47 protein-coding genes and 1 tRNA gene are annotated in these 46223 nt (G+C 66.6%); 25 read left to right on the forward strand and 23 right to left on the reverse strand.

Annotated elements, in window-relative coordinates:
* Positions 1 to 79 precede the first annotated feature (79 nt).
* Genes PKD89_RS04155 through PKD89_RS04175 form a run of 5 tightly spaced genes read left to right on the forward strand, consistent with a single transcriptional unit; the run spans position 80 to position 3850 of the window.
* Positions 80 to 205, forward strand: coding sequence for a hypothetical protein (locus PKD89_RS04155; protein WP_289012355.1), 126 nt, complete (start codon positions 80 to 82; stop codon positions 203 to 205).
* Positions 195 to 1208 (forward strand): pyruvate dehydrogenase (acetyl-transferring) E1 component subunit alpha, encoded by a 1014-nt coding sequence (gene pdhA / locus PKD89_RS04160; RefSeq protein WP_287390233.1) that lies wholly within the window; start codon positions 195 to 197, stop codon positions 1206 to 1208. Before PKD89_RS04155 ends, pdhA begins: the two co-directional genes overlap by 11 nt.
* Positions 1205 to 2176 (forward strand): alpha-ketoacid dehydrogenase subunit beta, encoded by a 972-nt coding sequence (locus tag PKD89_RS04165; protein WP_289012354.1) that lies wholly within the window; start codon positions 1205 to 1207, stop codon positions 2174 to 2176. Before pdhA ends, PKD89_RS04165 begins: the two co-directional genes overlap by 4 nt.
* Entirely contained in the window at positions 2173 to 3597 is a 1425-nt protein-coding gene (locus PKD89_RS04170; protein ID WP_287390237.1) for a 2-oxo acid dehydrogenase subunit E2, read from the forward strand. Before PKD89_RS04165 ends, PKD89_RS04170 begins: the two co-directional genes overlap by 4 nt.
* Before the next feature lie 10 nt (positions 3598 to 3607).
* Entirely contained in the window at positions 3608 to 3850 is a 243-nt protein-coding gene (locus PKD89_RS04175) for an acyl carrier protein (RefSeq protein WP_287380288.1), read from the forward strand.
* Positions 3851 to 3970: 120 nt separating this feature from the next.
* Here PKD89_RS04175 and fabI read toward each other — a convergent pair whose 3' ends face one another.
* Positions 3971 to 4744, reverse strand: coding sequence for an enoyl-ACP reductase FabI (gene fabI, locus PKD89_RS04180; RefSeq protein ID WP_287390239.1), 774 nt, complete (start codon positions 4742 to 4744; stop codon positions 3971 to 3973).
* Positions 4745 to 4888: 144 nt separating this feature from the next.
* On the opposite strand from fabI, the gene PKD89_RS04185 reads away from it, so the two are divergent.
* On the forward strand, positions 4889 to 6208 hold the full coding sequence (locus PKD89_RS04185) for an ISL3 family transposase (protein ID WP_289012353.1): 1320 nt from the start codon (positions 4889 to 4891) through the stop codon (positions 6206 to 6208).
* A gap of 202 nt (positions 6209 to 6410) precedes the next feature.
* Here PKD89_RS04185 and PKD89_RS04190 read toward each other — a convergent pair whose 3' ends face one another.
* Positions 6411 to 7109 (reverse strand): ZIP family metal transporter, encoded by a 699-nt coding sequence (locus PKD89_RS04190; protein ID WP_287390241.1) that lies wholly within the window; start codon positions 7107 to 7109, stop codon positions 6411 to 6413.
* A gap of 161 nt (positions 7110 to 7270) precedes the next feature.
* Positions 7271 to 8140: a universal stress protein gene (locus PKD89_RS04195; protein ID WP_287390242.1), complete on the reverse strand. Its 870-nt coding sequence runs from the start codon at positions 8138 to 8140 to the stop codon at positions 7271 to 7273.
* Between the two features lie 81 nt (positions 8141 to 8221).
* Here PKD89_RS04195 and PKD89_RS04200 point away from each other — a divergent pair, with 81 nt between their 5' ends.
* Positions 8222 to 8767 carry a ferritin-like domain-containing protein gene (locus PKD89_RS04200; protein WP_287390243.1) on the forward strand — a complete coding sequence of 182 codons (546 nt, stop codon included), beginning with the start codon at positions 8222 to 8224 and terminating at the stop codon, positions 8765 to 8767.
* Positions 8768 to 8811: 44 nt separating this feature from the next.
* A complete protein-coding gene (locus tag PKD89_RS04205) occupies positions 8812 to 9198 on the forward strand; it encodes a DUF302 domain-containing protein (protein WP_287390244.1) in 387 nt (128 codons plus the stop codon).
* A gap of 109 nt (positions 9199 to 9307) precedes the next feature.
* On the opposite strand, the gene PKD89_RS04210 is transcribed toward PKD89_RS04205, so the two are convergent.
* Both PKD89_RS04210 and PKD89_RS04215 read right to left on the reverse strand, forming a co-directional pair.
* On the reverse strand, positions 9308 to 9544 hold the full coding sequence (locus PKD89_RS04210; protein WP_287390245.1) for a thioredoxin family protein: 237 nt from the start codon (positions 9542 to 9544) through the stop codon (positions 9308 to 9310).
* 20 nt (positions 9545 to 9564) lie between these two features.
* Positions 9565 to 10638 (reverse strand): permease, encoded by a 1074-nt coding sequence (locus PKD89_RS04215; protein WP_425591229.1) that lies wholly within the window; start codon positions 10636 to 10638, stop codon positions 9565 to 9567.
* Positions 10639 to 10743: 105 nt separating this feature from the next.
* Here PKD89_RS04215 and PKD89_RS04220 point away from each other — a divergent pair, with 105 nt between their 5' ends.
* Positions 10744 to 11028 carry a metalloregulator ArsR/SmtB family transcription factor gene (locus PKD89_RS04220; RefSeq protein ID WP_287380275.1) on the forward strand — a complete coding sequence of 95 codons (285 nt, stop codon included), beginning with the start codon at positions 10744 to 10746 and terminating at the stop codon, positions 11026 to 11028.
* Positions 11029 to 11313: 285 nt separating this feature from the next.
* Here PKD89_RS04220 and PKD89_RS04225 read toward each other — a convergent pair whose 3' ends face one another.
* Positions 11314 to 11634 (reverse strand): phosphotransferase, encoded by a 321-nt coding sequence (locus PKD89_RS04225; protein ID WP_324332295.1) that lies wholly within the window; start codon positions 11632 to 11634, stop codon positions 11314 to 11316.
* A gap of 460 nt (positions 11635 to 12094) precedes the next feature.
* Between PKD89_RS04225 and PKD89_RS04230 the strand changes: the two genes are divergently transcribed.
* Positions 12095 to 12511, forward strand: a complete 417-nt coding sequence (locus PKD89_RS04230) for a MarR family winged helix-turn-helix transcriptional regulator (RefSeq protein ID WP_289012352.1) — start codon at positions 12095 to 12097, stop codon at positions 12509 to 12511.
* 363 nt (positions 12512 to 12874) lie between these two features.
* Complete coding sequence (locus PKD89_RS04235) at positions 12875 to 13663, forward strand: hypothetical protein (protein ID WP_324332282.1); 789 nt, start codon at positions 12875 to 12877, stop codon at positions 13661 to 13663.
* Between the two features lie 220 nt (positions 13664 to 13883).
* Here PKD89_RS04235 and PKD89_RS04240 read toward each other — a convergent pair whose 3' ends face one another.
* From PKD89_RS04240 to PKD89_RS04255, 4 genes are all read right to left on the reverse strand, one after another.
* On the reverse strand, positions 13884 to 14129 hold the full coding sequence (locus PKD89_RS04240; protein ID WP_289012351.1) for a hypothetical protein: 246 nt from the start codon (positions 14127 to 14129) through the stop codon (positions 13884 to 13886).
* A gap of 341 nt (positions 14130 to 14470) precedes the next feature.
* On the reverse strand, positions 14471 to 15499 hold the full coding sequence (locus PKD89_RS04245) for a 1-acyl-sn-glycerol-3-phosphate acyltransferase (RefSeq protein ID WP_289012350.1): 1029 nt from the start codon (positions 15497 to 15499) through the stop codon (positions 14471 to 14473).
* A complete protein-coding gene (locus PKD89_RS04250; RefSeq protein ID WP_289012349.1) occupies positions 15496 to 16326 on the reverse strand; it encodes a patatin-like phospholipase family protein in 831 nt (276 codons plus the stop codon). The genes PKD89_RS04245 and PKD89_RS04250 overlap by 4 nt, the downstream gene beginning before the upstream one ends.
* 162 nt (positions 16327 to 16488) lie before the next feature.
* Entirely contained in the window at positions 16489 to 17400 is a 912-nt protein-coding gene (locus PKD89_RS04255; RefSeq protein ID WP_289012348.1) for a hypothetical protein, read from the reverse strand.
* A 294-nt stretch (positions 17401 to 17694) separates the two neighbouring features.
* Here PKD89_RS04255 and PKD89_RS04260 point away from each other — a divergent pair, with 294 nt between their 5' ends.
* Positions 17695 to 19590, forward strand: a complete 1896-nt coding sequence (locus PKD89_RS04260; protein WP_289012347.1) for a phospholipase D-like domain-containing protein — start codon at positions 17695 to 17697, stop codon at positions 19588 to 19590.
* On the opposite strand, the gene PKD89_RS04265 is transcribed toward PKD89_RS04260, so the two are convergent.
* Together PKD89_RS04265 and PKD89_RS04270 are read right to left on the reverse strand one after the other, a co-directional pair.
* The gene (locus PKD89_RS04265) at positions 19591 to 20811 is read right to left on the reverse strand and encodes a cytochrome P450 (RefSeq protein ID WP_289012346.1); all 1221 of its coding nucleotides are present in this window, start codon (positions 20809 to 20811) and stop codon (positions 19591 to 19593) included.
* Between the two features lie 87 nt (positions 20812 to 20898).
* Positions 20899 to 21972 carry an aminoglycoside phosphotransferase family protein gene (locus PKD89_RS04270; protein WP_287380260.1) on the reverse strand — a complete coding sequence of 358 codons (1074 nt, stop codon included), beginning with the start codon at positions 21970 to 21972 and terminating at the stop codon, positions 20899 to 20901.
* A gap of 133 nt (positions 21973 to 22105) precedes the next feature.
* Here PKD89_RS04270 and PKD89_RS04275 point away from each other — a divergent pair, with 133 nt between their 5' ends.
* The 5 genes from PKD89_RS04275 to PKD89_RS04295 all read left to right on the forward strand — a co-directional run bounded on the left by PKD89_RS04275 (position 22106) and on the right by PKD89_RS04295 (position 26960).
* Positions 22106 to 23560 carry an amidase gene (locus PKD89_RS04275; RefSeq protein ID WP_287380258.1) on the forward strand — a complete coding sequence of 485 codons (1455 nt, stop codon included), beginning with the start codon at positions 22106 to 22108 and terminating at the stop codon, positions 23558 to 23560.
* A 424-nt stretch (positions 23561 to 23984) separates the two neighbouring features.
* On the forward strand, positions 23985 to 24734 hold the full coding sequence (locus PKD89_RS04280; RefSeq protein ID WP_289012345.1) for an SDR family NAD(P)-dependent oxidoreductase: 750 nt from the start codon (positions 23985 to 23987) through the stop codon (positions 24732 to 24734).
* A 95-nt stretch (positions 24735 to 24829) separates the two neighbouring features.
* The gene (locus PKD89_RS04285; RefSeq protein ID WP_289012344.1) at positions 24830 to 25819 is read left to right on the forward strand and encodes a hypothetical protein; all 990 of its coding nucleotides are present in this window, start codon (positions 24830 to 24832) and stop codon (positions 25817 to 25819) included.
* A gap of 131 nt (positions 25820 to 25950) precedes the next feature.
* A complete protein-coding gene (locus PKD89_RS04290) occupies positions 25951 to 26694 on the forward strand; it encodes a hypothetical protein (protein WP_289012343.1) in 744 nt (247 codons plus the stop codon).
* Positions 26694 to 26960: a hypothetical protein gene (locus PKD89_RS04295; RefSeq protein WP_289012342.1), complete on the forward strand. Its 267-nt coding sequence runs from the start codon at positions 26694 to 26696 to the stop codon at positions 26958 to 26960. Before PKD89_RS04290 ends, PKD89_RS04295 begins: the two co-directional genes overlap by 1 nt.
* 78 nt (positions 26961 to 27038) lie before the next feature.
* Here the strand turns inward: PKD89_RS04295 and PKD89_RS04300 are convergent, their stop codons facing one another.
* Positions 27039 to 28430 carry an NAD(P)/FAD-dependent oxidoreductase gene (locus PKD89_RS04300; protein WP_289012341.1) on the reverse strand — a complete coding sequence of 464 codons (1392 nt, stop codon included), beginning with the start codon at positions 28428 to 28430 and terminating at the stop codon, positions 27039 to 27041.
* Positions 28431 to 28546: 116 nt separating this feature from the next.
* Here PKD89_RS04300 and PKD89_RS04305 point away from each other — a divergent pair, with 116 nt between their 5' ends.
* On the forward strand, positions 28547 to 29365 hold the full coding sequence (locus tag PKD89_RS04305; protein ID WP_289012340.1) for an SDR family oxidoreductase: 819 nt from the start codon (positions 28547 to 28549) through the stop codon (positions 29363 to 29365).
* 59 nt (positions 29366 to 29424) lie between these two features.
* On the opposite strand, the gene PKD89_RS04310 is transcribed toward PKD89_RS04305, so the two are convergent.
* Positions 29425 to 30429: an NAD(P)H-dependent glycerol-3-phosphate dehydrogenase gene (locus tag PKD89_RS04310; RefSeq protein WP_289012339.1), complete on the reverse strand. Its 1005-nt coding sequence runs from the start codon at positions 30427 to 30429 to the stop codon at positions 29425 to 29427.
* 289 nt (positions 30430 to 30718) lie between these two features.
* Between PKD89_RS04310 and hdhA the strand changes: the two genes are divergently transcribed.
* On the forward strand, positions 30719 to 31486 hold the full coding sequence (gene hdhA / locus PKD89_RS04315) for a 7-alpha-hydroxysteroid dehydrogenase (protein WP_289012338.1): 768 nt from the start codon (positions 30719 to 30721) through the stop codon (positions 31484 to 31486).
* Between the two features lie 75 nt (positions 31487 to 31561).
* Positions 31562 to 32950, forward strand: a complete 1389-nt coding sequence (locus PKD89_RS04320) for an alpha/beta fold hydrolase (protein WP_289012337.1) — start codon at positions 31562 to 31564, stop codon at positions 32948 to 32950.
* A gap of 30 nt (positions 32951 to 32980) precedes the next feature.
* On the opposite strand, the gene katG is transcribed toward PKD89_RS04320, so the two are convergent.
* From katG to PKD89_RS04355, 7 genes are all read right to left on the reverse strand, one after another.
* Complete coding sequence (katG, locus tag PKD89_RS04325; protein WP_289012336.1) at positions 32981 to 35212, reverse strand: catalase/peroxidase HPI; 2232 nt, start codon at positions 35210 to 35212, stop codon at positions 32981 to 32983.
* Positions 35213 to 35268: 56 nt separating this feature from the next.
* The gene (locus PKD89_RS04330; protein ID WP_349257319.1) at positions 35269 to 35706 is read right to left on the reverse strand and encodes a Fur family transcriptional regulator; all 438 of its coding nucleotides are present in this window, start codon (positions 35704 to 35706) and stop codon (positions 35269 to 35271) included.
* 342 nt (positions 35707 to 36048) lie between these two features.
* A tRNA-Met gene (locus PKD89_RS04335) sits at positions 36049 to 36125 on the reverse strand.
* 114 nt (positions 36126 to 36239) lie between these two features.
* Positions 36240 to 36569 (reverse strand): type II toxin-antitoxin system PemK/MazF family toxin, encoded by a 330-nt coding sequence (locus PKD89_RS04340; RefSeq protein WP_324332283.1) that lies wholly within the window; start codon positions 36567 to 36569, stop codon positions 36240 to 36242.
* A complete protein-coding gene (locus tag PKD89_RS04345; RefSeq protein WP_289012334.1) occupies positions 36556 to 36795 on the reverse strand; it encodes a hypothetical protein in 240 nt (79 codons plus the stop codon). Before PKD89_RS04345 ends, PKD89_RS04340 begins: the two co-directional genes overlap by 14 nt.
* 65 nt (positions 36796 to 36860) lie before the next feature.
* The gene (locus tag PKD89_RS04350) at positions 36861 to 37004 is read right to left on the reverse strand and encodes a hypothetical protein (RefSeq protein ID WP_289012333.1); all 144 of its coding nucleotides are present in this window, start codon (positions 37002 to 37004) and stop codon (positions 36861 to 36863) included.
* A 58-nt stretch (positions 37005 to 37062) separates the two neighbouring features.
* A complete protein-coding gene (locus PKD89_RS04355; RefSeq protein ID WP_289012332.1) occupies positions 37063 to 38058 on the reverse strand; it encodes an isopenicillin N synthase family dioxygenase in 996 nt (331 codons plus the stop codon).
* Positions 38059 to 38330: 272 nt separating this feature from the next.
* Here PKD89_RS04355 and PKD89_RS04360 point away from each other — a divergent pair, with 272 nt between their 5' ends.
* Positions 38331 to 39272: a crotonase/enoyl-CoA hydratase family protein gene (locus PKD89_RS04360; protein ID WP_289012331.1), complete on the forward strand. Its 942-nt coding sequence runs from the start codon at positions 38331 to 38333 to the stop codon at positions 39270 to 39272.
* Positions 39273 to 39362: 90 nt separating this feature from the next.
* Complete coding sequence (locus PKD89_RS04365; RefSeq protein WP_289012330.1) at positions 39363 to 39857, forward strand: hypothetical protein; 495 nt, start codon at positions 39363 to 39365, stop codon at positions 39855 to 39857.
* Positions 39858 to 39921: 64 nt separating this feature from the next.
* On the opposite strand, the gene hxpB is transcribed toward PKD89_RS04365, so the two are convergent.
* Positions 39922 to 40608, reverse strand: coding sequence for a hexitol phosphatase HxpB (gene hxpB / locus PKD89_RS04370; protein WP_289012329.1), 687 nt, complete (start codon positions 40606 to 40608; stop codon positions 39922 to 39924).
* 90 nt (positions 40609 to 40698) lie between these two features.
* On the opposite strand from hxpB, the gene PKD89_RS04375 reads away from it, so the two are divergent.
* The 3 genes from PKD89_RS04375 to PKD89_RS04385 all read left to right on the forward strand — a co-directional run bounded on the left by PKD89_RS04375 (position 40699) and on the right by PKD89_RS04385 (position 44529).
* Complete coding sequence (locus PKD89_RS04375) at positions 40699 to 42078, forward strand: NAD(P)/FAD-dependent oxidoreductase (RefSeq protein WP_289012328.1); 1380 nt, start codon at positions 40699 to 40701, stop codon at positions 42076 to 42078.
* 72 nt (positions 42079 to 42150) lie between these two features.
* Complete coding sequence (locus tag PKD89_RS04380) at positions 42151 to 43059, forward strand: class I SAM-dependent methyltransferase (protein WP_289012327.1); 909 nt, start codon at positions 42151 to 42153, stop codon at positions 43057 to 43059.
* 162 nt (positions 43060 to 43221) lie between these two features.
* Positions 43222 to 44529, forward strand: a complete 1308-nt coding sequence (locus PKD89_RS04385; RefSeq protein ID WP_289012326.1) for an acyltransferase family protein — start codon at positions 43222 to 43224, stop codon at positions 44527 to 44529.
* A gap of 84 nt (positions 44530 to 44613) precedes the next feature.
* On the opposite strand, the gene PKD89_RS04390 is transcribed toward PKD89_RS04385, so the two are convergent.
* Positions 44614 to 46107, reverse strand: a complete 1494-nt coding sequence (locus tag PKD89_RS04390; protein ID WP_289012325.1) for an aldehyde dehydrogenase family protein — start codon at positions 46105 to 46107, stop codon at positions 44614 to 44616.
* Positions 46108 to 46223: the final 116 nt, after the last annotated feature.

A 46223-nucleotide genomic window follows, 5' to 3' on the forward strand; every position in this document is an offset into this window, starting at 1 on the left:
ACAACCAGCCCACCTACCCGAAATCATCCTCACACTCGTAAGTTAACGGCATTGGCCCAAGACCCGCAGTGGCAAGATCATGCGGCGGGTCCTCCGGGCCCGCGAGCTGGGCGAAGATGAGGGCGACCTGTCCACCTTGGAGCCCGACCCGGACCAGAATCCGGGCACCGACGAACCAACCCAGGAGTCCCCCCATGACCGGTGAGCTGGCAACCGTAGACCCGGACACGGCACGCAGGTTGCTGCACCAGATGGTGCGTATCCGCCGGTTCGAGGAACGCTGTGTGGAGCTGTACTCGGCGGCGAAGATCCGGGGGTTCCTTCACCTGTACGTCGGTGAGGAAGCGGTCGCCACCGGGATCATCGACCAACTCCGCCCCGAGGACTCGATCGTGGCCACCTACCGGGACCACGGTCATGCGCTTGCCCGGGGGGTGTCGATGCGGTCGATCACCGCCGAGATGTTCGGCCGGCAGGAGGGCTGCAGCCGTGGCCGAGGCGGTTCCATGCACCTGTTCGACGCCGACACCAACTTCTACGGCGGTAATGCCATCGTGGCTGCCGGGCTGCCGGTGGCGGTGGGCCTTGCCCTCGCAGCGAAGCGCACCGGCTCGGAGGCCATCACCGCATGCTTCTTCGGCGAGGGTGCTGTGGCCGAGGGCGAGTTTCACGAGTCCCTCAACCTGGCGGCGCTGTGGAACCTACCGGTGCTGTTCTGCTGCGAGAACAACCTCTATGCCATGGGCACGCCCCTGGCGAGCTCGGAGTCGGACCCCGACATCGCACTGAAGGCCTCCAGCTACGGGATGGCGGCCTGGCCTGTGGACGGCATGGACGTGCTCGCGGTCCACCAGGCCGCAACCCGGGCGATGGCCACCGTGCGCGCCGACGGAGGGCCGGTGCTGTTGGAGCTGCGCACCTACCGCTTCCGTGCACATTCCATGTATGACCCCGAGCGCTACCGCGACCACGAGGAGGTGGAGCGTTGGCGTGAACGCGATCCCATCGACGCGCTGGTCAAGGTGCTGCGCGAACGCGGCGAAATGGACGACGACGCACTCACCGAGCTGGAGGCCGAGGTATCCGCCGAGATCGACGAGGCGGTGGCCTACGCCGAGGCGGGCACCCTCGAACCGGTCGAGGACCTGACCCGGTTTGTGTACTCCGAGGGTTCCACCGCAGCCCCCGCACGTCAGGGTGTCCGATGAGCGCCGTCACCTACCGCGAGGCGCTGCGAGAGGGCATGCGGACAGCGCTCGCCAACGACGAGCGGGTGTTTCTGATGGGCGAGGACGTGGGCCAATACGGCGGGTGCTTCGCAGTCAGCCTCGGCCTGTTGGAAGAGTTCGGAGCCGAACGGGTGCGCGACACGCCGCTGTCCGAATCTGCGTTTGTGGGTGCCGGCGTGGGGGCGGCCATGGCCGGGCAGCGCCCGATCGTGGAGATCATGACGGCCAACTTCAGCCTGCTGGCCCTCGACCAGATCCTCAACAACGCCGCCACCCTCTCGCACATGTCAGGCGGACAGTTCAACGTACCGCTGGTGATCCGCATGACCACCGGTGCCGGTCGCCAGCTCGCGGCCCAACACAGCCACAGTCTGGAGGCGTGGTACGCGCACATCCCCGGCCTGCGCGTCGTCACCCCGGCCACGGTGGCCGATGCAGCCGGGATGCTCCTCACAGCGCTCGAGGATCCCGATCCGGTGCTGATCTTCGAACACGCCGGCCTGTTCACACTGCCCGGTGAGCTGCCCGACGGGCCCACGCCGGTGGACCTGGACACAGCAATGTTGATGCGGGCAGGTGGAGATGTCACCGTCGTCACCCACGGAGCCGGGGTGCATACCTGCCTGGAGGCCGCCGAGTCGTTGGCTGACACCGCCGACCTCGAGGTGATCGACCTGAGGACGCTACGACCACTCGACGAGGTCACCGTGTTGGAGTCGGTGGGTCGCACCGGACGCCTGGTTGTGGTCGAGGAGGGCTGGCGCAGCGGAGGGATCGGCGCGGAGTTGGCGGCGCGGGTTGCAGAACACGCTTTCTGGGACCTGGACGCCCCGGTTGAGCGTGTGGCCACCGCCGAGGTTCCGATCCCCTATGCCAAGCACCTCGAAACGGCGGCGTTGCCATCGGTCGAGAACGTGATCGAGGCGGTGCGGCGGGTGACGAGGTGAGCGACTTCCTGATGCCCTCGTTGGGGGCCGACATGGAGGAGGGCACGATTGTGGAATGGCGTGTCAGCGTCGGCGATCGTGTCACCAGGGGTGACGTGGTGGCGGTGGTGAACACCGACAAGGCGGACCTCGACATGGAGGTGTTCACCACCGGCGTGGTGGAGGAACTGCTGGTCCCGGAGGGCGTCCGAACACCCGTGGGAACCCCGCTGGCCAGGATCGGATCCGGCGACGACGCAACGAACGCCGCTCAGGAAGCCATCGTTCCCACGGACGCTCCAACCGAACCGACACCGCAACCGGAGCCGACTCCCCGATCCACGCCGGCGCCGGAACCAACGTCTCGGCCCCAGCCGACGCCGCCATCCGAACCGGCCCACCGGCCGACCCCGGATCCGGTGCCGACGGGTGGGGTTGGTCGCCACCACGCTTCGGTGGTGCTGTCACCCCTGGTGCGACGCCTCGCCTACGACCTCGCTGTTGACCCCGGCCTCCTGCACGGCACGGGACCGGGGGGACGCATCACGCGCGACGACGTCGAGCGCGCCGGTCACCATCGCCACAGCGCAACGCCGCGCGCCCGTCGCCTCGCCCGGGAGCGTGACTTCAACCTCGACGGGGTCACGGGCACCGGCCCCCGGGGAGCGGTCCGGGCCGGCGACATCGAACGCCTCACCGCTCGACGCGCCTCAGCGGAACGCCCAACGCTCGCACCCACACCTGCACCGTCGGATGAGGACCGCCGGCGGGTGGCCCGGTCGGCCATCGCTCGCGTCATGGAGCGGGCCTGGCGCGAGATCCCCCACTACCGGCTCAGCTCCACCATCGATCTGGAGCCCGCGCTCGGTTGGCTGGAGGCGCTCAACGCGCAACGGCCGCCGCGAGAGCGGATTCTCCCCGCAGCCGCCCTGTTGCGTGCCACCGCCCTGGCGGCCACCGAGGTGCGCGAGCTGAACGGTTGGTGGACCGAGGACGCGGTCCGGCCCAGCGATGTGGTCGACCTCGGCACCGTGGTGTCGCTGCGCCAGGGCGGGGTCGTCACCCCCACCATCGCAGATGCCGCCGCTCTCGGCATCGACGAGACCATGGTTGCCCTCCGCCGCCTGGTCGCCGGAGCCCGCACCGGGGGGCTGCGCGGCTCCGACATGGGCGAGGCGTCGATCACCGTGACCAACCTGGGTGACCAGGGAGCCGATGAGGTGCACGGTGTGATCCGACCACCCCAGGTGGCGCTGGTCGGCTTCGGTCGGATCCGGTCACGTCCCTGGGTCGAAGGCAGCACCGTCGGCGCGCACCGCAGCGTGATCGTCACCCTGGCAGCGGACCATCGCGCCTCCGACGGACGCACCGGCAGTCGATTCCTGCACATGCTCGAACGTGCCCTGACAGACCCCGACCGGCTCGCCGGTCCTCCCAGCTAGGAGCCACGCCATGACCAGCGACGAAGCGCGCACCCTGATCGCCGACTGCCTCCGGGGCATCGCACCCGAGGTGGACCTCGACGAAGCCGATCCCGCGAGCACGATGGCCGACGAACTCGACCTCGACTCCATGGACCTGATCTCGCTGTACGAGGCCCTGCACGACCGCACAGGCCTGGACCTGCCAGAGTCCGACTACCAGCAGCTCGCCACCCTCCAGGGCGCAGTCGACTACCTGGTGGCCCGCACCTGAACCGGGGACTCCCGCGACGGCTCGCCGGCGTAACGATCGGTGAGCCGGGCGCCTTCACGACCACGCGATCCCGACCGACCAGAGACCTCAACCGCGCCGGCGCCAAGGCGCCATGAACGGCTATCGCAGGTTGGCAGCCATGGCGTGATACCCGCCGTCAACATGGAGGATCTCACCCGATATTGCGCGCGCCATGTCAGAGAACAGGAAACACACGGCGTCAGCCACCGGCCCGTTGTCGGTGGGATCCCATGCCAGCGGCGAACGCGCCTCCCATGCACCCGTCAGGCGCTCGAATTCCGGAATACCGCTCGCCGCCCGCGTGTGGAGCGGCCCGGCCGCCACCAGGTTGCTTCGTATCCCTTGAGGGCCCAGGTCTCGGGCCACGTAGCGGCTGGCCGACTCGAGTGCCGCCTTACACACACCCATCCAGTTGTAGACGGGCCATGCCCCAGCGGCGTCGAAGTCCAGCCCGACGAGCGACGCTCCTTCGTCGGGGGCCAGCCTGGAAACCAGCCCGGCGAGAGCCGAGTAGGAGTAGGTGGATGTGGCGAAGGCCCGGGCCACCGAATCGTTGTCGGCGTCCAGAAAGCCGCCCGCCAGTGCCGCCCTGGGAGCGAAGGCGACCCCATGAAGCGCTCCGTCGAGATGCCCCCAGCGACGTTCGAGCTCATCGCCCGCCCGTGCAAAATGCTCGGGCTGGGTGACGTCAAGGTCGAGCACATCTGTCGGACCGGGCAAGGTGCTCGCCGCCGCCTCCGTGCGCTCCCGGTCGCGCTCGAACGACGACAACACCACCTCCGCCCCGAGCTCCATCGCCCGATGTGCCACGGCATATCCGATCGAGTCTGCGTTCACCACGCCGGTGATCAGCAACCGCTTGTTGTCCAACATGCTCAGGCCCCATGCTCGCAATTCACCCGACTTTTCTGGCTCCTGTCGTTCGCGTGGGTTGAAATGACAGGGGTGTAGTGAGCGAAGCCGCTCCCTGTCTAGGTTTCGGGCTGTCTAGGTCCGAGAAAACAAGGAGCGGCTTCGGTGAAGAATCTATGGCATCGGGTGTTGGGGTTCGAGAACTCCGGCCGGCGGGTGGTGATCGAGTCCGTCGACTTCGATCCCGAGGCCGAGGAGATCGTCGCAACGGTCCGCCAGCGGCGTAACACCCGACGCCGGTGCGGGGTATGTGGCCGCCATTCGGCGGGCTATGACCGGGGCCGCAGCACCGGCCCTCGCCGGTGGCGGAGCCTGGATATGGGCACTGTTCAGGTGTTCATCGAAGCCGAAGCGTCGAGGGTGCGTTGCCGGACCCATGGGGTCGTGGCGTCGGAGGTGCCGTGGGCCCGGCACGGGTCGAGGTTCACCCGCGGGTTCGAGGACACGATCGGCTGGCTCGCTACAGCGACATCGAAAACGGCGGTGACCGAGTTGATGCGGGTCGGGTGGCGGACGGTTGGTGGGATTGTCGAGCGGATCCAGGTGGAGATCGACGGGCAGGTTGACCGGCTGGCGGGGCTCCGGCGGATCGGGATCGACGAGATCTCCTACAAGCGTGGCCACAAGTATCTGACGATCGTTGTCGACCATGACAGCGGACGCCTGTTGTGGGCGGCGGTCGGCCGTGACGAGGCGACCGTCACCCGGTTCTTTGAGCTGCTCGGCGAGGAACGCTGCGCCGAGATCACCCACGTGTCGGCTGACTCGGCCCGCTGGATCACCAACGCTGACACCGCCAAGTGTCCTCAGGCGGTCCAATGCGCGGACCCTTTTCATGTGGTGGCGTGGGCGACCGACGCCCTTGACGAGCTCCGCCGTGACACCTGGAACGACGCCCGCAAACTGGCCCGCAAAGAACCGAAACGCAAGCGGGGACGGCCACCAGCCGACGCTCCGCCACGACCCGGCAACGACCTCGTCAAGGGCCTGAAGGGTGCCCGCTATGCGCTGTTGAAGAACCCAGAAAATCTGACCGACAATCAGCGGGCCAAACTGGCGTGGGTCGCCAAGACCGACCCGAGACTCCACAGGGGCTACCTCCTCAAAGAAGCCCTCCGATTCTGTTTCAAAGTCAAGGGTCAAGCCGGGAAAGACGCGTTGGACCGGTGGCTGTCATGGGCCCAACGATGCCGGATCGACGCGTTCGTGAAACTCGGCCAGAAGATCCGCCGACACCGTGCTGCGATCAACGCGACACTCGACCACGGGCTCTCCAACGCGCTCATCGAGTCGACCAACACCAAGATCCGTGTGCTCACCCGAATGGCATACGGATTCAAAACACCAGAAGCACTGATCGCTCTCGCACTGCTCTCACTGGGCGGCTACCGGCCCGACCTCCCCGGCAGAACCCCCACCAAATGACCCACGCGAACGACAGGAGAGCCCTTTATATTGCTCGAAAACGACTTCGGCAGTTCACGTGCAACGCTCCTGACGACGTCAGCCTGGGGCACTGCACAACGTGGACCTGCGACGGCTTCTACACCTACCCGAACATGCCCCCAGCCCTCGACCGGGCCGCTTCCAGAAGCGGGCCCGTCACGCGACGGCGCAGGGTTCTCGCTCAGCCAATCCAGGTCGCTGCGTACAGAATGGCCAACCCGCCCAGCAGCGATGCGGTCGTCTCCAACTTGTCGCGCCCGGCGCGATGGGTCGCCAGTTCCGGGATCAGGTCGGCCGATGCGATGTAGATGAAGTTCCCCGCTGCGAACGGCAACAGGTAGGCCACGTCGACCACGTCGGCGCTGAAGTAGGCGACCACTCCGCCGATGAGGAAGGTGAGGGCGGACACGAAGTTCCACAACAGGGCGGATCGCTTCGTCCAACCCCCCTGGATGAGCACGCCAAAGTCGCCCAGTTCCTGGGGGATTTCGTGCGCCGCAGCAGCCAGCCAGGTCACCACGCCCACACGGATGTCGACGACGAACGCCGAGCCGACGGCCAGACCGCCGACGAGATTGTGAAGACCGTCGGCGACGAGCAACAGGAAGCCGAGCGGCTGGCGCTGTTCGTCGGGTCTGAAGTGGCAGTGGTGCCAGTGCAGCGCCTGCTCGAGCGCGAAGAACGAGACGAAGCCGGCGACCACCCAGACATAGACGGCCAGGTTGTTCCCGAGGGCGTCGATCGCGCTGGGAAGCATGTGGAAGAACGCGCCGCCGAGCAGCGAACCGGCTGCCAGGCCCACGATCGGCAACAGCACGCGGTCCAGCACCGGCTGCGGCAGCAACGCTGCCAACCCACCAACGAGAGCGATCGCACTCATCGCAACCCCACCCAAGATGATCCAACCAAGAGTCGACATCACACCCGCTTCTGCATCGGATCCACCCCCGAGGGCCCCTCGGCCCCAAGCGTTCGACCTTAGAGTTGTTGGTCACTTCCGAACGTCATGGATGCCGACGGGTCGGCCCCGAGACCCAGGGTTCAGGACTGAGGGATCACGGCCACGGGACACTCCGCGTGACGCATGACCTGTTGGGCCACGGACCCGAGCAGCACGCGAGAGAGGCCCCCTTGACCTTTCGAACCGACGACGACGAGGGAGGCGCCGCGCGACTCGTCGACCAGGGCCGATGCCCCGCTGGCACACACCGCCTGGACGCGCACCGTGACACCGGCGGCGTCCTGGGCTGTCATCTCCAGTTCAGCTTCGATCAGTTCTGACGCCGCTCTTCCAATCGCGTCGATTGGGGAAGCCATCCCGGGGAACGTCGCAGCGACGGTGGGTTCCATCCAGCCGTTCACTACAACGATCGGCAGGTTGCGAACCGATGCTTCGGTCAATGCCCATCGAAGAGCGTTTCTCGCCGAGCCCGAACCATCGACACCCACCACGATCCGGGGCTCGGTGTTGACCTCCGGACCGTCGGCCGTCGGACGAACCACCACCACTGGGCACGGCGCTCGGCCGGCGACCTTCACGCTGACCGAGCCGAGCCGCAAGCCAAGAAGGCCGCCCCGGCCCCGCGTCCCGACGACGAGAAGCTCGGCCCGTTCGGCTGAATCGACCAACGCAGTGTCGGGTTTGTCGACTACCGCCCTGATGGTCACATCGAGATCCTCGGGAACCCGGCTTTCGACCAGGCCCTCCAGCTGTCGCTGTGCACTCAGCTGAACGTCAACACCATCACCAGCCCCTCCGAACGCATGCGAGCGAGGCGTGTGGTCGCTCCACGCCCACATGACCTCCAGCTCGACCCGACGCAGTGCGGCTTCCTCGACCGCAAACCCGAGAGCGTTGAGCGATTCCTCTGAGTGGTCGACTCCGACAATGATGCGCGCCGTTCCGTTCATGACACGAGGATCGCAGGTTTGAACGAGCGAGGTGATCCGACCGGTGCCTTGAACGGGCGGGTACTCCGTAGGCTCGGGGCCATGGCCGACATGGATGCACATGAACCTTCAGGCACACTGACCGACAGGGAGATCGAGGACCTCCTGATGGCGCTGGACGACGAATACAAGGCACGCGCCACCTACCGACAGGTTCTCGCCGACTTTGGGGAGGTCCGCCCGTTCTCGAACATCGTGGAGGCCGAACAACGCCACATCGATGCGCTCCTTGTGCTGTTCGAGCGCTACGGGATCGAAGTCCCCGATGACCCCTGGCCGGGACAGGCGCCGCGCTTCTCCTCGATCGAGGACGCCTGCCAGGCCGGGGTCCAGGACGAGATCGACAACGCCGCACTGTACGACCGACTGCTGGCTGGGACCGAACGCGAGGATCTGCTGGCCACCTACCGAAACCTGCAACGCGCATCTCAGGAGAACCATCTCCCCGCTTTCGAGCGTCACGCCCAACCAGGCGAAAAAGGTGGCGGTGGTCGCGGCGGCCAGGGCCCTGGCGGCGAAGGGCCCGAAGGCCAAGGTCGCGGCGGCCAACGACGGCGCCGTCGCTCCGGCGAGCAGGGTCGCCCGTAGCTACCTAGGGTGGGCCCCCAACTCGGACAACTCGGAGCAGCCTCATGATCATCGAAGAAACCGTCATCCTCTCAGAGCCCTTTGATGAGGCCCTCACCAAGGTCAAGACCGCCCTCGCCGCCGTGGGCTTCGGGGTTCTGACCGAGATCGACCTCCAGGCAACCATGCGGGAGAAGATCGACAAGAGCATCCCTCGACACGTGATCCTGGGTGCATGTAACCCGGGCCTGGCCGGACGGGCGCTCGATGCCGACCCGACGATCGGCGTTCTGCTTCCCTGCAACGTCGTGGTGAGGGAGGCCGACGGTGGCGTCACGGTTGAGGCCCTCGACCCGGGCCTCATGTCATCGCTCACCGGCAAGGAAGAACTGGGGCCGGTCAGCGATGAGGCACGTCAGCTCCTCGGCGAGGCGCTCACCCAGCTGCAGTAGCCGCAGGTCACGGCAGCGGTAGCTCCGCTCCTTCGGTCAGCCCGGCTCAGGACGGGGGGCCGCATACGTTGTTGGTGAGGCGGACGATCGCTCGTCGAACTCCGGGTGCTCAGCGGCCGGCGAGCAGGGCCTTGACGTCGTCCGTTGAGGGGACCCGCCCAGCGAGGACGACCTCGTAGTCGATGACGAGTGCAGGGGTGGCCATCACTCCCCATGATGCGATTTCGGCGGGGGCGGTCACCTTCTCGAATTCGGCCTCGACGCCGAGTTCGGCGGCGGCGGTGCGCGCAGCGGCTTCGAGCTTGTCGCATTTGGTGCAACCGCTGCCGAGGATCTTGATGTCCATTTCATGACTCCTGTGCTGGTTCAAATGATCACGTTGAAGAGGTACCCGGTGACGATGAGGCCGGAAGCGACGACAGCGATGAAAGTGGCGATCAGCCTGGGTTGCAGTACCTGCCGCAACAGGATCATCTCGGGTAACGACAGCGCCACGACGCTCATCATGAACGCCAGGACGGTACCCATCGGCATGCCCTTGTCGTGCAACGCCTCGACCAGCGGCATGACACCTGCCGCGTTCGAGTAGAGCGGCACCCCGAGAGCCACCGCGATCGGCACCCCCAAGGGACCCGCAGCATGATCGGCAAACCATTGCTCCGGGACCCAGCCATGAATGATCGCGCCCACTCCGATACCCACCAGCAGGAACGGCCAGATCTTGCGCAGGATCGTCGCAACCTCCTCGCGTCCCATGGCGAGGCGGTCGTTCCAGGACAGACCCATCGACGGGTCGATCACCTTGCCGCGCAGCTTCGTCTCGAACACGAACGGCTCGACCCACCGTTCCATCCCCATCCGCCCGATCACCCACCCGGCGGTCGTAGCAATGACCAGTCCGGTGGCGATGTAGATGGCGGTGATCCGCCAGCCGAACAGGCCGTAGAGCATGACGATGGCGACCTCGTTCACCATCGGAGTCGCAATCAGGAAACTCATCGTCACCCCGAGCGGAACTCCAGCTGCGACAAACCCGATGAACGCCGGCACAGCCGAACACGAGCAGAACGGGGTCACCACCCCAAGCCCTGCGGCCGCCACATTGCCCACGCCCTCACGCCGACCGCCCAACAGCGCCCGGGTGCGTTCCACGGACATGAAGCTGCGGAGCACCGTGACCACGAAGATGATTCCGGCCAACAGCAGTGTGATCTTGGTGACGTCGTAGAAGAAGAAGTGGATCGACTCTCCCAGCCGACTTTCGCCTTCGAGTCCGACCACGTCGAACAGCAGCCAATCCCAGAACGGACGGTTCAGGCTGTACAGCGCCCACCACAACGCAACCGTCGCCGCCACCAGCAGCCACCGGCGCACCTCGGACGATGTAGGGGACGCTGGCGATGGCTGGGACGCTGGCGGCACATCGGTGGAGGTGCTCATCCGAGACTTCATTCCCCACAGTCGTTCATCGTCGTTCATCGTCGTTCGACGATACACGATGGACCGATCGGCAACAAGGACTTCTTCGGGTATCGTCGATGGGCGATGAGCAGACAGGCGACCACAACCGACGACGAGCTGGCCGCCATGGCCAAGGCGATCGGACACCCGGCACGCGTGCAGATCCTGAGAATGCTCGTCGCCAGAGACACCTGCGCCACGAGCGAGGTCGTCGACGGGCTGCCCCTCGCCCAGTCCACCGTCTCCGAGCACCTCCGTATCCTGCGCGAAGCAGGGCTCGTCCAGGGCGAGATCGACGGCCCCCGGACCCGCTACTGCGTCGACCCCAAGGGTCTCGCAGCGCTCAAGGCGGCCATCAGCTCCCTCTGAAACACCGCGCCAGGATGGCGTCGACCGGGGGCCCGACGGAGAAGTAGTGGGCGTGGCGTGCTCGATGCTCGCTGCGGTCGGCGGCGAGCATGGCCCGTTGATCGAGCAGGGAGTCCTGCTACGACGTCAGCTGACCGATCGCGCCAGATCCACTGCGTAGCGGGCGAGTGGCGCTAGGCGTCGGATCAGGTCGGCCCGGTCTGCTTCCCCAAGGCCGGGGCGATCAACCAGGATCGCCGAGAACGCCGATCGGACGGCTAGGTGGGTGGCCCATGCCAGACGCAGCTATTCCGATGGGGCGGGGTACCCCTCGTCGGCGAGGCCACCGCTGAACGCGTCGAGGATCGTCTCGGCGATCGCAGGGAGGTCGTCAGGTTCTGCAACACCGGAATCGAAGCGACCGGCCAGCAGCTGGCCAAGATCGCTCCCCACCGGGCCCAACGACCCGTAGCTCCAGTCGAAGGCAACAACAGTGCCGTCCCCCGGTTCGTGCAGGTTGGTCGGTGAGGCATCGCCGTGCGCCAGGCCATGAGGCAGCGCTTCGGCCCGGTCGAGCAGCGCAGGTGCCGCTCCGGCCAGCCACGCCAGACTCTCGCAACTTTGGATCGGCCGCCGTCACCTCCCGGACCGCAGGGTCGCCCCAGGTGGCATCGTCGGCCAGGAGCGGCAGATCGACGTTCATCATTTTGCCGTAAAAGAGATAATGCAGCGAGCGTCGGCCCAATCCCAGGTTGCGTTCCACCCGCGCCTCGGGCCAGCGGCCGATCATTCGACCCAGCCCACGAGCCGACCGACGGTATCGCTCAAGGTTCCAGGGCCCGCCTTCGTCGTCGACCTCTTCCAGCCAGAGGACCAGCCGGTCGTCGCAGGCACGATCGATGGCCAGCAGCTTGGGCAAGCGGATTCCCTCAGGCATGTCGCTCTCGAGGCCACATCCGTACACGCGTGGCTCGTCCAGCCAGTTGAGCTGTTCGAGCACGATGGCGTGGTGCTCGGGAGGTATGCACTCAACTACAGCGGTGACGCAGAAGCTTCCTTGACTATATTAGTCAACCTGTTTGACCAAGTGACGCTCCCCGACCATGTCTTTTCACGTCTCGACGGCCTCAACCGGCGAGCGGGACACGACATCCGGCCGCACCTCGACCTCACCATCGAGGGCATGCGGGGCACCTTCGGGGCCCTGCTTGGCATACTCCCGACCGATGGCGCCCGACCATCAGAGCTGGCCGAGGCGATGCGGATCTCCAAACAGGCCGTGGGTCAGCGGCTGGTCGAAATGGAGGCGCGGGGGTGGATCACCATCAACCCCGACCCCATCGACAAACGGGCCCGAATCGTGACCCGGACCCCAGCCGGCGACGAGATCAAGGCCATGAGTGAGCAGGCCATCGCCGCCATGGAACGCAACTGGGCCGACCAGGTCGGAGCCGACCGCTACCGAGTGTTCAAGGAGGTGCTAAACGAGTTGGCGCTCGGCTGAGCCACAGCCCCGTGCCCAAGAGGGCTACGCGTCTGCCGATGCGATCTGTGAGCGACCGTCATCCCTGCAGCGTTTCCATTGCGCAATCGACGGACCGCCGATCCAGGCACAGATCGAGCCCGACCTCGCCGGTCAGCGGGATGCGGCGCGTGAGAGATGGGCACTCGGACTGAGGCTTCCGTCGAGCCCGGTTGCACGTTCGAATAGGTAGAGGTGCGACCGACACCGCCAACCCAGCAAGTTCTAAAACATACCCCTACTCCTCCCGAACCACAGTCAGCATTGCTACGCTGATCGGAGGGCGGTTGGGCGTATATCCCCCCATCCAAGACCGCACTGAGGACATCAACGCTTGGAGGGCGAGTGCACCTACTTCTACTCACAGAGCCAACGTTCATGGGCCGGACGGCTGGCACATGGGAAGCTTTAGGGACCTGGGCGACAGCGGTAGTCGCACTAGGAGCCGCATACCTAGCCTTAAAACAGATAAGGGCAGCGGAGGAGATCCGACGGAAGGAGTCTTGGCCCTACGTAGCGATTTACATGGAGACCGTTGAATCCATGCCGCAATTGGTAGAGCTGGTCATTAAGAATTTCGGACAGACTGTGGCCACTGCGATTGAGATTAAACCCGACAGACCGCTGCTGCAGACCTCTGGTCCTTCGGGCCAAGGATCTAGAGAAGTTGAGATCCCGAGCAGCATCCCCACATTGGCTCCTGGTCAGGCGTGGCGGACGCTTTGGGACTTCGCCCCCACCAGAACCAACGCCGCCCTTCCCACTCAATACCATTTTAATATTAGTTACCAGAGTCCGGACGGTGAGAAGCACTCCCACACCTACGAACTTGATTGGGCTACGCATCTCGGTCGGAGGTGGGTCGCCGTTCGAACCGTGCACGACGCAGCCAAGTCGCTCGCGAAGGTTGAGAAGACAATTGCCAAGTGGAGCGAAAGCGCCCGTGGAGACATCTCAGTCTACGTACGAGACGGAGATAAGAAGGACGCTGAACGGCGCGAAGCCATAGAACAGCAGGACGACGAGTTCGCAGCATTTAGAGCACGGAATAGAGATAGAGAAGCGATGTCGACTGAGTTCGACGCCGAAGATGACGACTCACGACCAGCGACCGATGTGAACGGCGTCGACTGACGCTTTACCGGGTGCGGTTCTGTATCACTGCACCCGGTAACTACATGGTTTGGTGATCGGGGTTCGTGGCTCGGGTTGGTTGGTGGTGGGTCGAACTGGGCGATCGGGGGCCGGTGTCTGAACGACGACGGCAGCGCCGAACGGGAGCGCCGCCCGGAGCGGAGCGCAGCGCAGCGAGCACCGCCCGGGACGGCGCCACGCTCGGGGCGCCCGCCGACGCTCAGCCAACGCCACCAAGGCGCAGTTGCTCCCAGCCGACCAGGCGGCCCACGTCCTCCGCTGACATGTCCAGCACGTTCCCCAGGTCCTCCAAGGTCTCCTCGCCCCGGACAGCGCACGTACGGGCGTGAGTGACGGTGGCGGCGTGCGCCCGGTTCGTGAGCGTTGCGGCGTGGCACATGCGCTCGAACGGGTCCAGGTTCGGATCGGTGGCGAGTGCTGCGAGCTCTGCAAGTGATCGGCCCATGTTGGGTGGCTCCTGTCGGTACTGAGGGTTCGGGACGGTTGAGGCGTCCGGAACGGCGCCTCGACCATGTGTCGACAGGGTGCGCTCGGGGGCGGTGGGTCAAGGGCGTAGAGCGCAGACACGGGGAGCGCAGCGGAGCATGTCGGAGCGTCCCTTGAGGCTCCGCACACGAGTGCAACAGCACCGATGGAAACTGGCCGGGGTGGACGGGACCCAGGCCCCCACGGTGGGGCCGTCATCGACCAGGCGTCGGCGCCCTCAGGAGGGGGTCAGATTGACGACGGGTCGCCAACGCAGGGTTGGTGTGCCCCCACCCCTCCGGCCATGGAGCGGTCGTGGTGCTACTCCGTGGCTCGATGGTCGCCGATCCACTTATCGATGCCCTCCCACGCCCGGAACAGCAGGTCGATGCGCTCGGCCGAGCCAGCGGGAACGTCAGCTGCCGGAAGCACTCGCCATGCCAGGTGCAGCGTCTTGTCCTCGGGCAGGGACGCCCACAGATCCGGGACCGTGAAGATCTCATCGAGGCCGGTGTGGGCAACCAGAACAACGTCGGCGTCGGGGCAGGCGCTGATGGCTGCCAGGGTGCCCGCCGGGCGGGGCGCCAGGAGGTAGGTCATCGACTCTGCTCGGCGAGCGGCTTCCTCGTGACCGTCGCTGCGCAGCCGCTCGATGGCACGAACCCGGCGGCCCTCGGTGAAGTTGCCACCCTCGGGGAAGATGACAAAGGCATCCCGGTTGGTCATTCCTGTCGCCAGCTCTGCAATAGCTGACACCGCGTCGCTGCCCGGGGCCGGGTTTGTCTCGATAAACCGGTTGGGAAGCCGGTTGAGCAGGATGTCGAACACCGGGTCCAGCTGGAGCGTCGCCTTGGCGACGATCCGGGGACGGCGCCCCGCCCAGGACATGACCTCGTGGAGCAGCAGAAACGAGTCGGCGGGGCCAGCGTGGCGGCTGAGGACGATCAGCGGCGCATCGCTGATCCTGCCATCGCCAGAATCGGTGGGCAGCGCCGTTCCGTCCTGGTCGATACTCAGCGAGAACAGTCGACTTCCCGTGTATACGAGAAGCCGCAGGGTCCAACGCAGCAGCCGGTAGTGAGCGCTGACGAACGCCTCCGAGGACAGCTTCCAACCGAACCCCGACGCCAACCACAGCGCCAAGGCGGAGATGGTCACCGCCACCTCGACGAACAGGTAACAGGTGGCCAGGCCGAGCAGCCGGAGTGCCCGCCACTTTCCGGGCAGCCGATACGAGACGACCAGGGCGGCGATGACGAACAGCGGCACTGTCGTGATGTAGAGGATGAATGCCAGCAGCGGCAGCGGCCAAAGGACGATGCGGCGCAGCCAGCGCGGCGGCAGCTTCACGGTTCGATCGAGTTCAGGTAGTCGATCGAGGCCGCATAGGACTGATCGATCCGGCGCTCGATCGACTCCGAGTTTCCCCGCCGGTACTGGCTGACGTCGTTGAACGTCTTCGGGTCGCCGGTCGGCAGGACGTGCACGGCAATGTTGTCCGGAAGGTTGCGCATCGACTCGGTGAAGCGGTGTCGGCGGGAGATCTCAAAGGCCACCATGGCGACCTCCCACGGGTTGGACGGCGGCGCCAACGGTGCCTCCACCCGCCCCACCTGCAGCACGTAGATGGTGGTCGCACCGTGGGCGATCGCCCGGTCGAGCGGAATCGACGAGACGAGCCCACCGTCGAGGAAGTGCTCGCCGTCGATCTCGACCGGGGGAAACATGCCCGGCACGGCAGACGAGGCCAGGATGGCCTCGACCAACGGTCCGGTAGAGAAGTAGTGGGCCGTAGCGTGCTCGATGCTTGCTGCGACGCATTCGAAGTTGACCGCAAGGTCGTCGATGCGGCGCACGGGCAGGATCTCTTCGAGGAGCTCCCGCAGCACCCGGTTGTCGCTCAGGTGGGTTCCCGACCGGGCGAAGGTGGCAACCTTGGAAAAGATCGAGCCCCCAAACACCCCCGAGCGGTCGAGCGTCGTCCACAGCTCGGTCAGCGCCTCGACGCTCCGGCCGGACGGGTCGGCAGCGATTATCGCCCCGTTGATCGACCCGATCGAGGTGCCCACCACCAAGTCGGGGGTGATGCCGACTTCGATCAGCGCTCCGAGCATCCCCACCTGGTGGGCACCGAGGTCGCCGCCGCCGCCCAGGACAAATGCGGTAGCGGATGGCATCGCCTCTTTCTACACTGCGCCTCGCCGAGACACACCGTTTCCGGGCAGCGAGACCTGCGGCGTCGGCGGCTGACCGACGATGGCGTCGGCGGCCGGCTGGAGTACGCGGGCATTCCCTCGGCAGAGCCGAGGGAATGCCCGACGCTCTCGTTCGTCACTCACTCAGCTGACGGTGAACTCGCCGATCTGCGTAGGAGGCTTCGGAGAGTCCTGCGCATCCTCGGTGGACAGGTAGCCGTAGTTGCCAGCGGGAAGGTCCAGTACCAACCACACCATCTGACCGGGTTCGACCACGTCGACCCCGCCCATCAGCAATCCACCCTTGGCGTTTTCCACCGACTTGCCGTTGGACATCGTCTCATTGACCGCTTTGAGGTAGCCCTCGATCGTCGCTCCGTCATCCAGCTTCACGAGCTGGATGTTGTGGACCTTGGCCCCGGTGTTCTCCACTGCGAACGTGCCCTTGCCCTCGAAGCCGTCGGGCATCGTGATCGCCTTGTCGTCGATGGTGATGGTGCCGTCGCTGTCGGGCCTTTCATCCGTGGAGGGTTCTCCGGTCACCTTGAACTCACCGATCATTCCCATGGCGAAGTGCGGAGTTCCGTCGTCGGTGGTGAAGAAGCAGATGGTTGCGTAGTTGCCCTCCTTCAGGTTCTGGGTGATGACGGTGCTCTGCTGGCCTGGTCCCAGTTCGGCCGGCGTGCCGTACCCCGTATCCTGCGGGTCAGCCAACAGGCTGTTGACCGCGCTCTCATCGGGCGACTCAAGGGCCTTTTCGAATTGGTCGCGGGTAACGCCATCGTTCAGTCGGGCGACCACCATCATGTGAGACTCGTCGTCGGTGTTTTTGAAGGTGATGGCTGCCACACCGGGGCGAAGGTCGCCGGAGACGTCATATGACATCCCCGGAGCCGTGATCGTAATGGCGTTGGCGATATCGGCCCCTCCGCCGGATTTCGCGGGAGTGGCGTCAACGGCATCCTTCTCGGTCGTCGAGGACTTGGCAGAAGCATCGGAGTCGGAGGAGCAGGCGGTGAAACCAATCAATAGAAAGGCTGAGGCCAAAAGGGCCAACCAGCGAAGCCGGCCGGTACTTCTGGGGGCTGAGGGACGACTGGGGCTGGGTGAATTCATCATGACGGTCCTTTGCTGGTTTGGTGCAGCTACATCGTCACGAGCACAGCGTCCCGTCAGCATCGGTCCGGTGTCCCGAAGATCCGGGAAATATGTCCCGGGACAAATTTCTGTCCCGGGAGTCCGCAAAGAAATTGCCCACAGCCACCGCTGTCCCGGCGACCATCGAGGAGCTGCATCATTCGGTTGCAAGCTCCCTGTATCCGTGCGATGTTGGCTTCGGAGGTCGCCACCATGTCAGTGAGCACCGCTACCACCGGGCCTTTCCGCCTCAGCGCCCGCCAGGGTGACGCCAAGACGTTGCTCTCCTGGGACCTCGACGAGGGGGCGACAACGGGGCTCGCGGGATTTACGATCAGCGCCCAACCGCCTGGCGGTGCGGCGTACTTCCTGTACAACCGCCTCACCTTCGCCGATCCATCTGCACATGCCCAGGATCCTGCGCAACCGACCAGGGCATCGATCAACTCGCCGTTTCACACCTTTCGGTGGGTGCACCATCCCGGCCTGGTGCACCAAGGACTTCAGCCCAACCTCGGCCGGTACACCTACACCGTGACGCCCCGCTATTTTGTCGACCGGTCGATGGCGCCGATCGATCGTGCCCTGGGAGCCAGCCTGGCGATCGACGTGGCACCGTTCCGCAAGGGCCGCCTGCGGGTCGGCTTCACCCGGGGGTTCGTCCAATCCCAAGCGTACGCAGACCACTTCGGCCCCAAAGCGACGTTTGAGCCCCACAACCCGGAGCTCGTGTGGGACACCTCGCAGATAGCCGGTGTCGCCACCAACGGCACCAGCTTCACCTTCGAGGACGAGCACCGCTGGCTCGGCTTCACCGCACGGCCGCTCATCCTCGAGCTGTTGGACGAGGTTCGAGTCGACCCGGACATGACGCTCGACGTGTTTGCCTACGATCTGAACGAGCCGGCGATCCTCACGCGCCTTCTCGACCCCACGCTGGCCGCCCGCACCCGCATCATCCTTGACAATGCTGCGCTGCACCACGACGCGAAGCCTCCAGCGTCGGGCGGACGCAAGCCCGAGGACGAGTTTGCGGAGCGGTTCGCCGCGCTACCCGGGAGCCAGCTCAAGCGGGGTCACTTCGGGCGCTACAGCCACAACAAAGTGCTGATCGCTTCGCGCAAGAACAGAGCCCGGAAGGTGCTGACCGGCTCGACCAATTTCTCCACCACCGGCCTCTACGTCAACTCCAACCACGTGCTGGTGTTCGACGACCCAAAGGTGGCCAAGACCTACCGGACCGTGTTTGACGCTTCGTGGGAGGGCGACGTCACCCGACGGTCCTGGATCGAAACTGGGCTCGACCAGTCGGCCGTCTCGTTCGTCACCGCACACGTCCCCAGCACCACGATCCACTTCTCACCCCATTCCAACGAGAACGCCACTTCGATCCTCGGCAGGCTCCTCGGCCGCCTCGACCGGGAGACGACGGCGACGCCCGCATCGGGCCGAAGCGTTCTCTTCGCCGTCATGGAGCTGAACACCCGACGAAAGAAGGGATCGCCGCCAGCGAGCGACGACGAGCGGCGGGCGGGCAACCCCGTCTACTTCGCCCTCAACGAACTGCATGCTGACCCGGCCTGTTTCAGCTACGGCATCTCGGACAACCCGGACGGCATCAAGCTGTACCGGCCCGGACAACCCGGCGGGGTGCTGGTCACCGGCAAACCCACCGCGGTTCGGCTACCCCCTCCCTTCAGCCAGGTTCCACGCGTGGCCGGCCACCAGATCCACCACAAGTTCGTGGTGTGTGGCTTCAACGGTGAGGCGCCGGTCGTGTACTGCGGATCGTCCAACCTGGCGCTGCGCGGAGAACAGGTCAACGGGGACAACCTCATCGAAATCAACGACCCCGACGTGGCCACCGCATTTGCGATCGAGGCGATCGAACTCGTCGACCACTTCAACTTCCTCGATGGCTTCAGCACGCACGGATCCTCCCAAAAGATCAACACGGCCAGGCCGGTCGAAGCCGCCGCCAGGATCGGCTGGCACCTAGGCACCACCGACCTCTGGGTACACAAGTTTTACGATCCGGACGATCTCCGCTGCCGCGACCGCTGCCTGTTCGCCGAGCAGTTCGCCAATCCTGTCGCCACAGCGTCCTGATCAGACGGAAGGCGCAGACAACCCGTCGGCGGGAAGGCTCACGAAGGCGCGCACGAACGGTGAGCGGTGACGTTGACCCGCGTCGATGTCGACGGTTACCTCCGGATGCAGCGCCAGCAGTTCCTCACAGGCAACCCGAGCCTGGAGCCGGGCCAGATGGCTGCCGATGCAGAAGTGCGGGCCGCTGCTGAAGGCCAGGTGGCGGGGGATCGCTCGGCGCACATCGAGCCGGTCGGCATCATCGCCGAACTCCCGCTGGTCGCGGTTGTCCGAGCCGTAGAGCATCATCACCTTCTCCCCAGCGGGGATCGTGGTGTCGTGGATGGTGACGTCCTGAATAGTTGTTCGGCACAACCCCTGCACGGAGGACTCGAGGCGGAGGAACTCGATGATCGCACCGGCGATCACGGCCGGGTCGTCCACCAGCACCGCCCGCTGGTCGGGCCGTTTGCTCAGCAGCGCAACGCCGTGGGAGATCAACGACGCGGTCGTGTCGCTGCCACCAGCGACCACCACAAAGCAGAAGCCGAGAATGTCCCAGTCGCTGAGGCGCTCCCCGTCGATCTCGGCGGCGACCAAGGCCCCGATCAGGTCGTCGGCCGGTTGGCTTCGGCGCGCCTCGATCTGCTCACTGAAGTACCCGAGCATCTCGGCCACCGCGCCCTTGCCGTCGATCTGGCCGATCCGAAGGCCGTCGTTCTGGATCGCTGTGAGCGCCTGCACCCACGGCCCGAAGCGCAGGCGGTCCTCCTCGGCGACACCGAAGAGCTCGGCCAGGACGTAAGTCGGGATCGTGCTGGCGAACTCCTGGTGCAGATCCACCGGCTCGTCGTCGGCCGCACGTTCGCCCAGGTGAACGAGCCGGCGGCGCACAAAGCTGCAGATGATGCCCTCGAGCTCGGCGACCCGTCTGGCAGTGAAGCCGCGCCCGATCAGCGCCCGCAGCTGGGTGTGGACGGGTGAATCGAGCATCACCGGGTTGGGCGGGAGCCCAAGCTGGCTGATCTCGTCGGGGTAGAAGGTCAAGCCCTGAGCCGACGAGAAGTGCTTCTGTGATCGCACCGCGTCCCAGATGTCAGCGACTCGGGACAAGGCCCAGAAGCCCGGAACCTTGACGGTCGCCCGGTGGTAGTGGACGGGATCGTCATCGCGCAGCTTGGCGCACGTGGGGTACGGGTTTTCGAGGAACTCGGGGTCCAGCGGGTCGTAGCGCAGGTTCATGTAACCACCCTTGTTGGTAACAACGGCTGTTGCTCTGCAACCGCCGCGAGCGTCACGCAGACGGTTGGCTGTGATGGCTTCGCAGCGTCAGAGGCGTGCAAACGGATCGTGGTCGTCGATGGCCGCGCACGTCCGCTCGGCCATGGCGAGGAACATCGCATCGCCCCGGGGGGTCTTGTCGGCCACCGCCCAGCCGAACACCACGATCAACAGGCCTTGAAGCATGGCGTAGGCGTAGTCATCACGACACTCCTCCAGCGAGTAGCCCTCAACCCCGTAGGTCAGCAGCGCCTCGTGGTAGGCCGCCAGCACCGACTCTTCGCAACTGCGCCGCAACTCCGGTTCGAGGCCGGTCGAGCACAGAAACGCCAGATCCCGGGCGGGAAGGCCAAAACTGATCGTCTGCCAGTCGACCGCGGCCACGTCGCTGCCGTCCGGGGCGAACATCAGGTTGTCGAGCCGGTAGTCGCCATGAACCGGCCCATGCCGTTCCGGACGACCCAGCAGCCAGGCGCCCGCCACCGCCGGGACCCGCTCGAACACAGCCCGATGCTCGACAGCCAGCCGGTCACCGAAGTAGTCGAAGAACATCTCGTTCATCGGCGTCATCACCTCGCCGAGCATCGCCGCGCCGTCCGGATCCAAGACGTTCAGCCCGCCTGGTCCGACCAGGGTCGGGTCGCACCAGCGGGGTCCGTGCAGCCCGGCAACGTTCACCGCAGCCGCTCTGGCCTGTTCGGCGCTGCAGCCCAGGATCTGATCGCCTTGCCGGCGCGGCGCCAGGTCCTCGAGCAGCAGGACGAAGTCGGTGCAGTCGTCGTTGGTCCACGACGCCCAGCACCGAGGCACCCGCACCGCAACCGTCGATGCGATGTTCCGGTAGAAGTCCACCTCGGTCCGATAGCTGCCGGCCGCCATCTCCCGCTTGTCGGTCGGTCCGGCGGCGATCTTGGCCACGAGGGTGCCGGGCAGCTCACCCCGGTCCCCAGCAATGCCAAGCCCGATCCGGTAGCTCGCGCCCATCTGTCCGGTGCCGACCGCCTCGATCGTGATCGTCTCGACGACCACGTCGTGGCCGGCACCTTGCAGCAGCTCGGTGACCCGCGATGCCGTGATCGGCTCGCTCGGCGCCACGGCGCCGTGCTGCACACCGCCGCTCACGACCAAACCGCCCTACGCCGCCGGGTGAGCAAAGAGTTCAGGGCGTCCATCCCGAGAAGGTAGACGTTGGCAACGGGCTGATGATGCGGCCGTGGGACGATAGACCGACTGCTGCCGGACCATCGAGGAAACCATGCCTGAAACCCCCGCTGACCAGCCCAACATCAGCCGTGTCTGGATGGGCGCGGATGATGCCCTCGGCGATGACGACGCCGTTGGAGTTGCCGACCGGATCTCATCGGGCGAAATCTCCGCTGCCGAAGCGGTCGATGCCGCCATCGAGCGGGCCGAACGGGCGGAGCCGCTGATTGCGGCCTTTGCCACGACCGATTTCGATCGAGCGCGCCAGCGGGCGAGCGGGCAGGTCACAGGGCGATTCGCCGGCCTGCCCACCGCTATGAAGGACCAGACAGCAGTGGCCGGGCTCCCTCTCGGTCTCGGTTCGCAAGCGCTCGATGGTGCCGGGCCGTCCGTCTCATCGTCGCCGATCACCAAAGTGTTCGAATCGGTGGGGACGATCAGCCTTGGCACCACCACCCTGCCGGAGTTCGGATTGACGTCGTCTTCGGACTTTCATCACGGACCACCGACTCGCAATCCGTGGAATCGTGACCACATCGCCGGCGGATCCTCGAGCGGGGCTGCTGCCCTGGTCGCAGCCGGAGTGGTGCCCATGGCACACGGAGGCGACGGTGGTGGTTCGATCCGCATTCCTGCCGCCGCATGTGGTTTGGTCGGCCTCAAGCCCAGCCGAGGCCGACTCCCCCATGAGAACGATGTCGCCCGGTTGCCCGTGAAGATCTCGGCCTACGGTGTGCTCTCTCGCAGCGTTGGCGATCAGTGCGCGTTCCTGGCAGCCGCTGAACGGTACTTCCCCCAGCCTGCGTTACCGCCCGTGGGCCTGGTCGATCGACCGCTCGACCGGCCGCTGCGCATCGGGGTGTTGTCGACCAGTCCGGTGAACCGAACCCCAGCGTCGTCGGTTGTGGACGCTGTCGCCGACACTGCCTCGCTGCTGGAACAACTCGGTCACCACGTGACCGTGATCGACGAGGCGAGCGAGGCGACCACCCAGGCGTTCGGTGATGACTTCGTGCTGTATTGGGCGTTCCTTGCCGGCGCCCTCGCCGTGGGCGGTAAGAAGCTCATCAATCCCGCCTTCGACTCGACGAAGCTGACGTCATTCACTCGGGGACTCGCCAACCACGCCCGTCGAAATGTTCATCGCATCCCGGGAGCGATTCGGCGGCTCAAGGCAGCGCCCGAGCTCTACCACCGGCAATTTGGGGCGTGCGACGTGGTGCTCTCGCCAACCGTGTCCGACCCCGCACCAACCCTGGCCTACCTCGGCAAAGATCTCGACTACCAAACTCACATGGACCGCCTGATGCGATGGGCCGCCTATACGCCGCTCCACAACGTTGTCGGAGCACCGGGCATCAGCCTCCCCGTTGCGCTCGACCTCGACCTCATGCTGCCAGTGGGAGTCCATTTGGCCGCCAGGGTCGGACAGGAACGGCTCTTGTTGGAACTCGCTCTTCAGGTTGAGGAGGCCCGCAGCTTCCCGAAGCTGTCCGACTTCGCCTGACGAGGGTCTGCGGCTGATCTGGACGAGCGTCGCTCTGGCCTTCTCGGGTGGGGAGACGTGCCACTCAGGCTTGGGGTACGCGAATGACCTGGCCCACAGCGATCTGATTGGGGTTGGTGATGGTGTGGGGATTGGCTGCGAACAAGCGGTAAAGAGGTTCCCGTTCCCGCACTCGGCAGCGGCGATTCCCCGGAGTGTCTCCCCTGCCTGGACATGGTGTTCCCGGTAGGCGGTGTAACCCGGCACAATCTTCGCACCGAGAATCGCCGGGACGATGACCATGTGGGGCATGCACCACCACCGTCCCCGCCCCCGCTGTCCGACGGTTCGGCCAAGATACGATCACCTGACGGACCTGGGGACCCCGAACCGCATCTGCGACCAGAAGCGGTCGCTGGACTGGCCAGGTGTGAAGGGAGCGAGAGTGTTCAACCTCGACGGCCGGGTGGCCCTGGTGACCGGCGCCGGCCAGAACGTGGGGGCGGGCATCGCCCGACTTCTGGCCGGCCAAGGTGCTGCGATCGCCGTGAACGACCTGCGCCCCGACCGGGCGACCCACACGGTCGAGCGGATCACTGCCGACGGGGGGCGGGCGGTGGCGGTGGGCTTCGACGTGACCGATCACGAGCAGGTGACTCGAGGCGTGGCCCAAGCCGAGCTGGCACTGGGCCCGGTCGACATCCTGGTCAACAATGCCGGCAGCGGTGGGGCCGAGGAACTGGTTCCCATGTCGTTTCGAGACACGGACCCAGCGTCGTGGCGGGGTCCGATCGACGTGAACCTCTTCGGCGTCCTGCACTGTTGCCGGGCCGTGATCAACGGGATGGAGGATCGCGGGTGGGGCCGGATCATCACCATCTCCTCCGGCGCCGCTGTCACAGGACTCGATTTCGGGGTGTCGACCTATGCCGCGGGAAAGGGTGGGGCGATCAGCTTCATGCGCCACCTGGCGGTGGAGAGCGCGTCGAAGGGGGTCACCGCCAACACGCTCGCCATCGGTCTGATGGGCAACCCCGACCCGGAGATCACCGCTTTCCTGGCCCGACGGATCCCGGTCGGGAGGACGGGCGAACCCGACGATGTGGGCCACGCCTGCGTCTATCTCGCGTCAAACGAAGCTGCATGGATGACGGGTCAGACCATCCAGATCAACGGTGGCTCCAACACGACCTGACGATGGGACACAGCCACGGGGTCTCGGCCACCGGAAATGCCGGCCGGATGGTGAGCCATTTCGAACGTTTCGCCACGCCCTGCCAGAATCGGTAGATGGCACTACCAGCGTCGATTGATACCTCCGTCACCTTCGAACAGGCACGGAACACCATTCCGGACCTCAACCAGCAGTTGGCCGACTCCTACTACAACGCGACGATCAGCTACTTCGACCGGCTCACCCACGAGGTGTGGATCTTCGGCGTGAAACCGGACGATGGGCCGGTCTCGTTCATCCCCGGGCAGTACACGTCGCTGGGCCTCGGCTACTGGGAACCCCGGATCGACGATGCCATCGAGGCCGACATCGACACCCAGTGGTCCAAGCTGGCCCGTCGTTCCTATTCGGTCTCCAGCCCCATTTTCACCAGCGACGATTACCACACCGATCATGGCGTGGCCGACCTTGCCCGCTGCGAGAACCTGGAGGACATCGAGATCTACGCGGTGCTCGTGAGCCCCGAAGGCGACTTCGTGCCCGGCCTGACACCGAGGCTGGCGATGAAGAACGTGGGCGACCGCCTGTTCATGGGCCGCAAGATGGCCGGGCGCTACGACGCCAGCGCAGTCGATGACCCGACCGCACCGCTGGTATTCCTGTCGACCGGCACCGGCGAGGCTCCTCAGATGGCGATGATCGTCGAACTGTTGCGAACGGGCCACTCCGGACCGATCGTGTCGGTGGTGACCGCACGGCACTGGTCGGACCTGGTCTACGTGGACAAGATGCGTGCGCTCGAGAAGCGCTTCAACAACTTCACCTACCTGCCGATCCCCACCCGGGAGCCCGACGTGGAGAAGCGCTACATCCAGGACGTGATTCGCACCGACTTCACCCCGGACAAGCTGGGGTTTGAACTGGACCCGGCCAACACACACGTCTTTGTCTGCGGCAACCCCGACATGATCGGGCTGCCCGACGAGACCGGTGACGAACCGGTGTTCCCCAGCAAGACCGGCGTATCCGAGATCCTCGTCGAGCGCGGGTTCAAGCTCGACAAGCGCAAGGATCCGGGCAACATCCACTTCGAAGAGTTCTGGTAGAGCCAAGCCGGCCTAGCCCGCTCCTCTGCCGTGGACCCCGACCGGCCACGCCAATCAAAGCTGTTTGAAGTGCGTCATTCGTCACTGCCCCACACGGCGCCACTCGTGATCGGATACCAGAGAGGAAGAGTGTGACCGGGTTGGTCGAAGTGTCAGGCCTCGGGACATCGGCGGTCGTCGATCTCGGTGAGGAAATCGACCCGGCAGTCTTCCGAACGGCTTGGAGTCGTTGTCTCGGCGCTGGTCCGAACGCAGTGAAAAGCGTCGAGAGGCCGGGACGGGTTATCGGTCCAGAACCTTTGATGACCAGCCTGACTCAGGTGATCACCCGGGACCTGATCGGCCGTCGGGCCGGTGAGCTGCTCATGCTCCACGCCGGGGCGGTGTGCAACACGGCCACGGGCGCCACGGTCGCTTATGCCGCTCCCGGGGGCACGGGGAAGACCACCCTGACACGCAGACTCGGGAGAACGTTCGGCTACGTGACCGACGAGACCGTCGGGGTGGAGCCCGGCACATGGCGGGTGCATCCGTATCCGAAGCCCCTGTCCGTGCGGGACTCCGATGCCGACTGGCCCAAGAGCGAACACGGCCCGGACAGCCTCGGGTTGCTCGCCGTTCACCCCGCGCCCCAACTCTCCGCACTGCTCATTCTTCGGCGCGATCCGGCCGTCACCTCGCCGATCTGGTCTCGTCTCGACCTCTTCGACGCCATCACAACGCTCTCGCCAGAGACCTCTTCGCTCTCAAGACTCGATCGTCCGCTGCACCTGCTCGAAGATCTGCACCGGGCTCTCGACGGATTCTGGCTCGTGGAATATGCGGAGGCCGAGCAGATCGCCGACCGGGTGGGTGCCATGGTGGAGGACAGCTGATGCTTGAGCGCGGAGACATCCTCGACCTGCTGTTCGCCGATGACGAGTGCCTGGCCCTCACGCACGACCGCTGTCTGCGGCTGACGGCGGTGCCGACCGAAGTGCTCGCGTACCTCACCGTTCCACGCACCGTTGCCGAGGTGAGCGAGCATCTCGAAGGGATCTTTGGCCCCGCCCCTGAGGGCATCTTTGAGGCGCTAATCAATGATCTCACGCAGGACCGTCTCGTCAGCCGGACGGACGTGACCCCCGCTGTTGGCCCATAGCCACTTCGTGACCTTGGGCTGGCGAATCACGCTTGCCTGCGCCACCGCTCTGGCAGACAGTGACAACCGGTGCCAGGGCTACGACGTGGGGAGAGCGCCGAGCAATCGGCGCACCCGGCCGTCCCATCGCGCCAATGCGGCCAGGTCGACCCGATCGGGATACTTGAGTCCGATCTTGTGAAGCGCAGCGGCCCGAGCCAACCGCGGCACCATGATCGCAGCGACCGACGGCACCCGGGTCATACGCCGGGCACTTCTCAACGCATCTGCAAGGCCAGGGACCTGCCATCGCTGATCCAGCCCGCTTCGGGTCAGCTCCTCGTTGAGCAGACCGGCGTGAACCATCCGGGCCACGCCATCGGTGCCCAGCACCGTGGTCATGCGACGGAACGCATCGAACGCCGCAAGCGTGCCGCCGTAACGCTGCTGGTAGCGGTACTGATAGCTCCACAGGGTCGATTCGTCGCCGCAGTCGTCAGCGTCAGCGACCGTCTCAGCCAGCAGGGTGCCGGCGATCAGGCCCAGGCCGATGCCGGAACCATGTGCGGGGAAGACCTGACAGGCTGCGTCGCCCACCAGAGCGAGCCCACCAGACGTGAAGCGGGCGAAGGGACGGCGTAACGGGATCACCCCGAAGCCCCCGGAAATCACGTCGCCCAGCCACGGCAGGTCGGTCCGGACTTGAGCCATCTGGTGGGGGGCGGTGCGGCTAGGGCCGGAGGCGACGCAACCCACCAACACGGTGGCGGTGACCAGGTCCGCCGAGACCGTGACGGCGTGGGTCGACCATCCACCATCCGGACCGAGGACCGTCACGGTCTCACCCGGCTGGGCGCCGTGGCGATCGAGAAACCGGCCGGCGCCATCGGCATCATCGATGCGCACATCGTGATCACCTGCCGAACACAACTCCTCGGCGCTCACCTCCGGGCACCACGGCCGCAACGTCGGAGAGGACTCCCGCAACACGCCCTGTCGTCCCGACGCGTCCACGAACAGGTCGGCCTCAAGGCGCAGCGCACCGCCGCCGCGAGCTCGGTCCCGATCGATCTCGATGGCCCGCATCCGCCCGTCGCGGTCAACGTCAACGGAGGTGATCTCCGACTCGTCGAGCAGTTCGACGCCGGCGTTGCAGGCCCGCTCACGCAGCCGGCTTCCCAGCGCCACCATGTCCGCTCTCACCACGGGGGAGTCGTTGACCGTAAACGCGTCACGATGATCGGGCCCGAAAAAGTGAGCCGCTGACCGCTGGGGCCCCAACCCCTCGGGCCGGACCGGCGGCTCGACTTGGGCGGCTTCGAACTGCCAGGGCAGCACGGCGTTGTGCCACTGCGCCCCGCCAAGGTTGCCTGGCCGTCGGTCGACCAACCGCACCGACCGGCCTCGTGAAGCGAACTGGCCGGCAACATTGGCGCCAGCAGTGCCCGCCCCAACCACCACAACATCGACGTGTTGAAGTGGTGCTGGCACCAAAACACAGTAGATGCCGCCCTCGCCGGCGGCACCCCGATGGTCGCCCCGAGACTGCGGCGGCCCGAGCTTTTGCCGAGGGCTATCGTCGGGCAAGCGAACGAAGAGGAGGTCCGATGGGACGACTTGACGGCAAGGTGGCCATCATCACCGGTGCGGCCCGCGGCATGGGCGAGGCCGAGGCACGGCTGTTCGCAGCCGAGGGTGCTCGGGTGGTGCTCGCCGACGTGCTCGCCGAGGAGGGCGCAGCAGTCGCGGCCGACATCGGCGACGCCGCCCGCTTTGTGCCACTCGACGTGACCGACGAGGCGGGCTGGGGCGACCTGTTGGCGGTCACCACCGACGAGTTCGGATGCCCCGACGTACTGGTGAACAACGCTGGCGTTCTCGTGCCGTCACCGATCCGCGACCTCGATGTCGAGCAGTTGCGCCACGTGCTCGACGTCAACCTGCTCGGCCCGATCCTGGGCGTCAAGGTCGTCGGAGCGGCCATGGCTGACGCCGGTCGCGGTTCGATCGTCAACGTCTCCTCCACCGGCGGGCTGCTCGGCATGTCGATGATCAGCTCGTACGTCGCATCCAAATGGGGGCTGCGCGGGTTCAGCCGATCCGCCGCCATCGAGTTCGGACCGAGCGGGGTGCGGGTCAACTCGCTGCACCCCGGCGGGGTCACCACTCCGATGGTCGGCGTGACCGACGTGTCGGCGATGGTGGAACCACCCGAACCCGGCGAGGCCGAACCGAACCCCACCCTGGCCGCATCCGATGCACAGGGCGCGACCCAACCCATCCGTCGGATGGGCCGCCCGATCGAGATCGCTCGGCTGGCGCTGTTCCTGGCATCGGACGAGTCGTCGTACTGCACCGGCGCCGAGTTCGTCGCCGACGGTGGATCGGTGGCGGGACAGGACCTCAGCGCCACCTTCGGAGGCTGAACCGGTCCAGGCACGGTCCCGTCATCGAATCGGTCTCCTCAACGCGTTGGCACCGACGATCAGTGGATGTCCTCCAACTCGGCGCCCGGCTCGAACTGCATGACTTGGTCGACCGCCGCTCTTGCCGAGAGCGAGCCGTTCAGGACAGCTTCGACCTTCCGCGTGATCGGCATGGGCACCCCGAGGCGTTGCGCGAGGGCGGCGATGGCTGGAGTGCTGCTGACACCTTCGGCGACCGTCACCATGCCGGCGGTGATGTCGCTCAGAGAACGGCCCCTCCCGAGTTCCTCACCGAGGTGCTGATTGCGGCTCTGCGGGCTGCTACAAGTTGCGGTCAGGTCGCCGTTGCCGGCGAGTCCCAGGAACGTGATCGGCTGGGCTCCCATCGCGACACCCAGGCGCGCGATCTCGGCCAAGCCACGGGTGATCAACGCCGCCTTGGTGTTCCAGCCGTAGCCGAGCCCGTCCCCGATCCCTGCTGCAATGGCGATCACGTTCTTGACCGCGCCGGCGACCTCACAGCCGATCACATCACTGTTGCTGAATGCTCGGAACGAATCGGTCGTGAACGCCTGCCGCAACCGTTCCGCCCGCGCAGCGTCGCTGCAAGCGAGCACCGTTGCCGACGGCTGGCCGAGAGCGACCTCCTTGGCGAGGTTCGGACCCGACAACACGCACACCCGGTCGGGGTCGTGGTCCAACACATCGATGAGGACTTCGCTCATGCGGAACCCCGTCTCGAGTTCGATGCCTTTGGTCACGGAGACCAGGTCGGCATCGGTCGGCACATCGGGGCGTGCCTGTTCGACAACAGCACGGAAGTAGCGCGACGGCACGGCGAACACAACCATGTCGGCAGCCTGCAACGCGGTCTGTAGTTCGGCGGTCGCCCGCAACGACGGACACAGTTCGATATCCGGGAGATACATCGGGTTGCGCTGGTGAAGCGTGATCTCGTCCACCACTTCGGCTTCGTGAGACCAGACCGTGGTGTCATTACCCACCGCCAGCAATGACGCCACGGTCGTTCCCCACGCTCCGGCACCCAGTACAGCAACGTTCATGTCGCACCTCCCCCGAGGTCACCGTACTCGTTCACGATCGCACCCAACAGGGGCCCACATCACCATGACCGGGGGGTTCCCTCCCTGGCTCGCGGCCAGCGAGCTCAAGCCGGCGGCGGCCCACAAACTCCCTCGCTCAGAGACGCTGACGTTTCTGGAATTGTAGGGTCGGCTTTGTATTGGCCCTCGATCAAGGCGTCAAGCCACGACACCCTGTGGTGTCGTCACAACTGGGCTAACGAACCTGGCAGACGCACAGGTCACCGTGTCCGCCACGAAAGGATCCGCCATGTACGACCCAGATCATTTCCGTCTCGAAGGACAGGTTGCGATCGTCACGGGCGGAGGCGCCGGGATCGGACGGGCGATCGCTCGGACGTTCGCAGGAGCGGGTGCTGCGGTCGTCGTCAGCGACCTGCGTCCGGACGACGCCGACGAGGCGGCCAACGAGATCCAGCGGTCGGGTGGCAGGGCCGTTGCTGTCGCCTGCGACGTGACCGAGCCCGACGATCTGGCACGCCTCGTCGACACCGCCAACGAGCGCTTCGGCTCGTTGACCACGCTGGTGAGCAATGCGGGCGGTGGCGGACCCAAGCCGTTCGACATGGACATGGCGGACTTTCGGCGGGCCTACGAACTCAACGTGTTCTCGCTGTTCCACCTGGCCCAACTTGCAGCACCGCTGATGGAGGACGCCGGCGGCGGAGCCATCCTCGCCATCACGTCGATGGCCGCGGAGAACACCAACCAGCGGATGGCTTCCTACGGGTCGTCCAAAGCGGCAGCCAACCACCTGATCCGCAACATCGCATTCGATCTCGGCCCGCGCAACATCCGCGTCAACGGTGTGGCGCCGGGTGCGACCCGCACCGAGGCGTTGGAGAGCGTGCTCAACGACGAGGTCGAAGCGCAGATGCTCACCCACACCCCGATCAAACGCCTGGGCCTGCCCACCGACATCGCCAACGCAGCGCTCTTCCTGTGTTCTCCGGCCGCGGCCTGGATCAGTGGGCAGATCATCACCGTGTCCGGCGGCGGCCACCAGGAACTCGACTGAGCGAGCAGGATCCGGCGTGATCACCGACGCCCGACGGTGGGTGGTTGCCATCGCCACACCCGGTACCGTTGCCGTATGTACCGTTCCGATGACGGAGTCCCGGCCCGGCAGCGCAGGGTTGGCACAACCGTCCTCACGATCGTCCTCGGTCTAGTGGCCGCCCTCGGTGCAGCGTGTTCCTCCTCTGCCGAGGACGGGGCCGTCGCCGACCCAGCGGTGTCGACTGAGACCACATCCTCGACGGTTCCGCAGCTGCCCGAGGATGTGTCCCTGCCCATTGTGTTCGTGCACGGGTTCGCCGGTTCGGCACAGCAATACGAGACACAGGCCATGCGGTTCGCCGCAAACGGCTACCCGTCGGAGCGGATCGTGGCCTACGACCACGACGGTGCCGGCATGGACATCGGGGCCTACGCAGACGGCGTCGACCAACTCATCGATGAGACCCTTGCGGCCACCGGTGCGGAACAGGTGTACCTGGTCGGCCACTCGAGAGGCACGATCGTGTCGAGCGCCTACCTCGGTGATCCGACACGTGCCGCGAAGGTCGCGAAGTACGTGGCCATCGACGGTGGCAGCTGCGTCGACGTCGTTCCTTGCATCACCCCCAACCAGGACGCCCTCCCCGGTCAGGCGCACGTGGAGACCGCCACGTCGCCCGAGTCGTTCGCGATGCAGTACGAGTTCCTCGTCGGCGAACCACCGGCAGTCACGGATCTCGAACCGCAGTCCGAGCCGGTCGTGCTCGAGGGCCGGGCGGTGAACTTCCCCGCCAATACCGGACGCGCCGGCGCGACCCTGGACATCTGGGAGATCGACGCCGACACCGGGGCCCGCGTCGGCACCGAACCGCACGCATCGTTCGAGTTGAGCGACGACGGAGCGTTCGGACCGGTGGACACCACCGCCGGGGCGCACTACGAGTACGCGCTGTCCCAGCCTGGATCTGAGGTCGTGCACCACGTGTACCTGCAGCCCTCTGAGCGCAGCAGCAAACTGGTTCGCCTGCTGTCGTCGGCTCCCGACGGTTCCACCCGCGTCAACACCAACGCTGACGCCGACCACTCCTCGATCATCGCCATCCGAATGCGCGAGTGGTACGGATCCGACGACGGCGACCTGCCGGGCGACCAGACCGACGTGCTGGAGATCAGTGTCGATGGCAGTGACCCGACCGACGTGATCGCCGGGTTCGACTCCGACGATGCGATCGGTCTGCACATCCACGACGATGCGGCCACCCCGGGTGAAACCACGCTCGGCCCACTCCCCTACTTCTCGGAGCAGCCGTTCCAGCAAGGGGTCGACCTCTTCATGCCGGCCTCCCCGGAAGGGACCGGCACCATCTCGGTCACCAGCATCGCTCGGGGCGACCGGTCGCGCCCCCAGACCCTGAACGTCCCGAACTGGCCGTCGGACACCGGCGCCATCAGCGTGGTGTTCACAGACCATCCGGTCGAGTGATCGATTGTTGCCGCTACGGGTCGGTCGGGTTCAGTGCAGATCGAACCGGTCGAGGTTCATGACCTTGTCCCACGCAGCAGCGAAGTCCTCGACGAACTTCTCTTTCGCGTCGCCAGCGGCGTAGACCTCGGCGATGGCTCGGAGCTGGGAGTTCGATCCGAACACGAGGTCGACAGCGGTACCGGTCCAGCGGGGCTCGCCGCTGGCGCGGTCACGGCCCTCATAGACGTGCTCGGCACCCGACACCGCCCAATCGGTGCCCATGTCAAGCAGGTGCACGAAGTAGTCGTTGGTGAGGGTGCCGGGTCGCTCGGTGAGCACCCCGTGACCAGCGCCGCCAGCGCTCACCCCGAGTGCGCGCAGCCCGCCGATGAGCACGGTGGTCTCGGGCGCGGTCAACGTCAGCTGGCTTGCCCGGTCGATCAACAGCTCCTCCGGCCGGCGCTTGTCGCCGGCACGGGAGTAGTTGCGGAAACCGTCGGCGATCGGCTCCAGGACGGCGAGCGCAACGACGTCGGTCTGTTCCGCCGTTGCGTCGGTGCGCCCGGGTGAGAACGGCACGGTCACGTTCTGGCCGGCGCCAGCAGCGGCATGCTCGACCGCTGCGCAGCCTCCGAGGACGATCAGATCGGCCAGCGAGACCTGCATCGAGCCGGTCTGCGCGGCGTTGAAGTCGGACTGGATGCGCTCGAGCGTGGTGAGCACCGACGCCAGCTGTGCCGGGTCATTCGCGTCCCAGTCCTTCTGCGGTGCCAGACGGATACGAGCGCCGTTGGCGCCGCCGCGCTTGTCGCTGTCGCGGTAGGTCGACGCCGATGCCCAGGCGGTCGACACCAACTGCGAGACGGTCAGGTCGGACGCGAGGATCGTGTCCTTCAGCGTGGCGATGGCCGGCGCGTCGACCAGGTCGTGGTCGACCGTCGGCACCGGGTCCTGCCAGATCAACTCCTCGCCGGGCACCTCGGGGCCCAGGTAGCGCGACACGGGCCCCATGTCGCGATGGGTGAGCTTGTACCAGGCGCGGGCGAAGGCGTCGGCGAACTCGTCGGGGTGCTCGAGGAACCGGCGGGAGATCTTCGCGTACGCCGGGTCCATGCGCAGCGCGAGGTCGCTGGTCAACATGATCGGCGCGTGACGCTTCGAGGGGTCGTGCGCGTCGGGCACCGTGGTGGCCGCGTCGGGGTCGGTGGGGATCCACTGCCACGCGCCGGCCGGACTCTTGACCAGGTCCCAGTCGTAGGCGAAGAGGATCTCGAAATAGGTGTTGTCCCACGTCACCGGCGTGTGGGTCCATGCGCCCTCAAGCCCACTGGTGATCGTGTCGTCGCCGGTACCGGCGACGAAGGTGTTGCGCCAGCCGAGCCCCTGGTCTTCGATCTCGGCACCCTCGGGCTCGCGACCCAGGTACTTGTCGGCGTCGGCGGCCCCGTGGGTCTTACCGAAGGTGTGTCCACCGGCGATGAGCGCGACGGTCTCCTCGTCGTCCATCGCCATGCGGGCAAACGTCTCGCGGATGTCACGCGCCGAACCCAGCGCGCTGGGCTCGCCGTTTGGGCCCTCGGGGTTCACGTAGATGAGCCCCATCTGCACCGCACCGAGCGGATCGGCCAGCTCGCGGTCGCCCTCGTAACGCTCGTCGGCCAGCCAGGTGTCCTCGGGGCCCCAGTAGAGGTCCTCCTCGGGTTCCCACACATCCGCGCGTCCGCCGCCGAAACCGAAGGTCTCGAAACCCATCGTCTCGAGTGCGACGTTGCCGGCCAGGATCATTAGGTCGGCCCACGACAGCGCCCGGCCGTAGGTCTGCTTCACCGGCCACAGCAGCCGACGGGCCTTGTCCAGGTTCGCATTGTCGGGCCAGCTGTTCAGCGGGGCGAAACGCTGCGTGCCGGTGCCCGCTCCGCCGCGACCGTCGTGGATGCGGTAGGTGCCGGAGCTGTGCCACGCCATGCGGATGAACAGCGGCCCGTAGTGGCCGTAGTCGGCGGGCCACCACTCCTGTGAGTCCGTCATCAACGCAGCCAGGTCGGCCTTCACGGCGCCCAGGTCCAAGCGGGAGAACTCAGTCGCGTAGTCGAAGTCGGCGCCCATCGGATCGATCGACGGCGAGTTCTTCCCCAGCGGCCGCAGGTTCAGCTGCTCCGGCCACCAATGCTGGTTCGCCATCGAACCCATCGCGCTATGCGAGTGGCCCAACACGGGACACTGGGCAGAGGGCGCTACCGCCTCGTCGGTGGTGGCGGTGGCGCCGGTGTCGTCGTTCATTTGGTGCTCCTTGAGTACTCGGGATGGGTGCGATCGTGTCGGGTGGGTGGTCGGGCTCAGGTCGCGTCGACGCCGGTCGCCCGACATTCGGGGCACACGCCCCAGTAGATGACCTCGGCCTCGTCAATGGTGAACCCGTGGTCGTCGCTGGCCTGAAGGCATGGGCGCGTGCCGACCGCGCAGTCGACATCGACCGTGCAGCCACAGACGCGACAGACGAGGTGGTGGTGGTTGTCGTCGACCCGGGTCTCGTAGCAGGCGGGCGAACGCGCCGGCTGGATCCGCCGAATCAGCCCCTTGTCGGTGAGCATCGCCAGCGCGTCGTACACCGCCTGACGCGAGATCGCACCGATGTCGACCCGGACGACCTCTTCGATCTCGTCCGCCGTACCGTGCGGCCGGGCGGAAACCGCCCGCAGGACAGCCAGGCGCTGAGCCGTCACCTGGACACCGTGCCGACGGAGCAGTTCCGCTGGGTCGGTGGCCTGCTCCATGGACATACTTCTCAGCGTAGTTCTGATTTTGGACTCTGTCGATATCTGGTGCTCATCCGCAATGGTGCGCGTCGCCGCTCCGCCTTTCGGGCCGCTGCGGGTCAGTTGACGAGCGGCCGACCGATGTAGCCGAGCCGACGGCCGATAGAACGCTTCGGCGCCGTCGAAGTTGTCTCGGCAGGCGTCTACTCGACGCTCTGTGCCACTCGTCGGGTTTTCAGGCAGCCGTCCAGCGACACGATTTCGGGAATCTGGCAGACAATCTGGCAGACAGCGTCCGAATCGGGCCTTCCGAAAACCACAACAGCAGGCCCTGAGGCCTGCTGTTGCACTACTTCACGATGGTGGCGGGGGCAGGATTTGAACCTGCGACCTTCGGGTTATGAGCCCGACGAGCTACCAGACTGCTCCACCCCGCGGCGTGTTGTACATGATACCGGGAGATGCTCTCCGCAACAAACCGATCCGCCACGCATCGCTACGGACGCATCGGGCTCGGCCTCCACCCTGGCGTTCGGTTCATCCGGCCAGCGTCACCGTGAGCGTCCCCGAAGTCCAACGACGGTCGCGATCGCCTCGTCCACACCCCAGAGTTCCTCCGGCCCCAGATGACCTTCCAACTCGCCAAGGCGAGCGACGTGGACGGCCGCCATCTGCTCGACAAGAACTCGGGTCGGCTCTCCGCGTACTTGGACCTCGGGACGGTAGGAGGCAGGACGAGCGCTCAGCGAGGTCGGCGCCATGAGCACGACCGACCGAGGCAGAAGTTCGTTCGCTTGAACCAGGACGCCGTAGCGATTGCCCCGCTGCTCATGCCCGGTTCCTTTCGGGACCAGGAACCGGTACACGTCACCGCGGAGCACGCAGCGAGTCCATCATTTCGGCCACGGCGAGCATTTCCCGTCGATCCTTCTCATCGGCCTCAAGCGCAGCCGACTCGGCCGCGAGTTCCGAGCTACGGCGCAGACGATTCGCAGCGTCGATCAGTGCCGACCGAATCGCCTCCGAACGAGAGCTTCCGGTCTGCTGAAGCAGCCGCAACGCCCGTTCTGCGTCGTCGTCGAGCCGCACTGAGATCGCTTGCGCCATACCGTCAACGTATCACGAATCTAACTACACGGATGCTCGTAGCTCCTCCAATCAGCCCTGACGGATCAGCTGCCCCGGTCGATGCGTTGCTGGACTTCTTCCTTGGAGAGACCCTCGCATCCCTGGCTGACGATCCACAGGTGCCCGAAGGGATCGCGCAGGCGACCCTCACGCGGGCCGTAGTACCGGGCCTCGATCGGGACGATCACCTGCGCTCCACCCGCCTCCTGGCCCGTCCGACACTGTCGGCGTCGGTCACCGTCAGGCTCAACAACAGCTTGCTTCCGTATCCTCAGCCACTCGGCGGCCGTCCTCAACCAGGTTGATCTGCCACAACACCTGGTCGAGCAGGTCGCCCGCCTCGATACCTGAGTAGCGCTGCGGGTTGTCCGGCGTGATGCACGACTCAAGCGGCGCCAGGATGGTCCACGGCGTGGGATGACAGAACTGCACCACCGAGTAACGCTCGCCCGAGTCGGCGGGATCGGCGGCCACCCGGTGCCAGCCGACCGGGATGCGCCCGTTGGAAAGCCGCTCCAACATGATGCCGGTGTTGATGATGGCGTGGCCGTCCGGCGGCGCGGCATCGGCCCACCGCTCCCCCACCTGCACTTGCAACCCCTTGGAAGTGGCGCGGGGCAGCGCCGTGATCAGGTTGATGTCGGCGTGAGGGCCTGCCCACAGATGGTCGGCGCCCGGCGCCAGGTTCATCGCCGGGTAGTGGATGGCCCGTGTGAGCGTCGACCCGTCGCGGACCAGCTCGTCGAAGAACCCCTCCGCCGCACCGAGCCCCAGGGCGATGATGCGAAGAAACCGCCGCTGAAGCTCGGCCATGCGCCGATGGAACGCGATCAGCACCTCGGTGATGCCGGGCACGGCCGCCTCCGGCAACACCTGATCGGCGTAGCGGTGTGGATAGCGCCGCCGCAGCGGATGACCCTCGGGCATGTTCTCGCCCCAGTTCAACATCTCCTTCCAGTCGGGCGTGTCCGAGACCGCAGCCGTCTCGACCAGCAACCCCGTGTAGCCGGTCTGGCCCATCGACCCCGGCGCCCGAAACCGGTCCTTCTCCTCGGCATCCCGGCCGAAGAACTCAGCGAGGTACCCGTAGGCCTCGTCGAGGAAGTCCTCGCCCAGATCGTGAGTCGTGTACACGAAGCCGGTCTCGAGGGACCGCATCACCCCGTCGACTACCGCTCGCCGTGCGGCGGCATCGCCGGACTCGAATGCGAGCAGGTCAACGTCGAGAATCTCGTCGGTCATGGGCATCCTCCGGTGGCGGGCGGCCAGTCTCCCCCGGCCTGGCTCACGTCGCCACCGCCTCCGAGGGGCGTCACCCAGAACAGAAAAACCTGGGACTCGAGGTTTAGAGGCCGTGACAGGTGGATAGTCGAGGGTGCAGAGGGGCCCCCGCTCAATCCGCCAAGCCTCACTTGAGCTTCCGCCAGCTCAGAGGGCAGCGGGGGCCCCTCTCTCCCTACCGCAGCTTGCCCCGCACCCACGTCACGATTGATCGCCTCTGGAAGACTGCGGCGATGGGGACCGAATTTGAGACCATCCGCTACGAGGTGAGCGACCAGATCGCCACGCTGACCTTGCACCGGCCAGATCGGTTGAACGCGTTTACCCAACTGATGGCGGCAGAGATCATGTCGGCCCTCGACCTGGTTGACGGCGACGACGGTGTGCGCGCCCTGATCATCACCGGCGAGGGCAGGGCGTTCTGCGCCGGGGCCGACCTATCGGCCGGCACCGCAACATTCGACTACGAGGCCAGGGCCGACTCGGTCTTCGGCACCGACGACTCGGCCACCGACGATCCGGTCGCCCGGTTCTACGGCGGAATCGACGACATGCGCGGCGACGATCCCGACGCCATACGCGACACCGGCGGCATCGTGGTGCTGCGCCTGTTCCGCTGCACCAAGCCGGTGATCGCGGCCATCAGCGGTGACGCCGTGGGCATCGGAGTGACGATGTGCCTGCCGGCCGACATCCGCCTGGCCGTGCCCAACGCCAGGTTTGGTTTCGTGTTCAACAGCCGGGGCCTGGTGCCCGAAGCCACCTCGTCGTGGTTCTTACCCAGAATTGTGGGAATCTCGACGGCACTCGAGTGGTGCTACACCGCCCAGCTGATCTCCGCCGAAACAGCGCTCGAAGGCGGGCTGCTGCGGTCGCTGCACGAACCCGAAACATTGATCGCCGATGCCCGGGCGCTGGCCAAGGGATTCATCTCCGGCTCGGCGCCGGTATCGGCCACCCTCACCCGCCAGATGATGTGGCGGGGCCTGGGCGCCTCCCACCCGATGGAGGCCCACCGCATCGATAGCCGCGCCGTCGTCGCCCAGGGCCGAGGCCCCGACGTTGCCGAAGGCATCATGTCGTTCCTCGAGAAGCGGCCACCGACCTGGACCCAGTCGGTGCCCTCCGATCTGCCCGACTGGTACCCGTGGTGGGACGAGCCCCGCTTCACCTGACCAGCGGGTGGCCCCAAAGCCTGGCTCGAGCCCGATTCCACCGGCGGACTCACCCTTCCGCTGCCGCCGTCTCGATCGTAGGCTTGAGGCATGGAAGCTTCCCTGACAGCCGGTTGGGGCGATTTCTACGTCGCCATCGGTGGCGCGGGGGCGGCACTCGCTGGGCTGGTCATGGTCGGCATCTCGGTCAGCCTCACAGAGATCCTCGCCGATCATTCGTTGCCTGCCCGGGCGGCTGCGGCCATCGGTTCGTTGATCTTGGTCGTGGTCGTGGCCGGTGTCGGTCTGATCCCGGGGCAACCGGCCCCGACGCTCGGCATCGAGATCTTGATCGGAACCCTCGTTGCGACCGTCCAGCACGTCATCGCCATCATGCGCATGACATCCGAATCGAAGCGACCCGTCGCCACCCTGGTGGCCAGATCCGCCGTCGCGGCTGTGCAACTCGTCCCGTTGGCGGTCGGCTCCATCCTGCTCATCGCCTCGAATGCTTCGGGCCTCTATTGGATCGCGGCAGGAATGATCCTGATCATCATCGGCTCCGTGCTCTCCGCCTGGGTGCTGTTGATCGAGATCCGGCGTTGAAGGATCGGCTGTTCTTCAGCGACCCCCACCTTGCGCTAGTTCCGCAGCACCTGACGCCGCACGGTCAAGCCAACAAGGTGCCGATCAGCTGCTCGTCCAGCTGGTGGTGACCGTCGAGCACCCGGGCACAAAAGTCGAAGCGCGGATCGTTGCGGAGCTCCGATACGGGCAGCGCGACCACGACGTGCCCAGCGGCGGCAGCGGCGATGGCGCCGTTGACCGAGTCCTCGATGGCCACGCAGTCGCTCGGCGCCACGCCGAGCATCGAGGCGGTGCTCAGGTAACAGGCCGGGTGGGGCTTGCCGGCCGGCTCGTGTTCGGCCGAATGCACCAGCTCGAAACGATCGCCGAGCCCCAAGCCACCCAGCGACGCCTCAATGAGCCGCTGCGGCGACGACGAGCACACGGCCATGCGCCGACCGGACTTCGCCAGTCGGTCGACGGCATCGATCGCGCCGGGCACCTCGGTGGGATCGTCATGGGCATGCGCGACCATCGCGTCGACCAGCGTGATTGCGACCGCCTCCGCTGACGCTCCAGGCGCAGTGACGTCCCAGGGGCGTCGGGCCAGCCAGTGCGCCACCACCTCGTCCACACGAAGGCCTGTGGTCGACGCCGTGTCGGAGGCGTCGAGGTGCACCCCCACCGAGGCAAACACCTCGGCTTCGGCCGCCTCCCAGACAGGCTCGGAATCGATCAGCACCCCGTCGAGGTCGAAGATGACGGCCGAAGGAGGTGTTGAGGGGACCATGGCGTCGACCGTAACGGGCCGAACGGCGCAGGCCGTACGTGCCGTGGCCTCATGGTGTGGGCCGTTCCGGGCCAGACGTATGTTGAACGCGTGAACCGCCCTACCTCGCTTCGCAAGCCCCGGGCGCATCGCCCCGGGCTCCACCGCCACCACGTCGTGATCGTCGGCGCCGGCTTCGGGGGCCTGGCCGCCGCTCGTGCGCTTGCCGACGCCCCGGTGGACGTCACCATCGTCGACGCCCACAACCACCACACCTTTCAGCCGTTGTTGTACCAGGTGGCCACCGCCGGCCTGGGCGGCGACGACGTCACCTACGCCACGCGGGGCATCTTTCACCGCCAGGCCAACGCGTCGGTGCGCATGGGCCGGGTGGTCGGGGGCGATCTCGACGAACACCGGCTCGACCTGGCCGACGGCTCGTCGTTGGGTTACGACCATCTGGTGCTCGCCGCCGGTGCGGTGAGCGACACGTTCGGTATCCCCGGCGTGGCCGAGCATGCCTTTGGTCTGAAATCGCTGCGGGATGCACTGGCGGTGCGGGCCCAGGTGCTCAGCTGCTTCGAGGAGGCCGACGCCAGGCCGGAGTTGATCGAGGACGGACTGATCAACATCGTGATCACCGGTGGTGGCCCCACCGGTGTCGAGCTGGCCGGCGGCATGGCCGAGCTGATCGATCGCGTGCTCGCCCACGACTTTCCCCGCTTGGACCTCCGGCGGGCCCGGGTGGTGCTCGTGGAGATGGGCGACTCGCTGCTGGCGTCCTTTCACCCCAAGCTGGGCGCCAAGGCCAAGGCCACGTTGGAACAACGCGGGGTCGAGGTGCTGCTGGGCACGACCGTCGACGAGATGCGAGCCGAAGAGGTGGTGCTCAGCGGTCCGTTGCTGGGCGAACGGGCGACCATCCCCGCCCACACCAAGATCTGGGCGGCCGGGGTACGGGCCAGCCCGCTCGGCGACGCGCTTGGGTTGGCGGACGGGCCAAGCGGACGAATCCCGGTGCGGGCCGACCTGTCGGTCGCTGAGCACCCGGAGATATTCGCCATCGGCGACGTCGCCTCTGCCAACGACGGCGACGACGGCTCGGTCCTTCCCCAGCTGGCGCCGGTGGCCATGCAGGGCGGCGAGCACGCCGCAGCGATGATCGGTCGGCGGCTCAACGGCGAGGCGACCGAGGCCTTCAGCTACACCGACAAGGGCACGATGGCCACGATCGGTCGGGCCTCGGCGGTCGCCCAACTGCCCGGCGGCATCCGTCTCTCGGGACTGCTCGGCTGGCTGGCCTGGCTGGCCCTTCACCTGGTGCAACTGGTCGGGTTTCGTAACCGTGCCAACGTGTTGGTCAACTGGGCGTGGAACTACGTGACCTACGATCGAGCAAGCCGAATCATCCCCGAGGCCGAGGTGGGGCCCGAGCAGGTGACGCCCGCCTTCCGCAGCGACAGCGGCGGCATCCACCCGCCGGAGAAGTAGGCCTCCGGCGGAGCAGCGGCGTCGACCGGCTGGGCTCCAACACACCGGGGTCGACGTGATCTACTTGGCGCCATGGCCGACCGAGCTGCCCCACCCACGATCGATCCCGGCAACGCCCCCATGCAGGAGTTCTGGGCCGGCAGCCGGGGCCAATCCTGGGTGCGGCGAAGCGTCGCCTACGACGGCCAACTGCGGGGCTACAGCGAGGCGCTGGTCGCCGAGCTTGCCCCGGTCGCCGGCGAGTCGGCCCTGGACGTGGGCTGCGGCACCGGTTTCACGACGAGGGCGCTCGCGGCCGCCGTCGGCGCAGCGGGTGCAGCGGTCGGCGTCGATCTGTCGGCGGCGATGATCGCCGGGGCACGAGCCGCCGCCGACGCCTCCGGGCTCGGACGAGACCACCGACCGACCTTCCAGGTTGCGGACGCACAGGTGGCCGACTTGACCGCACTGAACGGTGGACGCCCCTACGACGTGATCACCAGCCGCTTCGGGGTGATGTTCTTCTCCAACCCGGACGCCGCCTTCGCCAACCTGGCGGCCGCCGCCGCACCAGGCGCTCGGCTGGCCTTCATCTGCTGGGCCGCGCCGGACCTCAACCCCTGGTTCACCCAGCCGCGCGCCGCAGCACAACCCTTCCTCGAGTCGGTCACCGGTCCGCAGAAGCCCGAGCCGACCGATGCTCCCGGACCGTTCTCGATGGCCGATCCCGACCAACCGGTCGCCATCCTCGAGCGATCGGGGTGGGCCGACGCCTCGGCCCGGACGCTGACCGACGGCATCTACCTGGGCGGGCCTGGGCCGATCGGCTCGGCGGTGGAGTTCCTCACCTCCGGCTCGGCGATGGCACCGGTGATCGAAGCCAATCCGACGCTGCTCCAGCCGGTTCGCGAGGCCCTGACCGAGGCGCTCAGCCCGCACCACGACGGCACGGGGGTTCGCTATGGGGCAGCAGCTCACCTGGTCACCGCCACGCGTCCATGACACGTCGTTGGGGGATCCCCCAACGGTATCTGGGGGATTCCGGTCAGGAGATCGAGGCTGACCGCACATCATGATGAGCTGATGAGCCATTCGAGCGACCCCTCGGCATCCTCACGGCCGTGTCCGCCGGCAATCGCCAACCCGGCGGATACGGCGAACCCCGTGGCCAACCCCGACCTCGGCCAGCGGGACCGCGTGGTCGATGCGGTGCGTGCCGGTGCACTGGTGGTCGTCGTGGCGGGCCATTGGCTGATGGCGGCGATCGGCACCGAGTCGACCGGCGACGGGGCCTACCGCCTGCAGATCTCCAACATGTTGGAGCTGCGTCCATGGACCCAGTGGCTCACCTGGGTGTTGCAGGTGATGCCACTGTTCTTCATCGTCGGGGGTTTCGCCAACGCAGTGTCCTGGCAACGCACCCAGCACGAGGGCGGTCGCTGGGCGGACTGGATCGCCACCCGGCTGCGACGTCTGCTGGCCCCCACCCTTCCCATGCTGGCCGTGTGGTTGCTGATCGTCGTCGCTGCGCAGCCGATTTTGGAACGACGCATGATCCATGCCGGGCACCGCCTGGTCTCCAAACCGCTGTGGTTTCTGGGCGTCTACCTCGTCGTCACCGCAATCACACCGCTGCTTGTCCGCCTTCAGGCTCGGCTGGGGTGGTGGGCCGCTGCGCCGTGGCTGGCCGCCGCCGTACTCATCGACGTGATCCGCTTCGGCGACCACGACACCGCGCTGGCCGGACTCAACTTCGTGTTCGTGTGGGCGGCGCTCGCCCAGGCCGGAATGAGCTGGGAGCGTCTGGTCGCCAACCGGCATCGCTGGTGGCTGCTCGTCGCCGGCGGTTACACGGCGTTGGTCCTGATGGTTGGGATCGGGCCGTACAGCATCTCGATGGTCGGCGTTGCCGGCGAGGTGTCCAACATGGCGCCGCCCGGCGTGGCCCTGGTGGCGCTCGGGTGCGCGCAACTGGGACTGATCCTCGGCTGTTGGGGTCGGCTGCGGCGCCTCCTCGACGACGACCGTTACTGGCGGCCGGTCGTCAAGGTCGGCGCCGGCGGCATGACCCTGTATCTGTGGCACCTCACCGCTTTGGCGATCGCAGTGTGTGCCGTGGCCCTCGGCGCGTCGGTCGGCGTCGCCCAACCCACGCCAGGCACCGCGCTGTGGTGGGCCACCCGGCCCCTGTGGTTTGGGGTGCTGATTGCGATCCTGTTCCCGATCCTTGCCAAGGCCGCACCGGTGGAGGTGCGGTCCCTGCTGGCACCCAAGCTGGCCGGGCTCTCCACCTGGACCGCAGCGTTGGGCACCGTCGCCGGGGTTGGAGCGATCGGCTACCTGGTCGTCGAGGGGCTCCAGCCGGTCGGCCGCGCAGCGATCGCCGTCGTCGTGCTGGCCGTGCTCATCCGCTGGCTCGCACCCGTCGCCGAGCACAACGTGCCCGTCGAACAAGCCGATCTCCCCGCCTGAAGGCAACGGATCTGGTCGTAGGCACGCAGATCGACCGAGCTGATTGCCTTGCGTGCCCACAACCGCCGAACAGCGGTGATCCGGTCAGCTCGACCAGACAATCGACTGCAGCTCGCCGTAGGCGTCCAGCCCGTAGGAGCCACCGTCGCGGCCCACGCCGGACTGCTTGAACCCACCGAAGGGTGCGTCGTGGTTGCGCTGCAGGGTGTTGAGGCCGACGTTGCCCGATCGCATGCGCTTGGCCATGTCCATCGCCACGCCGGTATCGCCGGTAAACACGTAGCTGTACAGCCCGAAGTCGGAGTCGTTGGCCACCGCCAGCGCCTCCTCCGCATCGTCGACGGGGACGACGGCCACGACCGGACCGAAGATCTCTTCCCGCACGGGCGTCATGTCGTTGGTGGCGTCGGCCAACAGCGTAGGCGCAACGTAGAAGCCCCGCTCCATGTCGGGACGCTCGCCACCGGCGGCGATCGTGGCGCCCTCACTGCGACCCATCTCGACGTATCCCTCCACCCGCTCGCGATGGGCAGCCGAGATCACCGGCCCGACCACCGTGCCCCGCTCGAGGGGATCGCCAACCGGCATGTAGGCGGCCGTCTTGGTCAGCCCGGCCACCAGCTGGTCGTAGATGCCACGCTGCGCGATCACGCGGGTGGGGCTGGTACAGATCTGGCCGGAGTGGAAGCCCCACACCGAGCCGATGCCGCCGATCGCCGCCTTGAGGTCGGCGTCGTCGAGCACGACGCAGGCACCCTTGCCGCCCAGCTCCAACAGCAGCCGTTTCATGCGGGAGCCGGCCACCTCGGCGATGCGTTGGCCGACCGCTGTCGAGCCGGTGAAGCTCACCATGTCGACGGCGTCGTGGGTCGTCAGCACCTCGGACGGGGCAACGTCCTCGGACACGACGCAGTTGACGACGCCGGGCGGAAAGCCGGCCTCGACGAGCAGCTCGGCCATGCGGATAACGCCCAGCGGGTCCTGCGGGGCGGGCTTCATGATGACCGTGTTGCCCATCGCCAGTGCGGGCGCCACCTTGCCGGCCATGTTGACGACCGGGAAGTTGTACGACGAGATGGCGGTGACCACGCCCACCGGTGCCCGGTTAGCGATGGCGGAGATCACGCCGCCGGGTGCCAGCGCGGTGGCCGGCACGGTCTGGGGGCGAAGCGGGGTGACCGTCGGTTCCTTGGCCCCCTCCGCGTAGCGACGGAAGCGGGCGGCGGCCTGCGGGACCTGCATCGACTTTGCCACCCGCATGGTGGCGCCGGTTTCGGCCTGCACCAGCGGCACCAGCTCGTCGGCGTGGGCGTCGAGCAGCTCGGCGGCCCGGTTGAGCAGCTCGCAGCGATGCTCGGGGGTGGTCCGCGACCAGGCGTCAAAGGCCTCGGCGGCCGCAGCGGCGGCGTCGGCGGCCTGGGCGGTCGTCGCCTCGGGGGCTCGCCCGACCACCTCCTCAGTCGCCGGGTTGATCACGTCATAGGTGCCGACTCCGCCGGCTGGTCGCTCACCGCCGATGATCAGCTTCCACTCGTGATCGGGATTGGGCGCGTTCGCTGCGTGCTGGTCGCTCGTCATGATGAGGGTGTCCGTTTCTCGGGGAGGTCGGGCTCGGGTGGTTGGCTTGAAAGGTTCGGCTCAGCGGGTCGGATCGGCCGGCGGGGCCTGCATCGCGACCCGGTCGCGCAGCAGCG

Origin of the sequence: Candidatus Neomicrothrix sp. (genome assembly GCF_035329545.1) — a bacterium.
Classification (GTDB): domain Bacteria; phylum Actinomycetota; class Acidimicrobiia; order Acidimicrobiales; family Microtrichaceae; genus Microthrix; species Microthrix subdominans.

Bases quoted from the DNA above. Each gene is read 5' to 3' on its own strand.
- PKD89_RS04390 (WP_289012325.1), bottom strand. From the start codon at position 46,107: ATGACGAGCGACCAGCACGCAGCGAACGCGCCCAATCCCGATCACGAG.
- PKD89_RS04195 (WP_287390242.1), bottom strand. From the start codon at position 8,140: ATGAACGGAACGGCGCGCATCATTGTCGGAGTCGACCACTCAGAGGAA.
- PKD89_RS04265 (WP_289012346.1), bottom strand. From the start codon at position 20,811: ATGAACCTGCGCTACGACCCGCTGGACCCCGAGTTCCTCGAAAACCCG.
- PKD89_RS04190 (WP_287390241.1), bottom strand. From the start codon at position 7,109: ATGAGTGCGATCGCTCTCGTTGGTGGGTTGGCAGCGTTGCTGCCGCAG.
- PKD89_RS04380 (WP_289012327.1), top strand. From the start codon at position 42,151: ATGGCCGACCGAGCTGCCCCACCCACGATCGATCCCGGCAACGCCCCC.
- PKD89_RS04260 (WP_289012347.1), top strand. From the start codon at position 17,695: ATGTCAGTGAGCACCGCTACCACCGGGCCTTTCCGCCTCAGCGCCCGC.
- PKD89_RS04200 (WP_287390243.1), top strand. From the start codon at position 8,222: ATGGCCGACATGGATGCACATGAACCTTCAGGCACACTGACCGACAGG.
- PKD89_RS04310 (WP_289012339.1), bottom strand. From the start codon at position 30,429: ATGAACGTTGCTGTACTGGGTGCCGGAGCGTGGGGAACGACCGTGGCG.
- PKD89_RS04360 (WP_289012331.1), top strand. From the start codon at position 38,331: ATGGGGACCGAATTTGAGACCATCCGCTACGAGGTGAGCGACCAGATC.
- PKD89_RS04250 (WP_289012349.1), bottom strand. From the start codon at position 16,326: ATGCCATCCGCTACCGCATTTGTCCTGGGCGGCGGCGGCGACCTCGGT.
- PKD89_RS04210 (WP_287390245.1), bottom strand. From the start codon at position 9,544: ATGGACATCAAGATCCTCGGCAGCGGTTGCACCAAATGCGACAAGCTC.
- hdhA (WP_289012338.1), top strand. From the start codon at position 30,719: ATGTACGACCCAGATCATTTCCGTCTCGAAGGACAGGTTGCGATCGTC.
- PKD89_RS04215 (WP_425591229.1), bottom strand. From the start codon at position 10,638: ATGAGCACCTCCACCGATGTGCCGCCAGCGTCCCAGCCATCGCCAGCG.
- hxpB (WP_289012329.1), bottom strand. From the start codon at position 40,608: ATGGTCCCCTCAACACCTCCTTCGGCCGTCATCTTCGACCTCGACGGG.
- PKD89_RS04305 (WP_289012340.1), top strand. From the start codon at position 28,547: ATGGGACGACTTGACGGCAAGGTGGCCATCATCACCGGTGCGGCCCGC.
- pdhA (WP_287390233.1), top strand. From the start codon at position 195: ATGACCGGTGAGCTGGCAACCGTAGACCCGGACACGGCACGCAGGTTG.
- PKD89_RS04320 (WP_289012337.1), top strand. From the start codon at position 31,562: ATGTACCGTTCCGATGACGGAGTCCCGGCCCGGCAGCGCAGGGTTGGC.
- fabI (WP_287390239.1), bottom strand. From the start codon at position 4,744: ATGTTGGACAACAAGCGGTTGCTGATCACCGGCGTGGTGAACGCAGAC.
- PKD89_RS04295 (WP_289012342.1), top strand. From the start codon at position 26,694: ATGCTTGAGCGCGGAGACATCCTCGACCTGCTGTTCGCCGATGACGAG.
- PKD89_RS04355 (WP_289012332.1), bottom strand. From the start codon at position 38,058: ATGACCGACGAGATTCTCGACGTTGACCTGCTCGCATTCGAGTCCGGC.
- PKD89_RS04165 (WP_289012354.1), top strand. From the start codon at position 1,205: ATGAGCGCCGTCACCTACCGCGAGGCGCTGCGAGAGGGCATGCGGACA.
- PKD89_RS04220 (WP_287380275.1), top strand. From the start codon at position 10,744: ATGAGCAGACAGGCGACCACAACCGACGACGAGCTGGCCGCCATGGCC.
- PKD89_RS04175 (WP_287380288.1), top strand. From the start codon at position 3,608: ATGACCAGCGACGAAGCGCGCACCCTGATCGCCGACTGCCTCCGGGGC.
- PKD89_RS04275 (WP_287380258.1), top strand. From the start codon at position 22,106: ATGCCTGAAACCCCCGCTGACCAGCCCAACATCAGCCGTGTCTGGATG.
- PKD89_RS04345 (WP_289012334.1), bottom strand. From the start codon at position 36,795: ATGGCGCAAGCGATCTCAGTGCGGCTCGACGACGACGCAGAACGGGCG.
- PKD89_RS04330 (WP_349257319.1), bottom strand. From the start codon at position 35,706: ATGGAGCAGGCCACCGACCCAGCGGAACTGCTCCGTCGGCACGGTGTC.
- katG (WP_289012336.1), bottom strand. From the start codon at position 35,212: ATGAACGACGACACCGGCGCCACCGCCACCACCGACGAGGCGGTAGCG.
- PKD89_RS04155 (WP_289012355.1), top strand. From the start codon at position 80: ATGCGGCGGGTCCTCCGGGCCCGCGAGCTGGGCGAAGATGAGGGCGAC.
- PKD89_RS04205 (WP_287390244.1), top strand. From the start codon at position 8,812: ATGATCATCGAAGAAACCGTCATCCTCTCAGAGCCCTTTGATGAGGCC.
- PKD89_RS04240 (WP_289012351.1), bottom strand. From the start codon at position 14,129: ATGGGCCGATCACTTGCAGAGCTCGCAGCACTCGCCACCGATCCGAAC.
- PKD89_RS04285 (WP_289012344.1), top strand. From the start codon at position 24,830: ATGGCACTACCAGCGTCGATTGATACCTCCGTCACCTTCGAACAGGCA.
- PKD89_RS04365 (WP_289012330.1), top strand. From the start codon at position 39,363: ATGGAAGCTTCCCTGACAGCCGGTTGGGGCGATTTCTACGTCGCCATC.